The following is a 57,671-nucleotide window of genomic DNA, read 5'->3' as shown; positions in this document are numbered from 1 at the left end:
TTTTGCATTAAAATTAAATTCATAATTAATCGTGAAGTTCTTCCGTTTCCATCAATAAAAGGATGAATTGTCGCTAAGCGCTCGTGCATTTCTGCCGCTAAAATAATTGGATGTAGTTTATTTTTATTGATTTCATACCAAACAAAATATTCATCCATTTCCTGCGGAACGATTAAAGGTTGTGGAGGCATGTGACTGCTTCCCTGAATCATAACCTGAACTTTTCTGTAACGTCCGGCATCTTCCGGAATAATTCCTCGTAAAATTAGATTATGAATAGATAAAAGATCTCGTTCGTTTAAAGAGTTGTTTTTATTCATTAAATCTTTAATAAAACCAATTGCTTCCTGATGATTTATAGCTTCAAGATGTTCCCGCATGCTTTTCCCAGAAATTGTCAAACCTTCATTGATGACCATATCTGTTTCACGAAGTGTCATTGTATTACCTTCAATTCTATTGCTTTCAAAAGTATATTCTAATTCTAAGGCCTGTTTTATTTTAAAGCTGTCATACTGACGATAAGAATCTAATTTTTCTTTTAAGGCATCAATTTCTTTTAGGATTTTCTCTAAAGAAGTAGATAATTTAAGATTTGAAACTGTTTTGTTGTATTTGATTTCATCTTCAGCAACTTTTAAAGCTTTCAAAGCAAATTCTTCATGACCAATTTCATAAAGAATCTTTTCCTTGAGCCACGCAATCATTAAAGTTTCATAATCAATTTCTAAAAGCTGAGACAGCTTAATAACCTGTTCTTTGGTGGGTTTTCTGGTTCCCGATTCAAATTTACTAATTAAAGCTTGATCAATATCCGCAAGTTGTGCTAATTCACGAGTTTTTAAACCTTTTTGCTCCCTAGCATTTTTTAGAAGTGATTTCATTTAATGAAAAATTTTGTCTTGACAAATTTAGTCAATTTTTATGATGTAAAAAAAGCAACAAATTAAATGTTGCTTTTTTGGATTTTATTTTGGAGGTAAAGAACCGTCTTTTCTCATTTCTTTTACTACAGCCTGCATAATAGCATCTACTGTTTGTCCTAAATCTGTTACGTATTGTGATTCTGTGGTTCCCGTCCAAATCAGTTTGTTTTCCTTTAATGAAAAGATATTCGTTTCCACCATATAAGATGTAGTTTCCTGATAATAACCCGGATCGTAAAAGTTTGGAGAATACATGCCATACCAATTTCCAAAACCATAACCGTACATTCCAGTGTACATTCCGTCGAAACCTCCGTAATACATTCCGGTGTAAGTTCCAGGAACATAAGTTGTTTCCTTTTCTTTGCTCACAAGTCTCATAGTTATAACTCCGTCAAAATTTTCATCTTGAAGAATTTTCAATTTTTGTTCTTTTGTAAGATCTTTGGTGGTTTCGTTTAAGTATTGATAAGAAGTTTTAAAAATGGGATTACCAGCGGCGATCCTATTTTCTGTAACTCTTCTGGATGCTTCATCTTTGACTAAAGCAACAACTAAAACCTTTTTAAAATTTTCCTGAGCAACAGTAATTTTTGGATCTCTCCAGCTGTTTACAATTGAAGTATTACTGCCGCAACTTGAAAATATAACTACAACAAAAAATAAGAGTAAAGACTTTTTCATATTTTACAGTTAAATTGGTTATAAGTAAAAATAACGATAAAATATTAATAATTAGGGGTTTGTGTAAAATAAAAAAGCTTTTAATTAAAAGCTTTTTTAATACGATCTAAATCTCGTTTGGTATCTTGTTCTTTTAAAGACTCTCTCTTATCATAGTTTTTCTTTCCTCTGCAAAGACCAATCTGCAATTTTGCTAAACCTTTTTCATTGGTAAATAATTTCAGAGGAACAATAGTAAGTCCTTTTGCCTGCACATTTTTATGAAGTGTTTTTAATTCTTTTTTATTCAAAAGTAATTTTCGCTCACTTCTGGATTTATGGTTGAATTGATTTCCAAAAGAATATTCTTCGATATAAGTATTAATTGCAAAAAGTTCCATGCCACTGAATTCGCAAAAGCTTTCTGTGATATTGGCTTTTCCTAAACGTATAGATTTGATTTCGGTACCTGCTAGAACAATTCCTGCAGTATAGGTCTCGATTATTTCATAATCAAATCGGGCTCTTTTATTTAATATATTGACTGATTTTAACATGTGTGCAAATGTAAGACAAAATTGAAAAACTTACGCCGGCTAAGATAATTAAAGTTTTATTCTAATCTATGATTTTAATCATCCACAGCAAAAATGCTTCCTTTTAAGTTTGTCTCATAATTTCAAAAACAAATTTAATAATGAAAAAAATTGTAACGTTAGTGAGTATCGTACTAATTAGTTTATCAGCAAAGGCTCAAGAGTCAAGTCAAGGTTTAAAAGGTGCTTGGTTTGTAACTTCTCAATTTGGTTATCAACAAACAAAAACGGCAGATGCTAAAAATACCACTTTATCTGTATTGCCAATTGTTGGAACATTTGTAACACCATCTGTTGCAGTTGGAGCAGCTGTAGGATATATCAATGTAAAAGCTGATTCTGATGCAGGAACAGCGGCAAAAACAGATTTAATTGTAGCACAACCATTAGTTAGAAAATACTGGAATGTTGCTGGTTCACTTTATTTCTTTGGTCAATTAGCTGTGCCTATTATTTCAGGAAAAGAAAAAGAAAGTGAACTAAAAGTAAATCAAATTGGCGTTTCTATGTCAGGAGGATTTGATTATTTTGTAACTAAAAATTTCTCTGTTGAGTTTTCTTATGACTTAGCTAATTTCACATCAACTACAATCGATCCTAAAACTGGAGACAAAACCACGGTAACTAATTTTGGTTTGGCGCATGTAGCCAATGTAGATCCGTTTTACAATACTGCTTTAGCTGGAAGTAATCCTAATCTAACTTCACCCGTTTCTGTCGGATTCAAATTCGTATTCTAATTTATTCTTTATTTGATTACTGTAAAATTCAATTTAGTAATTTTGCAAAAGAAAAGACCGTACTTTTTTACAGTACGGTCTTTTTGATATAATTTAAAAAGAATAATAAAATGCAAAATCAATCTAAAGATCCTTTACACGGAATAACGCTTCAAAAAATTGTAGAATCCTTAGTAGATTATTATGGTTTTGATACTTTAGGAGAATTAATTCCAGTTAAATGTTTCAATTCCAATCCAAGTGTAAAATCTAGTCTAACTTTTTTAAGAAAAACAGATTGGGCGAGAAAAAAAGTGGAAGAGCTTTATATTAAGACACTTCCTAAGTTATAATTTATATGAAATCATAACTCCTCCACGATATGGAAGCCATTCACCGCTTTTATTATAATTAGGTGCTTTTTCATATCTGCCTGGAGTTCCGTCGTTGTAGTAACCGTGATAGAATCCTTGGTGCCAACCGCCTCCAACAAAAAAGTCAAGTACGAATTTATCGTTTAGTTTTAAGTTGTAACCTACTGTAGCTCCAATTCTGTAACCAAAACCATCTTCGTATTGATTTGTATCCCAGTAATTCCATTTTTGTAATTCATATTTGTCAGCACCTATATGTGCTCCAACATAGAATCCGTTGTATTTTTCTTTAAAGTGGTAACGAACTTCTGGAGTTACAGTGATGAATTTCATTGGATGATTGCCGTTAAATGATTCCCAAAAAGAAGCCATCACATCTGCGCTAAAGGTTGTCTTTTCTCCAATGCTAGTTTCAATTCCAATATTTGGTATTGCAAGTAAAGCAGTTGCTCCATTGAATTTGATAAAAGTCTGGCTTTGTAATTGAATTGATAGAAGAAGAACAATAAGGGCAAATAATTTTTTCATGGTATTTTTTAATCGCAGAGAATAATTTTTTCGGCACAAATATAACGTAAGTAAATCGTTACTATTGCTGATTAACCTAGTTTTAACAAGATTATTTTTTGTCAGAATTGAAGGCTGTATTTAGTTGTCTAACAATGAGTAGATTACTTTGTCTAGAAATTTACCATCATAGAAATCAGATTCTTTAAAATGGGCTTCTTTAACAAAACCACATTTTTGCAAAACTTTTTCAGAAGCATAATTTTCAGGATCAATTACGGCTTCAATAGAATGTAGTTTTAAATCTTCAAAGCCATATTTTACAAGTCGTTTTACTGCTTCAGGAACAAATCCTTTTCCATGGAATTCAGGCAAAATCATATAGCCAATTTCGGCTCTATAATTTTCTGGCTGTAATCTGTAAAATCCTATGAAACCAAATAATTTTGAATCATCTTTAAGTCTTATTGCCCAGTTGATTCCTTTATTGGTTTCAATTGTCTCTTTGATGATTCTAATATGTTCCAATGCATCATCCGTGTTTTTGGCTAAAGGTCTCGGAATATATCTCATTATCTCAGGATTAGAACGTAAGGCGAAAATTTCGTTTACATCTTCTTCTGTAATTCTATTTAGCAACAGGCGTTCCGTTTCGATAATTGGAAAAGATGAAAAATCAAATTCTAACATACTAAACTGTATTATAATATTGTTATACTAAATTTTACGGAGATTTTTTTGTTTTCGTCTAAAATCAAAATACCTTCTTTTTTATATAAATCTCCTGTATTCTCATCAGTATCAGAATAGCCTAACCAAGGTTCGATACAAATAAAAGGTGCATTTTCTTTTGTCCATATACCTAAACTCGGAAAATCTTTATAGTCAACTTTTACATATGGTTTTGAATTCTTTAAAATGTTCAATGATTTTGAATCTAATGTTTTGAAAATTAAAGCATCATTCTTAAAAAGATCATAATTTAAAGAGACTTCATTGTTTACTGTTTTTAAAACTTTAGTCTTAGATGAAATTAAATCATTTTCAAGCAAGTAATATTTAAGTTCTTCTTCTTTTTCAAATTGAAGAGCATAATCTTCAAAATTACCTGGCAATGCAATTGCAGGATGTGCACCAATTGAAAAAGGCATTTTTTCGTTACTGTTATTGGTGATTTTATATTCTAAATTCAAAGAATTTTCAGTAAGTGTATAAATAAGCTGTAATTCAAATTCGAAAGGATATTTTTTTAAGGTTTCTTCAGAAGACTTTAGAGAGAAAATAGCTTTGTTTTCAGTCTTTTCTATCAATTCAAACTCCATATCGCGAGCAAAACCATGTCTTGGCAATTGATATTCTTTTTCCTTAATAATGTAAGTGTTATTTTTTAATGTCCCAACAATAGGAAAAAGAACAGGAGAGTGTTTGCCCCAAAAATCTGGATTCCCTTCCCAGATATATTCGTTGTTTTGATTGTCTTTTATGGAAAAAAGCTCAGCTCCTGCATGTTTGATGGAAGCGCTTAGTTTTGAATTTGAAATAGTTGTAGTCAAAATATCAAGTATAAAATGATTGTTTTTTTAAGGTGATGTAAATATATTTTATAAAATTTAGTTTTCTTAGAAAATGAACCAAATTATTTTATTAATAAAATTTTGCTAAAATTGAATATATGTTTGGAAATTTCTCTGTCAATAGCTTTTTTTTTCATTAATTTGCTACATAAACAGCTAAAAAATATGAAAAAGCAATGTGCAAAAGCCATTTTAACCGCGGCTTTATTTTTTGGGATTTCATCTATGTGGGCGCAGCAAACTCCGTCAGCAACAGTAGTAAATCCAGTTAATAATTATAATTATCATGATGCGTTTGGTCCACATTTTTACACCAAAAACGGAACATCTACACGTACAGCGAGCGGTCAGCCCGGAATTGAATACTGGCAGAACAGAGCTGATTACCAAATCACAGCAAAATTAAACGGAACTACAAATGAGATTGTAGGGACAGATGAAATTACATACACTAATAATAGTCCAGATAAATTAGGTTTTTTATGGCTGAATTTAGATCAGAATTTATTTAAGGAAGATTCTAGAGGAAACGCTGTTGTACCATTAACAGGAAGCCGTAACGGAGCTCAAGGTCAAGTTTTTGATGGTGGAAATAAAATTAAATCAGTAAAAGTAATTTCTGGAGGAAAAAATAAAACAGAAGTTGAAGCAAAATATGTTGTTACAGATACCAGAATGCAGGTTTTTCTTCCACAAGAGTTGGCAGCAAAAGGAGGTTCTGTAAAAATTAAAATCGAATTTTCATTCATTGCTCCTTTTGAAGGATCAGACAGGATGGGAGTTTTGGAAACTAAAAACGGAAAAATCTTTACAATTGCACAATGGTACCCACGTATGTGTGTGTATGACGATGTAAGAGGTTGGAATACAGCTCCGTATTTAGGAGCTTCTGAGTTTTACTTAGAATATGGAGATTTTGATGTGAAATTGACCGTTCCTGGAAATCATTATGTGGTAGCTTCTGGAGAATTGATTAATGGTCAGGAAGTATTTTCTGCAGATCAATTAAAGAAATACAAAGACGCATCTAATAGTGATCAGACAATAACAATTCGTTCTGCTGAAGAGGTTGCTGCAACGGCAAATGCAAACGCTGGAACAGAAAAAACTTGGCATTATAAAATTAAAAACGCACGTGATTTTTCTTGGGCATCATCTCCTGCCTTTATCTTAGATGGAGCTAAGATTAATCTTCCAAGTGGTAAAAAATCGTTAGCATTATCTGCTTATCCAGTTGAAAGTGCAGGAAGAGATGGTTATGGGCGTTCTACAGAATATGTAAAAGCTTCTATCGAACATTATTCTAAACAATGGTTCGAATATCCTTATCCAGCGGCGACAAACGTTGCAGGAAATGAAGGAGGAATGGAATATCCAGGAATCGTTTTCTGCGGATGGAAATCTAAAGGAGCAGATTTATGGGGAGTTACAGATCACGAATTTGGCCACATTTGGTTCCCAATGATTGTAGGTTCAAACGAAAGATTATTTGGATGGATGGATGAAGGTTTTAATACTTTTATCAACTCATTAAGTACTGCTGCTTTTAATAATGGTGAGTACAAAGAGCCTGCTGCTAATTTACATGAAGAAGCAGAATCTTTTACCCGTCCTGATCTAGAAACAATTATGAGTTCTCCAGATAATATGAAAGAGGCTAATATTGGAATGTTATGCTACTTTAAGCCAAGTGCTGGATTAATTATTTTAAGAGAACAGATTTTAGGAAAAGAGCGTTTTGATACTGCTTTCAGAACTTACATTAATCGTTGGGCTTACAAACATCCACAACCAGATGATTTCTTTAGATCTATGGAAAATGTGGCTGGAGAAGATTTAAGCTGGTTTTGGAGAAGTTGGTATGTAAACAACTGGCGATTTGATCAAGGAATCAATTCTGTTATGTATGTAAAAAATGATCCAGCAAAAGGAGCTATAATTACAGTAGAGAATTTTGATAAAATGCCAATGCCGATTGTCTTAGATGTTAAAACAAAAAGCGGAAAAGTAACAAGAGTTAATCTTCCTGTAGAAATTTGGCAGCGTAATAACAGCTGGTCTTTCAAACATAATTCTACAGAAGAAATTACGAGCATCACTTTGGATCCAGATAATGCTTTCCCAGATAATAATGAGTCTAATAATGTTTGGACAGCTGGAAAAAGCAAATTGGAAAAAGATATTATTTTAGATGCATATTTAGGTAATTATGTTACTTCGAAATCTCCTTTGACTATTGAAATGACAGAGAAAAATAGCGTTTTGAGTGCAGAACTTCCAAACTATCCTAAATTCTCTTTGTCTCCTGTTACGGGTGAAAAAGATACATTTGAATCACAAAGAGCAGGATTGAAATTTAAATTTAACGAAGCAAAAACAGGTTTTGATATGATTATTTTAGGAAATAATCAGGTAATTCCTTTTACAAAGAAGTAAAATTTTAAAATATAAATTGCTTATAACCCGATAATTAATCATAATTATCGGGTTTTGTTTTTTATAGAGATTAACAAAACGCAAAAAAAATGTTAGAATTTTAATTTTTTGTTTTGTAAATAAAAAAAAGATGTACTTTTGCACCGATGAATAAAATAAGTTTACATATAACTTCTTTGTCACGGACAAACTCACCGATTACTTCTCCCGAAGTACGGACACTAGCTCTATAGTGTTCACTGAGTTTTATAGCCGTATATTTATTCATATCCATTTTTCATTTTGAAATCACATAATTTGTCCATAGGACAAACATATCCTAAAAGTATTTATTATTTTGTAAATTTTCTTGATCAAGTTTTTGATTTTGAGAATGTTACTTCTATTTTGCTTAATTTTATTGGATTCAATTCTGGATTTCAAACGAAACAATATGCTTTTATTTTTAACACTAAACTTCAATTATTGAAATGAAGATCTCTATTGTTGTTACCCAGGAAGAACACTTCAAATTCGCACAAGAAATTTGCGATACGATAGAATCATCTGCCTTGTTAAGAGGTACGGGGATTGCTAAAAGAACTCCTGAGTATATTCAGAAAAAAATGTCGAATGGTGATGCGATGATTGCTCTGGCTGATGGAAAATTTGCAGGTTTTTGTTATATCGAAAGCTGGGAACACGGAAAATTCGTGGCGCATTCGGGATTAATTGTACATCCTGACTATAGAAGTTTAGGATTGGCAAAAAAGATAAAATCGAAAGTTTTTGATTATTCTTTGAAGAGATATCCAGATGCTAAAATATTTGGAATTACAACTGGTTTGGCTGTAATGAAAATTAACTCTGATTTAGGTTATAAACCAGTTCCATTCTCAGAATTGACAACCGATCCAAGTTTCTGGGCAGGCTGTAAAACTTGTACCAATTTTGAAATCCTACAAAGCAAACAAAACAAAATGTGTCTTTGCACCGGAATGTTATACGACCCAAAAGAAAAACAAAAAACACCGCCAAGACATCCTTTTAATGAGGCTGTTTTAAGCAGACTTAAAAAAATCAAACAGGCTTTATTCTTAAATAAAATATTGTCATTTATTTTTTTATTCAAAATTTAATCAAAAAGAAATCTCAAACTGCTACATACGAAAGTATTAGCCTAAATTATAAAAAATGAAAAAAGTAGTATTAGCTTATAGCGGAGGATTAGATACCTCGTATTGTTTGAAATATTTAAAAAATGAAAAAGGATACGAAGTTCACACTGTTCTTGTAGATACAGGAGGATTTTCTGCTGAAGAATTAACAGCTATTGAAAAAAGAGCTTATGAGTTAGGAAGCGCACAACACGCCAACTTAACAATTTTAGATAAATATTACGATAAAGCTATAAAATATTTGATTTTCGGAAACGTGTTAAAAAACAATACTTATCCATTATCAGTAAGTGCAGAGCGTGTTTTTCAGGCAATTGAAGCTATAAAATATGCAAAAAAAGTAGGAGCAACTGCAATCGCTCACGGAAGTACTGGTGCAGGAAATGATCAAATTCGTTTCGACTTGATTTTCCAAACTATTGCTCCAGAAATCGAAATTATTACGCCAATTAGAGATTTGAAATTGTCAAGACAAGAAGAAGTTGATTATTTAGCTCAAAACGGAGTTCACTATTCTTGGGAAAAAGCACAATATTCTATCAATAAAGGACTTTGGGGAACAAGTGTTGGTGGAAAAGAAACTTTAACTTCAGGACAGCCATTGCCAAGTGAAGCTTATCCTTCGCAATTACAAAAAGAAGGAGAAGAAAAAGTAACACTTCATTTTGAACAAGGAGAATTAGTTGGTTTAAACGGAAAAACTGATAAACCATCAAATAATATCGTGGCTCTTGAAAAATTGGCAAGTGCTTATGCAATTGGTAGAGATATTCACGTTGGAGATACTATTATCGGAATTAAAGGAAGAGTTGGTTTTGAAGCTGCTGCGCCATTAATTATCATTAAAGCGCACCATTTGTTAGAGAAACACACTCTTGGAAAATGGCAACAATACTGGAAAGAGCAATTAGGAAACTGGTACGGAATGTTATTCCACGAAGGTCAGTTCTTAGATCCAGTAATGAGAAACATCGAAACTTTCTTGCAAGACACACAAAAAACAGTAAATGGAACCGTAACAGTTTCATTAAAACCATACCATTTCTCACTTGACGGAATCGAATCTGAAAACGATTTAATGAACACAGGTTTTGGTCAATACGGAGAAATGAACAATGCTTGGACATCTGACGATGCAAAAGGATTTATCAAGATTTTAGGAAATGCACAAAACATATTCTCATCTGTAAACAAATTAGATCATGATTAATGTCGGAATTATTGGTGGTTCGGGCTACACAGCCGGAGAACTCATCAGAATTTTAATGTATCACCCAAAAGTAAACATTGATTTTGTTTACAGTACAACAAACGCTGGGAAACCGCTTTCTGTAGCGCACCACGATTTGATGGGCGATATCGAAATGAATTTTACTGATGAAATCAATCCAAATGTAAATGTTGTTTTCTTGTGCTTGGGTCACGGAAAATCGATTTCATTTTTGAAAGAAAATCAGTTTGCAAGTCATACTAAAATCATTGATTTAGGAAATGATTTCAGATTGAATAAGGATGCTCATTTTGAAGGAAAAGATTTTGTTTACGGTTTGCCTGAAATCAATAAAGCCGAAATAAAAAAAGCGAATTATATCGCAAATCCAGGCTGTTTTGCAACTGCTATTCAGTTGGCTTTATTACCTTTAGCAGAACATAATTTGTTAATTAATGATGTTCATATTAATGCAACAACCGGAAGTACAGGAGCAGGAGTAAGTCTTTCTGAAACTTCTCATTTCAGTTGGAGAAATAATAATATGTCACATTATAAAGCTTTTGAGCACCAACATTTGGGAGAAATTGGAGAAAGTTTGGTGCAACTTCAAGATGATTTTGATAGCGAATTGCTTTTTATTCCGAACAGAGGAGATTTCCCAAGAGGAATTTTTGCAACCTTATATACATTATGTGATGATAGTTTGGATCAATTGGTTGCTAAATACGAAGATTTCTATAAAGATCAACCTTTCGTAACCATTACCACAACAAACATCAACATGAAACAAGTGGTGCAAACGAATAAATGTATCATCAGTTTATTGAAAAAAGGAAACCGGGTTCTCATAACATCAATTATCGATAACTTAACCAAAGGTGCTTCAGGACAAGCAATTCAAAACATGAATTTAATGTTCGGTTTAGAAGAAACCACAGGTTTACATTTGAAACCAAGCGGATTTTAATTTAAAAAAGTTATGAGTTATAAGTTATGGGTTAAGCGTTATATAACTGCTTATATTTAAAAACTTCTAACTCCTATATAAATAACTTTTTTCAGAGTTAAAAAGTTAAAAGCAGTTTAAAGTCTGCACGATAACTCTTAACTCCTAACAAATAACCTTTTAACTTAAAAAGAAAATGAACTTATTCAACGTTTACCCATTATACGATATAACTCCAGTAAAAGCAGTAGATTGTACAATCATTGACGACAAAGGAGTAGAATATTTAGATTTATACAGCGGACATGGTGTGATTTCTATCGGACACACGCAACCGGATTATGTAGCAAAACTTAAAAATCAATTAGATAATTTAGGATTTTATTCGAATGCTATTCAGAATCCTTTGCAGGTTGAATTGGCTCAGAAATTAGGAAAACTTTCTGGATTAGAAGATTACGAATTATTTTTATGCAGTTCTGGTGCTGAGGCCAACGAAAATGCTCTAAAATTAGCTTCTTTCCACAATGGAAAATCAAGAGTTGTAGCTTTTGATAATTCTTTCCACGGAAGAACTTCTGCAGCTGTTGCAGTTACAGATAACAAGAAAATTGTTGCGCCAATTAATGCACAGCAAGTAGTTACTTTTTTACCTCTAAACCAAATCGAATTAGTTGAAGCAGAATTAGCGAAAGGCGATGTTACAGCAGTAATTATTGAAGGAATTCAAGGAGTTGGAGGTTTAGACCAAGGAACAACCGAATTTTTCCAGGCTTTAGAAAAAGCATGTAAAAAACACGATGTTGTTTTGATTTTAGATGAAGTACAATCTGGTTACGGAAGAAGCGGAAAATTCTTCGCGTTTCAACACCACGGAATCAACGCTGATATTATCTCCGTTGCAAAAGGAATGGGGAACGGATTTCCAGTTGGAGCCATTTTAATTTCTCCAAAATTTGAAGCAAGTTTCGGATTATTAGGAACTACTTTCGGCGGAAGTCATTTGTCTTGTGCAGCAGGAATTGCAGTTTTAGATGTAATTGAAAAACTGGATTTACAAAAAAATGTAAACGAAGTTTATGAATATTTCTTAGAAAAAATAAAAGAAGTTGACGGAATCAAACAAGTAAAAGGAAAAGGCTTAATGCTTGGAGTTGAATTTGATTTTGATGTAGCGGCTTTAAGAAAGAAATTAATCATCGAAAAACACATTTTTACAGGAAGCGCCAACAATAAAAATCTATTAAGAATTTTACCGCCTTTAACAGTGAAAAAAGCAGATATAGATACGTTTGTAAAAGCTTTAAAAGAAAGTTTAGAAGAACTTCAAAATTAATGAAGTTATTGAAAAATATTTTTGGAGGTATATTGGTAATAAGCGTTTTATTGCCAATGTTCCTTTTCCTGAATCCATTTTTATGGGGAATGAGAAGGTATCCTGAATATATTCCTTCTGCAAAACTTGAAAAAGTGTTGCAAAAAATGCAAAATGAGATCAATAAATACGAAAATGTAGAAATTGATACTTATAAAAATGAAGCAAGTGTCTGGTATTTTAGAGATTGTGAAAATAAAAAACTAGACTCTTTAGCAAATTTTGAGATTGAGATTTCTGAAGTCAAAAGTGATTCTTTTGTTAGAGAAAAAATTGAAAAATATGCTTCTTTAATTAAGAAGGAAATAGATTGTAAATGCTACGATTCTTTAGTATTTACTTATGAAATAAAAGGAAGCAAATTGGTTTCTGCATTTAAAATGAAATAAAATGAAGAAGAGCTTTTTAATTTTAGATTCGTTATTCAAGTTTCAATCAATAGCTTATTTGTTTATTATAATTTGGGCTTTTTTTATTTCGAATTTGCAAAACCAATTTGAAATTTGGAAATACATAGAGCAGATAAATGAAATTCTCTTTTTTATATATTTTTTGATTGGTTTAGCTTCAGTTATAATATTAATTATACAGATTTTTAAAATTTATTTTTCGTCAGATAGTAATATGAAACAAAGAGTGTGGATTGTAACAAATATTTTACTCTATTATGGAGTTTTATTAGCTGTTTTTTATTTATCGGCACAATTTAGATTCTAATATACAACCAAAAAACAACCAACTACAAATTATGAATCCATTATCAATTGAAAAACGCAATCTCGTTCTGCGGACCATGGCAAAGCTGGTCGAGCAAGAGCGGAATGAGATAATCCTAACAAATCAGGAAGATCTTGCCGATTACGACGGCTCAGATTTAGCGATGGAAGAACGCTTAAAAGTAGATGATAAAAAAGTCGACGAAATGATTTTATCATTAAACCAATTAGCTTCACAGGAAGATCCCGTTGGCGTTGAGCGTTTTCATTTTACTCATGATAATGGAATAAAAGTTATAAATAAAACGGCTGCTTTCGGAACGATTTTAATTATTTACGAATCTCGTCCCGATGTTACCATCGAAGCGGGCGGAATTGCCTTTAAATCCGGAAATAAAATTTTATTAAAGGGAGGAAAAGAGTCTTTAAAATCAAACTTAAAAATCGTAAATCTTTGGCATAAAGCTTTAGAAGAAAACGGAGTTTCAAAAGACTGGGTAGAGTATCTGAATTACAACCGAACTGAAACTCAGGCTTTTTTAGAAAAACCAACTCAAAAAGTCGATTTAATAGTTCCAAGAGGCGGAGAAAAATTAATTGAGTTTGTAAAAGCACACGCAACGTGTCCCGTAATTGTAAGCGGACGAGGGAATAATTTTGTTTACGTTCATGAAAAAGCAGATACTGATTTGGCTTTAAAAGTAATTTTAAATGCTAAGACTGCTAAAATTTCAGCTTGTAATGCTTTAGATAAAGTTTTAATTGATTCAAAACTTCCAAATTTTGAAGGTTTCACAGCAATGTTAATTGAAGCCTTAATTGAAGCAAAAGTTGAAGTTATTGTAGATCAATCTTTAGCAAATTTTGAAAATACCAAAACGTTACAAAACGAAGATATTTGGTACGAAGAATTTCTAGATTACAAAATCGTAATCGGAACAATCGATTCCCAAGAGCATGCCATTGATATGATTAATAAATACTGCGGAGGACATTCAGCCGCAATTATTACAAGAGATAACAATGTTGCACAGCAATTTATGGAATCAATAGATGCTGCAGCAGTTTACCAAAATGCATCTACCCGTTTTACAGACGGTGGACAATTTGGGCTAGGCGGAGAATTAGCGATAAGTACTGATAAATTGCATCAAAGAGGACCAATTGGTTTACAGCATTTAGTTACCAATAAATGGTACGTTTACGGAGAAGGACAAATACGTTAGAATTTTAGATTTTAGAGTTCAGATTTTAGATTATTGGAATTTGGAATTTATTTATTGGAATTTAATTATAGATAAAGCTTTGCGAACTTAGCGTTTGTAAACACAAACAAAATAAAAAAAACCTTGCGCCCTTTGCGTTAAAAATAACTTAGTGCCTTAGCGCCTTCGTGGCAAAAACAAAAGACATGGCAAAAAAACGGATTTTATTAAAAATAGGAAGTAATACTTTAACCAAAGAAACCAATCATATTTCGCGGGGAAAGATTGAAGACCTCGGAATACAGATTGCAGCTTTAAACGATGAATATGAATTTATCATAGTGAGTTCAGGAGCAATTGCGGCAGCAAAGCAATTTGTAAAACTGGATAATCAGGATAAAGATGTTTTTGTAAAACAGGCTTTAGCTTCAATCGGACAGCCTCATTTAATGCGGATTTACAATGAAAATTTTAAAGATTTAGGATTAAATACCTCGCAGTGTTTACTTTCTTATTCTGATTTCGAAAAAGAGCAGACCAAAAAGAACATTGTAAATACCATTAATGTATTAGTTAAAAACAATTACATTCCGATTATCAATGAAAATGATACCGTTGCTACAGATGAGATTCGATTTGGAGATAATGATAAATTAGCGGCGTTGACAGCAGTTCTATTAAATGTTGATATTCTAATCATTGCAACCAATACAAATGGAATTTACACAAAGAATTCAATTCACGATGAAAATCCGGAGACGATAAAATTGGTAAATGATTTGAAGTCACTTGAAAAAGAAATCGGCGATTCAAAATCATCACATGGAACAGGAGGGATGCAATCCAAAATTGAAGCGGCGGCCATTTCAAAAGCAGCAAATATAGAAACCTGGATTGTGAATGGATTAAATGATAATTTTATTCTAAAGGCTTTAAAAGACGAAATTCCTTTTACTAGGATTGTGTAATAAAGAACGCGGATGAAACGGATTCGCTATCGCGAAGACGCGGATTAAAACGGATTTTATATTTAGTTTTAAAATTTATGTAGTATATTTCATTCAAATATGTTTTTATGAAATTATTGCATCAAGAGTTAATAGAAGTAATTATTAAAACTTTTTATGAAGTTTATAATGAGTTAGGATATGGGTTTTTAGAAAGAGTTTACCAAAATTCCTTGTATTTGGAATTGAAAAATAAAGGTTTGTATGTGGAGGCTCAAAAGAAAATTAAAGTTTATTATAAAGGAATAGAAGTTGGAGAATATTATGCCGATTTAGTAGTTGAAGATTTGATTATTTTAGAACTAAAAGCGGCTAATTGCATAGTAATAGAATTTGAAAACCAAATTTTAAATTATTTAAAAGGCACAAACTGTGAAGTAGGTTTACTTCTAAATTTTGGAATAAAACCAGAATTTAGACGAAAAGTATTTGAAAACAGTAGAAAAATAAGAATATAAAAAATCCGCGTTAATCTGCGTCTTCGCGATAGCGAATCTGTAAAATCCGCGTCTAATTTTTTACAAACCAATAAGAAAAAAAAGAAAATGAATTATATCTCAATAAAAGACATCAACTCATTATCAAAATGGGTAAAACAAGCGATCAAAATCAAAAAGAATCCGCTTAAAAATCAAAGTTTAGGAAAGAATAAAACTCTTGGAATGTTATTCTTCAACCCAAGTTTAAGAACGCGTTTGAGTACTCAAAAAGCGGCTTTAAATTTAGGAATGAACGTTATGGTAATGAATTTTACCAACGAAGGATGGACATTAGAATTCGAAGATGGAGCAGTGATGAATTCTGGCGCTTCTGAACATATCAAAGAAGCAGCAGAAGTAGTTTCACAATACTGTGATATTATCGCAATCCGTGCTTTTGCAGGTTTGGTTGATAAAGAAAAAGATTATCAGGAAACTGTCATTTCAGGATTTTTGAAATATGCAACAGTGCCAATTGTGAACATGGAAAGTGCTATTCGCCATCCGTTGCAATCATTAGCAGATGCGATTACAATGGAAGAATTTAAACCTAGACACAAAGACAAACCAAAAGTGGTTCTTTCGTGGGCACCGCATCCAAAAGCTTTGCCTCAGGCAGTTGCAAATTCTTTCGTAGAAATGATGCAAATGCAGAAAGACATGGATTTTGTAATCACACATCCAGAAGGTTATGAATTGAGCCCGGAAATAACAAAAGACTGTAAAATCGAATACGATCAAGACAAAGCTTTCGAAAATGCCGATTTCGTTTACGTTAAAAACTGGAGTAATTTTAACGATTATGGAAAAGTAACTAACAGTGATCCAAATTGGACAGTTACGGCCGAAAAAATGGCGTTAACCAACAACGGAAAATTCATGCACTGTCTTCCGGTTCGTCGTAACGTAATTGTAAGCGACGAAGTTCTAGACGGAGAAAATTCAATCGTAATAGAACAAGCGAATAATAGAACATATTCGGCACAATTAGTTTTACAAAAGATTCTTAAAAAAATATAAATTTTTAAAGTTGCTAAGATTCTAAGCTACTAAGATGCTGAGAAACTTTGCGCAGAAAAAACTTAGTATCTTAGAATCTCAGAACCTTAGAATCTTATGCAAGTATCAGTAATAAAAATAGGTGGAAACATCATCGACAATCCGGCAGAATTAGAACAATTTTTAACCGATTTTTCTAAAATTGAAGGCTATAAAGTTTTAGTTCATGGCGGAGGAAAATCGGCTACAAAAATGGCACAGAGTATTGGTTTGGTTCCGCAAATGATTGACGGACGCCGAATTACAGATGCTCCAATGCTTGACGTTGTCGTGATGATTTACGCAGGGCAAATCAACAAACATATTGTAGCACAATTGCAGGCAAAAGATAATAACGCGATTGGTTTTTCTGGAGCTGACGGAAATTTAATTCAGTCAACAAAAAGAAATCACCCAACAATTGATTACGGATTTGTAGGCGATGTAAAACAAGTGAATACCAAATTACTGGCAACTTTATTAGAAGCTGGAGTTGTTCCCGTTTTTTGTGCGATCACACACGACAAAAACGGACAATTACTGAACACCAATGCTGATACGATTGCAAGTGAATTGTCGATTGCTTTATCAGAAGTTTTTGATGTTACGTTGACATATTGCTTTGAAAAACAAGGTGTTTTGCAAGATTCAGAAGACGATTCATCTGTAATTACTGAAATCAATGAAGTTTTATATCATAAACTAAAAGAAGAAAAAGTAATCCATTCGGGAATGATTCCAAAATTGGATAACTGTTTCAATAGTTTATCAAGAGGTGTGCAGAAAATCAAAATTGGACATCACAAAATGCTCCAGAATTCAGATATTCCGCATACAACGATTACATTATAAAAAATGTTGCCACGAATTGACATTAATTTTAGCTGTTAAAAGAGAAAATAATTTTATGAGAACATTAAAAAGTTTATTTTGATTTTAAATCTGCAACAAAAAAACAATTTGCGAAAATTCGTGTAATTAGTGGCAAAAAAACAGAGTTGCGCAGTACTTTTAAATATTAATTTAAGAAATTTGCGCCAATTAAAAATGTCGCATATTATTTAGTTAACAAAGTAAAAACTAAAAAAAAAACTTAGCGACTTAGCGCCTTTGTGGCAAGAGCACAACAAAATGAAAAATATAGATACGCTTACCCAGGAAGCAATTAGTTTATTAAGAAGCTTAATCGAAATGCCTTCATTTTCAAGTGAAGAAGATCAAACGGCTCTTTTAATCGAAAATTGGTTCAATCAGAACGAAATTCCATTCAAGAGAGAAAACAACAATGTGTGGGCTTTCAACAAATATTTCGACGAAAACAAACCAACACTTTTACTAAACTCACATCACGATACTGTACGCCCAAATCAAGCTTACACCAACGATCCGTTTAAAGCAATCGAAAAAGACGGCAAATTATTTGGGTTAGGAAGTAATGATGCCGGAGGATGCTTAGTTTCATTACTAGCAACATTTGTACATTTCTACGAAAATCAAAACCTTTCTCACAATATAGTAATCGTAGCTTCCGCCGAAGAAGAAAGCAGCGGAAAAAATGGTTTAAACAGCGTTTTAAAAAGCTTGCCAGAATTAGATTGTGCGATTGTTGGAGAACCAACTTTAATGCAATTAGCAGTTGCCGAAAAAGGTTTATTAGTTCTTGATGTAAAAGTAAAAGGAACCGCAAGCCACGCCGCACATCAAAATGATGATAATGCTTTATACAAATCAATTCCAGTAATGGAATGGTTTAAAAACTATAAATTCGATAAAATCTCAGATGTTTTAGGTCCTGTAAAAATGACCGTAACGCAAATCAATGCAGGAAAACAGCATAATGTTGTGCCATCAGAATGCGATTTAGTGGTTGACATTCGTGTAACAGATCGTTATACAAATGCTGAAATATTAGAAGTGGTGAAAGCAAACATAAATGCCGAAGTAACACCAAGATCCATGCATTTAAACGCATCATCAATTCCAGTTGCCCACGGTTTAGTTCAAGCAGGAATTGCTTTGGGAAGAACAACGTATGGCTCGCCAACACTTTCAGATCAATCTGTTTTAAGCTGTCAGTCTTTGAAACTTGGGCCAGGAGAAACATTGCGTTCACATTCTGCAGACGAATTTATTTTTGTAAATGAAATTGAAGAAGGAGTTGATTTGTATATCAAAATACTAACTGATTTCTTTAAATTATAAGAAAAGAAAAACCGCCACGAATTCACGAATTATTTTTTTACTATCTAAATCAGATATTAATTCGAATTAATTCGAAAAAAAATAATCGCAAAGATTTGAAAAAATAATTCGTGAATTCGTGGCGAAAAAAAATAGCACCTATGAAACTTTGGGAAAAAGGAATACCAACAGATAAACAAATCGAACAATTCACAGTAGGAAACGACCGTGAACTGGATTTGGTTTTAGCAAAATACGATGCTTTAGGTTCAATTGCACACGCTAAAATGCTTGGACAGATTGGTTTATTGACTTCAGAAGAAACAACATCTTTAGTTGATGCCTTAAACGAAATCATTGCAGATATCGTAGTGGGGAATTTCGAAATCGAAGACAGTTTCGAAGATGTGCATTCTAAAATCGAATATCTTTTAACTGTAAAACTTGGAGATGCAGGAAAGAAAATCCACACGGCGCGTTCTCGTAACGATCAGGTTTTAGTTGATGTTCATTTGTATTTAAAAGACGAATTAAAAGCAATCAAAGAACAAGTAAAAACATTGTTTGATTTGTTGATGGAATCGGCAGAAAAACACCAAAACGTGTTATTGCCAGGTTATACGCACTTACAAATCGCAATGCCATCGTCATTCGGAATGTGGTTCTCTGCTTACGCCGAAAGTTTGATTGATGATGTAACGATGTTGAACGCTGCTTCAAAAATTGTAGACCAGAATCCGTTAGGTTCTGCTGCGGGTTACGGAAGTTCATTTCCAATCAACAGAACATTTACAACTCAGGAATTAGGTTTTGAAACTTTAAAATATAATGCCGTTGCCGCTCAAATGAGTCGCGGAAAAGCAGAAAAAACAGTTGCTTTTGCGATGACAAGCGTTGCAGGAACATTATCAAAATTTGCGATGGACGTATGTTTGTATATGAGCCAGAACTTTGATTTTATCGGTTTGCCGGCACATCTTACAACAGGTTCAAGCATTATGCCTCATAAAAAGAATCCAGACGTTTTCGAATTAATCAGAGGAAAATGTAATAAGATTCAGGCACTTCCATACGAAATCACTTTAATTACCAATAATCTTCCAAGCGGTTATCATAGAGATTTACAGCTTTTAAAAGAAGGTTTATTTCCAGCGATTCAAAATCTAAAGGCTTGTTTGGATATTGCTATTTTTTCAATAAAAGATATTACGGTTAAAGATCATATTTTAGAAGATAAAAAGTACGATTATTTGTTTACTGTAGATACTTTAAATGAAATGGTGGTTGCCGGAATGCCTTTTAGAGATGCTTATAAAGCCGTTGCAGAGCAATTAGAAGCTGGAACATACAAATCTCCTAAAGAAACCAAACATACGCACGAAGGAAGTATTAATAATCTTTGTCTAGATGCTATAAAAGATAAAATGAAAGCAGCTTTTTAACATTGTGAAATGTGAAAAGTAAGGTGTAAAAATGTAAAAAGGTCATTGATGTGTTTCAATGAACTTTTGCTTTTTTATAAAAAATTAGTTTTTTACTAATTTAAACGTTTTACTTCTGTTTTCTATTTGGACTTTACAGATGTAAATGCCTTTGGCAAGATTTCCAACATTGAGTTCTAATTTTTCATCAGCAGAAACATTTTTAGAATGCGAATATACTTTTGAGCCGTTAGAGGAATATAAATTAACTTGGGCCAATCCATAATCAGAACTTGAAAAATCAATATTTAAAAGACGATTTATAAGGGATGGATAATATTTAAGTTCTAGATTGTTTGTGTTTTCGTTTAAACCTAAATTACTACAGCTTGTAGATGCAACACCTTGAGCAGTAACTTGTAATGTTGCTCCAGCACCGCAAGTCGGATTAGATACAAAACCTGCAACGTTAGCGGTTGGTAATACAGTATAAGGATAAGTTGGCTTACTTACAGTTGTTCCTGAGTTTGCAGGTGCATTCAAACAATCTGTAAAAGAAATTCCAATTGTACCGCCGTCTGTGCTTACATAATTTTTAAACGCAGTTCCAATTTTAGCAAAATCAGTTCCTTCAACATAACAAGTTGTATTATTATTACCGCCTCCTAAACCAATTGCCAGTGAACCTGAAACCGATGTGTTATAATAACAGTTTAGAATATGAAGTTCAGCATTTCTTGCTCTTGGCATTCTCTCTTTACAGCCTTCTTCCCAATAACAATTTTTAAAAGTTATGCTGTAATGTCCGTCCGCTGGAGCGTCCGATTTTGAAGAACCAACTAAATCTGAAAATCTATGATCATCTGCACCGCCAGTTCCTCCAGCTTTTGGAGTTTTTAAATAGGTAAACTTGCACCAAGAAACAGTTACATTATCTGCGGCGCCTTTGTTGTCAAAATTTCCGTCCATTCCGTCTTGAAATTCGCAATGATCGACCCAAATATTGGTGGCTTCGGAAGTTAAGTTATCGCGTCCGTCAACATCATACGCTCCAGGGCCTTCAAAAATTAAATTTCTAATGATAATATTATTTGACCCAGGTTTTAAATTTAATATTCCAGAACCAGCAGCAGTTTGATCCAAATTGACTAAACGGGCGCCAGGCAGTCCGATAATGGTTTTGTCATTAATCTGCAGACTCGTATAGGTAAAAGTTATGGTTCCCGATACTAAAATAACCTGTGGTGTAGTAAGTTTAAGTTTTGCTGTTAAGTCGGCTAAAGTTGTAACAGTAGTAACAGGGGCATCAACGCGTGTACCGCCAGTTGCAGCAGCTCCAAATCCTTCAGGACTGCTCATAAAATAATTTTGAGCAAAAAGAAAAGAGCATGGAATAAGTAATGCTAATAAAATAAGTTTTGTTTTCATTTGTGGTTTTTTGTGGTCTAATAGTTAATGTAATCGATTGCATAAATGTAGAGGATTCAGATTAATTTCAAATTAATTTAGCATTTTTTTTATATTTTAAAGTTTTGACTACAAGAACATTAAGTGTTTGTTTTACACTTAAAAAGGTTGTTTTTCCAAAATGAATCGAGGGTAAAAGTGGTGTAAAATAGTAAGCCAATTGATTTAAAAGAGAAAATTCATACTAAATCCATATATTTGGATATCAATTTAAATTAATCGAATGAAGAAATTTAATGATCAGGCCACTGCAGGCCTATTTGAAAAAGATTTGATTACAGAAAATCAGTTTGAGGAAATTAAAGCATATCGAAATTTAAATATATTTTCGTTAAATGCAGAATTAAAACTTTTCCTTTATTTATCGGTCTTATTATTTACTTCAGGAATTGGAATACTGATTTATGAAAATATAGACTCAATTGGACACATTGCTATTCTATCACTTCTTTTAATTGTAATTGCAGTTTGCCTTTTTTATTGCTTCAAAAATTCAAAAGGATTTCAGAAAACAGAAACACAGTTTGAGCACCCTGTTTTGGAATATTTGGTTTTACTGGCTAACATCTTAACCTGTATCTTTATTGGTTATCTACAGTTTCAATACAAACCTTTTGGAGAACATTACGGATTGGCGACATTAGTGCCAACTATTGTAAGTTTCTTTTGTGCTTATTATTTTGACAATCGAAGTGTTCTTACTATTGCGGTTACTGGTTTGGCGGCTTATGTTGGACTTTCTGTTACGCCTCAAGATTTATTAAATAATAATGATTTTTATGCCAGTGAGAGTTTGAGCTATTCCGCTGTTATGCTTGGCGTTTTATTGATTTTGTGGACAATCTATAGTAATCGAATTGCATTAAAAACACATTTCAGTTTGATCTTTTTGACTTTTGCCTTGCATATTATCAGTATTGCATCGATTAGCAATTTATTAAATCATTATAATTTAATCTGGTTGATTTTTGCTGTTGTTTTAGCAGGATCTACTTTTTATTTCTATAAGATTAGTTACGAATTAAAAGCATTGTCTCTATATGTTTTTATGATTGTATACGGCTACATTGGAGCAAATATAGTTTTGTTCAGACTTTTTGAAAATGTCGATTTCTCTGATATTTGGGAATTGTTTTTTTTCTTATTACCGGCTTATTTTATAGGCTCTATTATAATGTTTATTAAATTAATTAAAAACTTTCATAAAGAGATTGCAGAATGATAGTGTACGATAAAAAAATACTGGATAATCAAATCTTAGTAGATGAAGCTGATACTTTATTTAAAGGAGGTTTTATAAGTAAAGAACAAAAGAAATTTATAAAAAAGGAATTGCTGGCTTTTAGAAGTCAGGATAACATTTTGGTTAGAATTGGATTCTTTTTGCTAGGAAGTATGTTATATAGTTCTATTTGTGGTGCTATTTCTATTGTTGGAATGAATGCAGAGAATGCTTATTTTCAAATCTGCTGTTATATTTTTGCAGCTGTTGGTTTTGTTGGCTCCGAATTATTGGCGAAACAAAATTTTCATAATCACGGTTTAGATGATGCTTTTATCTTAGGAGCTATTTTAAACATAGGATTTGCTATCGGAATTACTACGGATGGATATGAGTCTGTTATAGCTTTATTTATGGCTGCAGCTTCTATTTTTATGTTTATCAGATACCTGCATTTACTTTCAATGCTGGTTTTTTGTTTGGCGGTTACTGCATTTTTGTTTTTTCAAATGTTTGAATTTGGAGATATTGGAAGAGCCATTCTACCATTTACAGCCATGATTTTTGCTGTAATTTTTTATTTTGTGACAAAGAAATTAATCAACCAATTAATCAAGAGTTACTATTATAATGGACTTTTATTAGCGAATAGTTTTTGTTTGATATTGTTTTATCTTTCTTGTAATTATATGGTTGTGAGAGAACTATCAGAAGAGCTTTTAGGGACTGAAGTAAAACCAGGAACCGATATTCCGTTTGCTTTTTTCTTTTACGCTTTTACTTTTGTGATTCCAACTATGTATTTAATTCAAGCTTTAAGAACAAAAGATAGAATTATGCTTTGGATTAGCTTTCTAGGAATTGGATTTTCAATTTATACTATTCGATTTTACTATGCCGTTTTGCCGATAGAAGCAGCGCTAACTTTGGGTGGACTTATATTATTCGCGATAGCGTATTTCTCTATTAGAAAATTAAAAGAAAAAGAAAGTGGTTTGACGTTTAAACCAGATAGAATCAATCATTCCGATGCAATTTTAAATGCTGAGGCTTTAGTAGTAGCTTCAACTTTTGGAATGAAACCAGAAGTAAAACCACAAGATTCTCCAATGGAATTTGGAGGAGGAGGTTTTAGCGGAGGCGGGTCTGGAGAAAGTTTTTAAATTGGTTTTTTCGCCACGAATTCACGAATTCATATCTTCAAAGATTATCAAAAATAATTCGAGAATTCGTGGCGAAAAAAAACTATACTTTGCTTTTCAGTGCCTCTGCATCGATATCGCTGTGCGAAACATCGTAAACAGCTTTTCCATTTTTGATTAAAATCAATTGAGGAGATTCGTGGTAAACTCCAAATCTACTGGCAATTTCGTTTGAAATATCACGATGTGCAATCAAATCAAGGAAATACGCGTCAACGACATCTTCAAGATCAAATTCTCTTTCAAATTGTTTTAAGGCCATTCGGCTGATGCTGCATCTTGTACTGTGCTTAAAAATTACAACAGGTTTTTCATTAGAGATCGCTTCAATTTCCTGTAATTGAAGAATATCTGTTAATTCTGTCCAGTTTACTTTACTTTTTGGAGCTTCTGAGTTCTCTGAACTTCCGAAGATTGAATTAAAAAAACTCATATTTGGCTTGTTTTATGACTTTTTGACATTTAAAAATAATAAAAATCAGTTTTTTAATGCCGTTTTGTCTGTTTTTTTGTTGTGGAATATAATTTGTCTATTCGAATACAAAGTTAGATTATTTGAGTTAAAAATGTACTTCAATAAATCGTAACTTTAATCTTATAGAATATTAAACAAATAAAATCAATCAAATCAAAAAAAATATGAATATCAATAAATTTACTATTAAATCGCAGGAAGCCATTCAGTTGTCGCAGCAATTAGCACAACGAAATGGCCAGCAGCAAATTGAAAATGAACACATTTTCAAAGCCATTTTTGAAGTGGATGAAAACGTAGCGCCATTTATTCTGAAAAAACTAAATGTAAATGTGCCTTTGTTTTTGCAAATTTTAGACAGTACAATTCAGAGTTTTCCAAAAGTATCTGGAGGAGATGTAATGCTTTCTAGAGATGCAAATAAAGCCTTGAACGAAGCGGAGATTATTGCTCAAAAAATGAACGATGAATATGTTTCGATTGAACATTTAATCTTGGCTATTTTCGATTCAAAAAGTAAAGTTTCTCAGATTTTAAAAGATCAGGGAGTTACAGGAAAAGGGCTGAAAGCAGCAATTGAAGAATTACGTAAAGGAGAAAGAGTAACATCGGCTTCTGCTGAAGAAACTTATAATTCTTTAAACAAATATGCTAAAAATTTAAACGAATTAGCACGTACAGGAAAATTAGATCCAGTTATTGGCCGTGATGAAGAAATTCGTCGTGTCTTGCAGATTCTGACTCGTAGAACAAAAAATAATCCAATGTTAATTGGAGAACCCGGAGTTGGTAAAACTGCCATTGCAGAAGGTTTAGCGCACAGAATTGTAGACGGAGACGTTCCAGAAAACTTAAAAGATAAAATCGTTTTCTCTCTAGATATGGGAGCTTTGATTGCCGGAGCGAAATACAAAGGAGAATTTGAAGAACGTTTGAAATCGGTTGTAAAAGAAGTTACAGCTGCAGATGGAGATATCGTTTTGTTTATTGACGAGATTCACACGCTTGTTGGTGCAGGTGGAGGAGAAGGCGCAATGGACGCGGCTAATATTCTGAAACCAGCTTTGGCTCGTGGAGAGCTAAGAGCGATTGGTGCAACGACTTTAGATGAATATCAAAAATATTTTGAAAAAGACAAAGCGCTTGAAAGACGTTTCCAAAAAGTATTGATCGATGAGCCAGATACTGAAAGTGCGATTTCGATTTTACGTGGAATCAAAGAGAAATACGAAACACACCATAAAGTTCAAATTAAAGACGAAGCGATTATCGCTGCGGTAGAACTTTCGCAAAGATATATTACGAATCGTTTCTTGCCAGATAAAGCAATTGACTTGATGGACGAAGCGGCTTCTAAACTGCGTATGGAAATCAATTCAAAACCAGAAGAATTAGACGTTTTGGATCGTAAAATCATGCAGTTGGAAATCGAAATCGAAGCCATTAAACGTGAAAAAGAAGAAAGCAAACTGAAAATTTTAGGAATGGAATTGGCCAACCTAAAAGAAGAACGCAATGAAATCTATGCAAAATGGAAACAGGAAAAAGATATCGTTGACGGAATTCAGGCTGTAAAACACGAAATTGAAGACTTTAAATACGAAGCAGAACGTGCAGAACGTGATGGCGATTACGGAAAAGTAGCCGAAATTCGTTACGGAAAAATAAAAGAAGCACAGGAACGCCAAGAAACTTTGCAAAAACAATTGTTAGAGTTTCAATCTGGAAATTCTTTGATAAAAGAAGAAGTTACCAGAGAAGATATTGCTGAAGTTGTAGCAAAATGGACAGGAATTCCGGTTATGAAAATGCTTCAGACAGAAAGAGAAAAACTATTGCATTTAGAAGATGAACTGCACAAACGTGTAGTAGGACAGGAAGAAGCAATAGAAGCCGTGAGTGATGCTGTCCGCAGAAGTCGCGCCGGTTTACAGGATATGAAAAAACCTGTTGGATCGTTCTTGTTCTTAGGAACAACTGGAGTTGGTAAAACAGAGCTGGCAAAAGCTTTAGCAGAATATCTTTTTGATGACGAAAACGCCATGACACGTATCGATATGAGTGAGTATCAAGAACGCCACAGCGTGAGCCGTTTAGTGGGTGCACCTCCAGGATACGTAGGTTACGACGAAGGTGGTCAGTTGACAGAGGCGGTTCGTAGAAAACCGTATTCTGTTGTATTGTTGGACGAGATTGAAAAAGCGCATCCAGATACTTTCAATATTTTATTGCAAGTTCTAGACGAAGGACGTTTGACAGACAACAAAGGACGTTTGGCTGATTTTAGAAATACGATTATTATTATGACCTCAAATATGGGAAGTAATATTATTCAGGAGAAATTTGAGAATCTTAAAGGCGGTGTTGAAGCAGCAACAGAAGCAGCTAAAAACGAAGTTTTAGGATTATTAAAACAAACAGTTCGTCCTGAGTTTATCAACCGTATTGACGAAATTGTAATGTTTACGCCGCTTACGGTAGAGAATATTTCAAGAATTGTAAGTCTGCAGTTAAAAAGCGTTACAAAAATGCTTGCGTTGCAAGGTATCACAATGGACGCAACTCCAGAAGCGATTGCATATTTGGCAGACAAAGGTTATGATCCGCATTTTGGTGCAAGACCAGTGAAACGTGTGGTACAAAGAGAAGTATTGAATCAATTATCAAAAGAAATTTTGGCAGGAAACATAACAACAGACAGCATTATTTTATTAGATGCTTTCGATGGCAATTTGGTCTTTAGAAACCAGACAGCTAAATAATTTTTTTCATGTTAATCTTAAGAAAAGCATCAGTCGAAAGACTGGTGCTTTTTTTTTTAGCCGTGAATTCTGAAACTTTTTAGTCAATTCTTATAACAAGTGTTCGTTAAAAAATAATCAATTTTAAATCTATAAAAATCAGCAAATTATTAATTAAAATTACAAAGTCATGAACAATATTTTTAGAGGATTACTTGCAGGATACGGTGCTAAAAAGTTAGGAGGCGGCTGTTTCGGAACTATCATTGTTTTTATTATTCTATGGGTGCTGTTAGGACAATGCAGTTAAAAATCGCAATACAGAAAAATAGGAATAAAAAACACAAATTTTGATGCCCGATTATTGGGCAGATTAAGGCAAAATGTCTAGATTCGCATCACTAAAAATAAATTTAAAAAAATGGGTTCAGGTTTTTTCGCCTTATTAGATGATATCGCTGCAATTATGGATGATGTTGCAGTAATGAGTAAAGTTGCTGCAAAGAAAACAGCTGGAATTCTAGGCGATGATTTAGCAGTAAATGCAGAAAAAGCTTCTGGATTTGCATCTTCAAGAGAATTACCAGTTTTGTGGGCAATCAGTAAAGGTTCACTGTTGAATAAAATCATCATTCTTCCAATTGCCTTTTTATTAAGTGCTTTTTTTCCAATAGCTATTATAATAATTTTGGTTTTAGGAGGACTTTTTTTAGCATACGAAGGAGCCGAAAAAATTTATGAATTTATTTTTCCTCACAAACACGAAGAATCTGAAGGGATTACAGATGAAGTTCTTACAGAAGAAGAAATCCTAGTAATCGAAAAAGAAAAAGTTAAGTCAGCAATTATTACAGATTTTATTCTATCAGTCGAGATTGTAATTATCGCATTAGGTACTGTAATGGATGAGCCGCTTATACAGAAGATAATTGTAACTTCAATAATTGCAATTGTTGCAACAATTGGAGTTTATGGAATTGTGGCACTTATTGTCAGAATGGATGAAGCAGGATTTAAGCTAATAAAACGTAGTAAGAGTGAAAAGAGTCTTTCTAGATTTATTGGAAATTTATTAGTTAAAGCTCTTCCGTTAGTAATAAAAGGTTTGACGGTAATTGGTACAATTGCATTACTTTTAGTCGCTGGAGGAATCTTTGTGCACTACATTCCTTATTTCCATCATTTATCAGAAGAAATTAAAATCCCAGCGATTATCAAAGAATTTACAATCGGTTTAGTTCTCGGATTTATTGTTTTACTTTTTGTAAATCTCTTCAAAAAGATTTTTAAAAAGAAAGCAGCATAATAAAACATCAAAATTTATTTCAAGAAACATCAGTTAACGCTGGTGTTTTTTTGTTTTTAGGAGCAGATCAAATCGTTTTTCAAAAGAACCTTTTGTCCCGCTATCCACTTAATTCCCGATTAACAAAAACTACGGCTGAAAAAGCCTTGTTTTTCTAAATCGGGAGATACCGTTCCTATCGGGGCTAGGCGATAACTTTTTTATTTTCATAAGAAATAACGGTATTTTTTAAATGTTTTTTCATCAAATAAGGTATTGATTTATAATTGTTTAATCTGTAGTTGAAACTTTTTAACATTTTTTCTAAGCAACCATTGCAACCAAGGCACGTCTTCATAGTAATTAACAATTAATTATTATTTTATATGAAAAGTTTTAGTTTAAAATCAGTTTTGGTAGTATTATTTTTATCAATTTCATTTGCGTCATGCAGTAATGATGACGATGAGAAAACTCCAGTTCCAACTACAAAGGCTGCTTTAGTAACAGAAATCAAAGGACCAGCAACAGGAAAAGTAAATGACGAATTAAGCTATGATGTAACTTATGTTGTAGATAATGCTTGTGCAGAATTCGATAAAATTTCAGAAGTAACAATTGGAGACGTAAAAGGATTGCAAGTAATTGCAAAATATCCATCAGAAGTTTGCACGCAGCAAGTGCCAGATCCTAAAAAGACAGTTTACAAATTCAAATCTTCTGTAAAAGGAACTTTCGAAATTAAATTCAAAAAATCAGAAACGGAATTCTTAACTCAGAAAGTTGTGATTGAATAACAACTAGTTTAGTTGATATTTTTTTAGGTTGATAAGCCATTTTGCAAAGATTTAGTTTTTAAATCGATGTGAAATGGTTTTCTTTTTTCGCTTTAAAAGCTGAACGAAAATCTCTATCTTTGAAAGATTAAAAAAGTATGATTATGGGAGCCTTAGAGTTGAGAGAAAGTGTGTTAGAGTATATTAACATGGCAGATGAGCGTCTTTTAAAAGTAGTAAAAGCTGTTATTGAAAGTTATCAGGAGGAAGAAATAGTTGCATTTTCAGTAGAAGGAAAACCAATTACTAGGAATGAGTATAAAGCACAACTGGCTGATGCTAAATTAGAAATTGAAAGAGGAGAATACACTTCACAGGAAGATTTAGAAAAAGAATCTGAAAACTGGTAATGGATACGTTTTTAAAGGTTGTTTGGACTCATACAGCCAAAAATCAGTTGAAAACAATTTTTAATTATTATAAAGAGAAATCAGTTCAAGGTGCCTATAATATTAAAAGTGAAATTTTGAATACGACTAAAACTATACGTTTTAGTGAACAATATCAAAAAGACGAAATTGAACCAGAATATAGAAGAATTATAGTTAGGGATTATAAGATATTGTATTTGGTAGAGGATCAAGTAGTTTATATTTCAAAAATATTTTCAACTAAACGAAATTTTACACAGCAATTATAAAGGGAGCTTCAAAGCTCTTTTTTTATATCATATAGTTAAGTAAAGTAAACTCACTTTGCCATTCCTTTAAAAAGTATTATTTTTGCACTCTAAATTTTATGTCATGCCGAAAAGAAAATATAAAATATCAGTTATTCAGTTAAATCTGAATGACGTTGCTGAAAATAATCTTAAAAAATGTATCAGCTGGGTAAGAGATGCTGCAAGTCAAGGAGCAGAGGTAATCTTACTTCCTGAATTATATAGCAGTCATTATTTCTGCCAAAGTGAAGATGTTGATAATTTTGCATTAGCAGAACCATTATACAGTACTTCTTTTGTTGCATTCAGCGAATTGGCAAAAGAATTAGGAGTAGTAATTATTGTTCCTTTCTTCGAAAAAAGAATGGCTGGAATCTATCATAATAGCGCTTATATTATTGATACGGATGGAACTGAAGCAGGTTTATACCGTAAAATGCATATTCCAGACGATCCGCATTTCTATGAGAAATTCTATTTCACGCCAGGAGATTTAGGTTTTCAGGCTATAGAAACTAAAAAAGGAACGGTTGGAACATTAATCTGCTGGGATCAATGGTATCCAGAAGCGGCGAGAATTACAGCATTAAAAGGTGCTGAGGTTTTATTTTATCCAACAGCAATTGGATGGCATCCTAAAGAAAAAGAGCAATACGGAGAAAACCAATATGGAGCTTGGATGAATGTAATGAAAGGTCACGCCGTTGCAAATGGTGTTTTCGTTGCGGCTGCAAACCGAATTGGTCTTGAAAAATATCTTGAAGGAACTGAAGGAATTCAATTTTGGGGAGCTTCATTTATTGCTGGACCACAGGGAGAAATTTTAGCTCAGGCTTCTCACGATAAAGAAGAAATCTTAATTGCTGAGGTTGATTTAGATCTTCAGGAAAATGTTCGCCAAAACTGGCCGTTTTTCAGAGACAGAAGAATTGATGCTTTTGGAGATATTACAAAAAGAGCAATTGATAAATAATTTGATTAAAATGATATAGAGAAGAGCTGTCTGAAAAGACAGCTCTTTTTTTGTAAGCTTAGGATAAGCAATATATTTATAGAATTTAAATGACATAAATATTTTGCTCCACTGGAGCTTAAATTACATTTTTTATAATAAAAAGGAGCTGTTTCATTTTTGAGACAGCTCCTTTTCTTATTTTTAGTTTTATCTAGATTACTTCACTTGGAAAGTAACTCTTCTCACGATTTGACGTGCTTCTTTAGAGTTTTTGTTAACCGAAGTATCTTCTCCGTTAGCAATTACATTCAATCTTGAAGCGTCAATTCCTGCATTTACTGCTACTTTTTTCACAGCTTCAGCTCTTTTTCTTGACAATTCAGTATTGTAGCTTGAACTTCCAATTTCATCAGCATATCCAATGATATCAGCTGATTTTCCTGGATTGTTTTTCAAATATTTTACTAAGAAATCAACTCCAGATAATGAAGCGTTTGTTGGTTTAGACGAATTGAAATCGAAGTAAACGTTTACATAACCACCGTTGATTAATTCTTCAACAGTATTGTTTGTAGCTGTTCCGGCTCCTTTTTTCTCATATGTTTTGTCTAAATAGCTTTCTAACTCATCTGGTACACCATTTTGATTAGTATCAATAGATTGTCCTTTTGTGTTAACAGCAACTCCTGCAATAGTATTTGGTTCTAAATCGTATAAATCAGCAACTCCATCTTTGTCTGAATCGATGAGACCAGTTTCGATTAAGTCCACTCTTTTTTCCAATTCGCCAATTCTATCTTCTTCGCCAACCCAGTCAGCATGTTTTTGGTTTTTTCCTAAGTAGAATGTCAAACCAACAGAAGCATTCAGTAAAACTCCATCAAAAGAACCTGTTGTAGTGTTACCCATTCCATCAAAGTTCCAGTTTTGTCTTCCGTTCACAATTCCGGTAAGGTCTCCAGTCAATGCTACTCGGTTGCTTAATCTAATTTGTCCAGTTAAACCAGCGATTCCGTGCGCCATGTAATCTTGACCTCCAAAACCTGTTTCAGTACTAATTTGTGAAACTCCAAAACCACCATGTGCCAAAAGTCCGATTGTGTTAGTCCAAGTTTCAAAATTTAAAGCACGTCCCACATTCACAACTCCTTGTAAACTCGCTCTTACGTAACGGCTTTCAAAATCTGGAGTATTCTTTTTTTCTTTAAATTGGTCATATCCAACATCTAATTTTAAACCAAATTTCGGATTAAACATATATCTCACACCTAAATCTCCGTGAAAGAAGTTGGCAGATTCTGTAGTGTAACCTGGAGTCATAGCTCTCGTTGGTTTGTTTACACCGCCATTAAGTTCTATCGACCATTTATTGAATTCCTGATCTACACTTGGTTTGGTAGAAGTGGTAGCCATATTTTGTGCGCCTGCTGCGAAGGATAGTAATAATAAAGAGGCTGATACTAATTTCTTTTTCATGATATCAAAAATTAAATTGTTTTTATTTTAAACTCATGACAAAATTAGAGGACACATTTCATGTAAGTGTTGTATACCTAATTACATAATTTCCATGTTTTGGCTTATAATTATGAAAATTAGTTAATTAAGTATGAATAAAAAGCAAAAAAAAGAGTAAAATTTACATTTTACTCTTTTTAAAATTTGGATAATTTTATGATTATTTCAAATCTGGCTGATAGATTTTTACAGTTCCGTCTCCTTCGCTGCTTACTACTAATAAACTTCTTTTTGTTGGACTTTTAGAAGCTGGGATAAATAATAATCCTTCTGGTGCATCTCCTGTTTTTACTGTTTGTAAATATTGCGGAGAGTTTGGGTTTGTAACATCATAAGTTAAAAATGCATCAGCTCTTTCCAAACCAACGAACAGGATATTTTGATTTCCCATTTTTGCAACATATACTGCTTCTGGCTCAGAACCTTTGTCATCACTACGTTTGTCATCGTAAAGCCCTAATTCATGTGCTTTTTTATCAAGATCATTTTTACTATCATAAACGATTTTTCCTGTGTTTCCATTCCAGATAGAGAAAGATCTTGCTCCAAAACTTACCAATTCATCTAAGTCTCCGTCACCATCAGTATCTCCCATATCAGTAACTAGATTTAATCTTCCTAAATTGGCATCTAGTTTTAAAGTAGCATCAGGAAAAGCTGTCGCATCAAGTTTTACACTTTTCATTCTTTTAATATCAGTATAAGCGTTGTATTCTCTGGCATCTCCTTCATTAGCAGTAACAAAATAAGGAACATTATTAGCAGAAAAATGACTGATTGCATCTGGCATAAATAAGCCTTTTACTTTCCAAGGATTAAAAGCAATTTTATCGTCAAGATCGCTTACATCAATAGCGTTTTCTGCTGTATTATAATCTTTTAGGCCTAAAGGATAAATAGCGGTTATAGTTTTAGAAGTTAAGTCAACTTTTGCTACACCATTATTTTCTTGTAAAGTTACCCAAGCCGTTTTTGAATCATCAGAAATAGTAATGTATTCTGGTTCAATATCCTGAGCAAAACTCTTAGCGAATTTAGAAATTCTGAATCCATCTTTTGCTAATGTTGCCGCCTGACTTGCAAAAGAAGCGAAATCTAAAGTTGTTACAGTATAATTACTTGTTTCAATAATAGAGATTGTTCCGTTTGGATCTTGCGTATAATCAGTGTTTGGTTCTCCTTCGTTGGCAGTCATGATATATTTTCCATCAGGAGAAAAAGTTACCATATCTGGCAAAGCACCAACAGTTACTTGTTTGATTAAACTGTAATCAGAAGTATTGAAAACAACAACTTTTCCGTTTGCTTGTTTATTAGCAGTAGATTCTAAAGCAACTGCCAATTTCCCATCAAATACAGAAACACTGTTTGCAGCTCCTTCATAAACAGCCAAATCAATTTTTCCAATTTTCATTGGTTTTGTTGGATCTGTGATATCAATAACATCAATTTGGTTTACACCACTGTTGTTTACTGTAAATAATCTTTTTGTTTTTTCGCAGTAAGCTGAAATTTCTGCCGCTGCTTCTCCGCCAATTGTGATAGAACCAATTTCTTTAAAAGTTGCTGGGTTTTCGTTTACAACAACTTCAGGTTCGTTGTTTGAATTTTCGTCATTATTACAGCTCGCCATAATAAAAAGAGCAGTTAATAAAGAGATAGATAATTTTTTCATGTGTTAGTTTTTAGTTTCGGCAAAAGTAATTACAGCGTTTCTGTCAAATATTAAGAACATATTATATAATCTTTAACTTAAATTTTGCAGGATATTTATTGTGAAATTATATAGGAATTTTGATAGAATGTTTTATAATCCTAACGAATGCTTATCTTTGCACTTTCTAAATTAGAACCTATTTATGTCAACAAATAATAGAAGATTTCCAGCAGAATGGGAAAAACAGCAAGGAATTGTATTGTGTTTTCCACATAATGGCAACGATTGGCCGGGAAAATACGAAGCTGTTCAATGGGCTTTTGTAGAATTTATAAAAAAGGTAGCCACTTTTGAAACCGTTTTCTTAGTTGTAGCTGATGAAAAATTAAAGGAAAAAGTTGCTGATATGCTCGAAAGAGCTCGTGTAAATCTTGAAAATGTTTCGTACATCATTCATAAAACCAACAGAAGCTGGATGCGTGATTCTGGGCCGATTATTGTAAAAAATGGTTCGAAAAGAGAAGCATTGAATTTCAATTTCAATGGATGGGCGAAATATAAAAACTATCAGTTAGATAAATACGTTCCAGGTAAAGTTGCTGATTTTATTGATGTTCCGTTAACACAGGTAATGTATAAAGGAAAACCAGTAATTGTAGAAGGCGGAGCAATTGATGTAAATGGAAAAGGAACTTTATTAACTTCTGAAGAGTGTCTAATGCATCCAACAATTCAGGTTCGTAATGCTGGTTTTACAAAAGAAGATTATGAAGCGGTTTTTAAAGAATATCTTGGTGTTACTAATGTAATCTGGCTTGGCGATGGAATAGAAGGTGATGATACACATGGTCATATCGACGATTTATGCCGATTTGTAAATGAAGATACTATCGTAACTATAGTTGAAACTGATAAAAACGATTCAAATTACAAACCTTTACAGGATAACTTGAAACGATTACAAAATGCAAAATTAGAAAACGGAAAATCTCCTGTTATTGTTGCACTTCCGATGCCAAAACGTGTCGATTTCGAAGATTTAAGATTACCGGCTAGTTATGCTAATTTCTTAATCCTGAATAATTGCGTTTTAGTGCCAACATTCAACGATAGTAATGATCGCGTAGCATTGAATATTTTGGCAGAATGTTTCCCGGACCGAGAAGTTATTGGAATCAGCTGTATTGATTTCATTTGGGGATTTGGAACCTTGCATTGTTTAAGTCAGCAGATTCCGTCTTAGTTTATTTGGTAAACAAGTTTTTTATATTATCTGAGCTGCCACTAAAAGTGGTGGCTTTTTTATTGACATATACTTAACATGCGAACTGCTGAGTGTCCAAACAACATTCTTATATTCGTGTATTCAACTATGCAGAAATGCAGATTTAATTATTATATGAATAAAATATTTTTTATCCTTTCGATGCTTTCTTATGGAGCTCTTTTTTCACAGTCTAATCCAAAAAAAAAACATGAACTTACATTTGCTACTTACAATGTAAGTATGGAATCTGAAAATTATTTTCCAAGAGGTACAAAGGGAAATTCGGAGCAGGTATTAATTGATCAACTCAATTCAGGGACTAATGTTCAAATCAAAAATATAGCTCAGATTATTCAAACAGTAAGGCCTGATGTTATTTTGCTAAATGAGTTTGATTATATAGAAAATCCTGAGCTTGGTGTAAAGGCATTTATTAAAAACTATTTAAAAATAGGACAGGGTGGAGCAAAGGCAATAAATTATCCTTACTACTATTACTCAACGGTCAATACCGGACAGCCAAGTCCTTACGATCTGAATAATGATGGAAAACTGGATAATTTTGGAAATGATGCTTGGGGATTTGGTATGTATCCTGGTCAATATGCAATGGTACTTTTGTCAAAATATCCTATTGATGTTCAGGCTGTTCGTACTTTTCAAAATTTCAAATGGAAAGATATGCCAGGAGCATTACTTATTAAGAAACCAGATGGATCTGACTGGTATAGAGAGGAGGTATGGGCACAATTTCCATTATCTTCCAAATCTCACTGGGATGTTCCTGTTAAGATTGGAAAGAAAACGGTTCATATTTTAGCGAGTCACCCAACTCCAGCTTCTTTTGATGGTGATGAAGACCGCAATGGGAAAAGAAATCATGACGAAATCCGCTTCTGGAGAGACTATATTTCAGACAATTCTGCTTCGTATATTTATGATGACAAAGGTTTAAAAGGTGGTTTGTCTGCTAATTCTCGATTTGTTATATTAGGAGACCAAAATGCATCGCCAGTTGAAGGAAGTGCAATCAGGGAAGGTATAAAGTCATTACTTGACAATCCGAAAATTAATAATGAATTTGCACCATCAAGCAAAGGTGGTATGGAATATAGTCCTCAAAATCCTTTTGGAATTAATCATACTGCTTTTTGGAGAATGCGTGCTGATTATGTGTTACCATCAAAACTTGGTTTTAAGGTTATCAGCAGTGGAGTGTTCTGGCCTGCTAAAGGTGAGCCAATGTCAGAATTAGTTGAAAAACGGGAATCAAGTTCTGATCATCGTTTGGTTTGGGTAAAGGTGATTTTGGAATAAATAATTTTTTCTTTCAATTTTTAGATTTTAATAGAAAAAAGAAAACCTTGGCAATAACCAAGGTTTTCTTTTTTCTATAAGTTTTCAGAATCTTTATCTGCTCTTCATTGTCTGATAAATGGAGGTAATAATTGACTTGAAACTTCGCCAAAGCCAATTCTTACTTCATTGTTTTCACAGAAACCTCTGATGATAACAGTATCATTATCTTCAATAAATTTGCGTTCTTCACCACCATTTAACTTTAACGGATTTTTTCCACCCCAAGTTAATTCAAGCATAGAACCAAAACTATCTGGAGTTGGTCCAGAAATAGTTCCGGAACCCATCATGTCGCCAGAATTTACACGGCATCCGTTTGAAGTATGGTGCGCCAATTGCTGGCTCATTGACCAGTATAAATATTTAAAATTAGATCTTGAAATAACTGTTTCTTCTTGATCTTCAGGTCTTAATGATACTTCTAAATGGATGTCAAAAGCTTTTTTCCCTTTAGTTTGTAAGTAAGGAAGTGGAGTTGGATCTTGTTTAGGTCCTTTAGTTCTAAAAGGTTCTAATGCATCCATAGTCACAATCCATGGTGAAATAGAAGTCGCAAAGTTCTTCGCTAAGAATGGCCCAAGTGGCACATATTCCCATTTCTGAATGTCACGTGCACTCCAGTCATTCAATAAAACCATCCCGAAAATATAATCTTCAGCTTCGTAAGTAGGAATGTTTTCTCCCATTACATTGACATCAGTTGTAATGAAAGCAGTTTCCAATTCAAAATCGACTAAACGGGATGCACCAAAAACAGGTGTTTCATGTCCTGCTGGCAACGTTTGTCCCATTGGTCTGTGAACTGGAATTCCAGAAGGTACAATTGTAGAACTTCTTCCATGATATCCAACCGGGATATGAAGCCAGTTTGGCAATAAAGCATTTTCTGGATCACGGAACATTTTACCTACGTTTGTAGCATGTTCTTTACTCGAATAAAAATCAGTGTAATCACCAATTAAAACTGGTAATTGCATCTCTACATCTTCGATTTTAAATATAACAATATCTCGGTGTTTTGTTGAATCTCTAAGCTGGGGATTATTAATGTCAAAGATTTCTGCGATACGATTTCGAACCAAACGCCATGTTTTTTTTCCGTCAGAAATAAAATCATTCAGCGTGTCCTGCATAAACATATCATCTGTTAAATCTATGCCCTCAAAATAGTTTAATTGTTGTAAAGCCCCTAAATCTATAGCATAATCGCCAATTCGTGTTCCCACTGTAACGACATTTTCTTTGGTAAGAAACACGCCGAAAGGAATATTCTGAATAGGGAAGTCGCTATTTTCTGGCACTTCTAACCATGATTTTCTACTGGTATCGTTGGCGGTTATAGGCATGTTAGATGTTAATTAGTTTGTTGAAAAAATACATGTCAAATATATCATAATCTAACAGTACAACAAACGTTTTTTTGTATTTTTGCGTGAAATTAACGAAAAACAAAAAAATGCAACGCGACGAACAAATTTTTGATCTTATCCAAGAGGAGAAAGAAAGACAAATTCACGGACTAGAACTTATTGCTTCTGAGAATTTTGTAAGTGATGAAGTAATGCAGGCAGCAGGGTCTGTTTTAACTAATAAATATGCTGAGGGATATCCTGGCAAAAGATACTACGGCGGTTGTGAAGTAGTTGACGTTATTGAGCAGATTGCTATTGATAGAGCTAAAGAATTATTTGGTGCTGAGTATGCAAACGTACAGCCTCACTCTGGTTCTCAGGCAAACACTGCTGTGTACCACGCTTGTTTAAATCCTGGTGATACTATTTTAGGTTTTGACTTATCTCACGGTGGTCACTTAACTCACGGTTCTCCTGTGAACTTCTCAGGTCGTTTATATCGTCCGGTTTTTTACGGTGTAGATGCTGAAACGGGTCGTTTAGATTATGATAAAATTCAAGAAATTGCAACTAAAGAACAGCCAAAATTAATCATTGCAGGAGCTTCAGCTTATTCTCGTGATATGGATTTTGCTCGTTTCAGACAAATTGCTGACAGCGTAGGAGCGATCTTATTTGCTGATATTTCTCACCCAGCTGGTCTTATTGCAAAAGGGTTATTAAGTGATCCAATTCCACATTGCCATATTGTTTCTACAACAACACACAAAACATTAAGAGGACCACGTGGAGGTCTAATCTTAATGGGGAAAGATTTCCCAAATCCACAAGGATTAACAACTCCAAAAGGAGAAATCAGAATGATGTCTTCATTATTAGACTTAGCTGTTTTCCCTGGAAATCAAGGTGGACCTTTAATGCATATTATCGCTGCTAAAGCTGTTGCTTTTGGTGAAGCATTAAAAGATGAATTCTTTACTTATGCAATGCAATTGCAAAAAAATGCAAATGCAATGGCGGATGCTTTCGTAAAAAGAGGTTACAATATTATCTCTGGTGGAACTGATAACCACATGATGCTTATCGACTTAAGAAATAAAAATATTTCTGGTAAAGAAGCTGAAAACGCATTAGTAAAAGCTGAAATTACAGTAAACAAAAACATGGTTCCTTTTGACGATAAATCTCCATTTATCACTTCAGGTATTCGTGTTGGAACAGCTGCAATCACAACTCGTGGTTTAGTTGAAAAAGATATGGAAACTATCGTAGCTTTAATCGATAAAGTTCTTACTGATCATACAAACGAAGATCTTATCGAAGAAGTTGCTGAAGAAGTAAACGAATTAATGAGCGAAAGACCAATTTTTGCGTATTAATTAAGATAAGTCTTAAAGTTTTTAAAATCGAAAGTCAAAAGTCTTATTTTTGACTTTCGATTTTTGTTTTTAAGACTAATAACTTTTAACTCATAACTTTTAGAAATGGGCGTACTAAGATTACAATTGCCAACCGACCCAAGATGGGTAAATATTGTTGAGAAAAATATAGAAGAAATTCTAACCGATCATGCTTGGTGCGAGCAGAAAGCAGCGACCAATGCGATTACAATTATTACCAATAATTCAGAACATCAAGATTTAGTAAAAGATTTATTGGCTTTAGCCAAAGAAGAAATCGATCATTTTGAACAGGTTCATAATATTATCATTAAACGTGGATTAAAATTAGGTCGCGAACGTAAAGATGATTACGTAAACGAACTGTATCAATACATGAAAAGGAGTGGAGACGGAAGCCGCGTTTCCGGTCTTGTAGAAAGATTATTATTTTCTGCGATGATCGAAGCCAGAAGCTGTGAACGTTTTAAAGTACTTTCTGAAAATATAAAAGACGAAGAATTAGCTATTTTTTATAGAGAATTAATGGAAAGCGAAGCAGGACATTATACAACATTCATCACATATGCAAGAAAATACGGAACAGGAATCGACGTAGAAAAACGCTGGAGAGAATGGCTGGCTTTTGAAGAATCTATTATTACCAATTACGGAAAAGGCGAAACGATTCACGGATAGTTTTTTTAGTGTTCAGTGTTCAATGTTCAGTCACAGTCGCAGTTTACAGTTTTTACATTTGTTAGGCTGAGCGATCCTGAGGCTTCGGGAGGAGCTCACGTAAAGTACAGAAAAAAATCCGCTTTAAATCCGCGTCTTCGCGAAAGCGAATCCGTATAATCCGCGTTCAATTTTTTAAGTTTTTATAATCTAAAATCTAAAATCAACAATCTAAAATTCCTTATATTTGAGAGTAACCAAAAACTCGAATCATGAGAATAGAAATGGACTTAAAATTAGGATTTAAAGACGTAATGTTTAGACCTAAAAGATCAACGCTAAAAAGCAGATCAGAAGTTTCCTTAGAACAAAATTTCAAGTTTTTGCACAGTACCGCTAATTGGACAGGAATTCCAATAATGGGTGCTAATATGGATACAGTTGGAACATTTGAAATGGCAAAAGTTTTAGCAAAAGAAAAGCTTTTTACAGCCATTCATAAACACTACACCTTAGAAGAATGGAATAGTTTTCTTCAAAATGTAAGTCCTGGTTTTTACGATTATATTGCTGTAAGTACAGGAACAGGAAAAGAAGATTTTGAGAAAATCGAAAAAATATTGACTGCAAACCCGTTACTGAAATTTATCTGCATTGATGTTGCCAATGGCTATTCAGAACATTTTGTACAGTTTTTAAAGAAAACTAGAAAGCAATATCCTGATAAAATAATTATTGCTGGAAATGTAGTTACTGGCGAAATGACTGAAGAACTATTATTAGCCGGAGCAGATATTGTAAAAGTAGGAATTGGCCCAGGTTCTGTTTGTACAACACGTGTTAAAACGGGAGTAGGTTATCCGCAACTTTCTGCTATTATCGAATGTGCTGATGCTGCTCATGGTTTAGGCGGACATATCATAAGTGATGGCGGTTGCACAACTCCAGGAGATGTTGCTAAAGCTTTTGGTGCAGGAGCTGATTTTGTGATGTTAGGTGGAATGCTTGCAGGTCACTCCGAAAGTGGCGGAGAACTAATTGAAGTGAAAGGCGAAAAATTCAAACAATTTTATGGAATGAGTTCTAAAACTGCAATGGACAAGCATTCTGGAGGAGTTGCAGAATATAGAGCAAGTGAAGGAAAAACAGTTCAAGTTCCGTTTAAAGGAGATGTGATTCATACTGTTTTAGATATTTTGGGTGGCATTAGAAGCACTTGTACTTATGTTGGAGCTTCAAGATTAAAAGAATTGACTAAACGAACGACTTTCATCCGCGTAAGCGAGCAGGAAAATCAAGTTTTTAAAAAATAATATGATTAAAATTACAGAAGCATTTGTTGAAGATATTGCTAAAATTCAAGAAATAGCACACATAACTTGGCCCATAACGTATGGCGAAATTTTGACTTCAGAACAATTAGATTATATGTTGGATCTCATTTATTCTGATGAAGCGCTATCAAAACAAATTCAGAATAAAGAACAATTGTTTTATTTGGTTTCAGATTCTGAATCAGTAATTGGTTTTATCGGAATTGAGCATCATTATAAAAACGAAGCGATTACCAAAATCCATAAAATCTATCTTTTGCCAGAAACACAAGGAAAAGGATATGGCAAAACAGTTTTTGAATCTATTGAAAAATTGGCTTTAGAAAATAACTCAAAGGAACTTTTATTAAATGTAAACCGTTTTAATACCGCTTTAAATTTCTATAAAAAGCTAGGTTTCGAAATTAAAGAAACCGTTGATATAGAAATTGGAAACGGGTATTTGATGGAGGATTATGTGATGGGGAAAGACATATTAAAGTAGTGGTTTCGTCATTTCGACTGAAAGGAGAAATCACATGCGGAACTCGATAAAGATTGGAGACTATCTGTGCGTCCCGAAGCTTCGGGATAGTGTGATTTGCTACGCCAGTTCGCTATTGCTCGAGTCTCCTTTCAGTCGAAATGAGAAACTGTGGCTCAACTCACAACAATATCATGCGTAAACAATAACCCTTTCACTTCATTCAAAGAAAAAACAGCTTTCTTCAGTTTCGTTTTAGACGGATCAATAGTATAATTATAACTCGTTTTAAAATCGGCTTTGTTGGCGATGGCTTTGTTGAATTCGGAACGGTATAAATCGCAATTGTCAAAAACTACACTGGTTAGATCTGTCGCCATAAAATCTACAGCAATTAAACTGCAATTGATAAACGGAGTTCCTTTTAATTTTAAAGTATAGAACTTCGAAAAATCTAGAATACAGTCATTAAAATGTACTTCAAAAATTAATTTGTCGCACATGGCGAAATTTACCTCTTTAATTTCACATCGATTAAAAGTGACTGTTCTCAAGGCGACGTAATTAATCTTTGCTTCATTAAAAATACAATAGTTAAAAACACAGTCAATAAAAGTAACGGCTAGAAAAGTGCAGGCAGAGAAGTTACAATTATTAAATACGCAACCTTCGAAGTCTTTAAAATTAAGATAATCTTTGGCGTAAATAATTGTATTGTATTCTTTATCAAGAAAATATTCGCTTTCGTTTTTCAACTCTTTCCAGTAATTATTTGAGGGTGAAAAGGTACTAATTTACCATAAAATAAATGGAACTAATCCTAAATCATTTTGATTCTAATTCTATTTTTAATGCTTAAAATGCTGTAGCTTTACGCTTATTTTTAAGTCAAAATTGATCAATTTTATTATATGGAACCAACAAGAAAGGAACATGATTTTTTAGGAGAATTAGAAATTCCGAATCATTTATACTACGGAATCCAGACTTTTAGAGCTGTAGAAAATTTCAATATTACCGGAATTCCCATTTCAAAAGAACCTCTATTTATCAAAGCTTTGGGTTATGTAAAAAAAGCCGCGGCAATGGCAAATAAAGACTGCGGTGCAATCGATCCTAAAATTGCCGAAGCGATCTGCTATGGAAGCGATCAGGTAATTGCAGGCAAATTTGATCAGGAATTTGTGAGTGATTTAATTCAGGGTGGCGCGGGAACCTCGGTAAATATGAATGCTAACGAAGTTATAGCAAATATTGGTCTGGAATATTTAGGTCATAAAAAAGGAGAATACAATTTTCTTCACCCAAATAATCATGTAAACTGTTCGCAATCTACAAACGATGCTTATCCATCGGCTTTTAGAATTGCTTTGTATTTGAAAATGGAAAGTTTTATTAAAACTTTTGCAGGTTTAGAAGTTGCTTTCGCTAAAAAAGGAGAAGAATTTAAGGATGTCCTAAAAATGGGAAGAACGCAGTTGCAAGATGCCGTTCCGATGACTTTAGGACAGGAATTTAAAGCTTATGCGACTACAATTGGAGAAGATATTCAGCGTTTAAAAAATGCGCAGGAATTATTATTGGAAATCAATATGGGTGCAACGGCAATTGGAACAAAAGTAAATGCGCCCGAAGGTTATCCAGAAATTTGTGTAAAATATCTAGCAGATGAGGTTGGAATTCCATTAACGCTTTCGCCGGATTTGATTGAAGCAACTGTTGATACTGGAGCTTATGTTCAGATTATGGGAACATTAAAGCGTTCTGCGGTTAAGATTTCTAAAATCTGCAACGATTTGCGTTTATTGAGTTCTGGCCCAAGAACAGGTTTTAACGAAATTAATCTTCCGGCGCGTCAACCGGGTTCTTCCATAATGCCAGGAAAAGTAAATCCGGTAATTCCAGAAGTCGTAAATCAAACTTGTTTTTATGTAATCGGACAAGATTTGACGGTTACAATGGCCGCAGAAGCAGGGCAATTGCAATTGAACGTTATGGAACCTGTTATTGCTTTTGCCATGTTTACTTCGTTAGATTATCTTTCTAATGCCATTCAGACTTTAATTGATAAATGTATTGTTGGAATTACAGCCAACGTTGATCATTGCTACAATATGGTAATGAATAGTATCGGAATCGTTACACAATTAAATCCAATTATTGGTTACGAAGAAAGCGCTAGTATTGCCGGAGAAGCTTTAAAAACAGGTAAAAGCGTACATCAAATTGCTGTTTTAGAACGAAAATTGATTACTCAGGAAAAATGGGATGAAATCTATTCTTTAGAGAATTTAATTCATCCAAAATTTATCACAAAGTAATTTTAGATATAAAATTTATAATAACAAGCCGTTAAGAAATTAACGGCTTGTTTTGTTTGTTTTTAAAACAGTATTATGTAAAGTGTTGAAAATGAGTTATATTTACGTGAGGTTAGAGTCTTAGATTATATGAAAATTAAAACTTTACAAGTGTGGAATTTTTAAAAAACACAAATTTTAAGCGTACATTAAAAGTAGCCATTTTACTTTTTATTATTCCGTTATTTCTAAATGCTCAAACCGAAATAGAATCTCAAAATAAAGAAGAATGTCCTCCTAAAACTATTTTAGAGCTTTTCAAAAAGAAAGATTCTGTTTATGTAGTCAAGCCTACAAAAAACGATTTTTTTCTTGTAATTCCAGCTATAGGTTCACAACCTGCAACGGGATTTTTCTTTGGCGCGGTGGCACAATATACTTTCAAAGGAAAACAGGAAAACGATAAATATTCTGTAGCCAATCTTGGAATTCTTTATACCCTGAAAAAACAATGGATGATTAACGTTAAGAATAATATTCTGCTAAAGAATAATAAAATATTTTTAAGTGGAGATTATCGGTTTTATATTTTTTCGCAACCGAATTACGGATTGGGAACAGCTATTATTCCGCCCCGGAGAGATCGTCCCGATAGTTTTAGTATTGATTCTATTGCCCAATCCATGGATTATAATTATTTCAAGTTTCATCAAACGGCTTCTTTTGAGGTAAAAAAGAATTTTTATGTTGGTGGAGGTGTAAACATAGACTGGTACACTAATATAAAAGATAAAGAACTGGATATTGAAAATGGAAATTTAACTTATCATTACAATTACAGTCAATTGCATAGTTTTGATAATTTAGAATATTTTCTAACGGGAGTAAGTCTAAATATGGTTTATGATTCCCGAGATAATCAGGTGAATTCTTCCCGAGGCTGGTTTGCTAATTTGAATTATCGTTTTAATCCCGTTTTATTTCACAATCAAAAATACAGTAATGTTTTGTATGCGGAGTACCGACATTTTGTGCCACTTTCGCAAAAAAACAATCGTTATATATTGGGAATCTGGGCTTACGGACAGTTTATAACCAGAGGTGAAGTTCCATATTTAAATCTTCCAGCTATCGGTTGGGATCAGCGAAGTAGGAGTGGAGAAGGTTATACCCAAGGTTTGTTTAGAGGAAACGGATTAATTTATCTTTCTACGGAGTTCCGTTTTCCTATTACCTGCAATCAAATGTTAAGCGGAACAGTTTTTACCAATTTTGTAACTGCAAGCAATGCCGACAATAATACAGGACTTTTTCATTCCATTCAGCCTGCGGCTGGAGTTGGATTCAGGATATTAATAGATAAAAAAACAAGAACCAATCTTGTTGCCGATTATGCCTGGGGAAATAATTCGAAAGGATTTTACCTAAATGCAGGAGAAGTGTTTTAATAGTAAGACTCTTCAATTTGAACTCGAAGCAACAATATATTTTAACTTCAAAAATTGAGAATCAGAAACATTTATCTAAAATAAATAAGAAAAAGCAGGTTATTTTGGTCTGCTTTTTTATGTATTGGCGTAATTGTTCATAATTAAATCATAATTTCTATCCGTAATAAGTACTATTTTTGAAACTCAATCCTTATTTTTGTTGTATATACAAATTACTATGAAGTTACTAATAGTCGAAGATGAGCCAAATCTATTATCAATTCTGCGTAAAGGATTTGCCGAAAATAATAATGAAGTTAGTGTAGCTCTTGACGGTAAAACCGCTTTGGAGATGATTCATAATTATACTTTTGACGTTGTAGTTTTAGACGTGATGCTTCCAGATATTAATGGAATCGAGATTTGCAGAAGACTTCGTGCCAGCAAGAATTTTGTTCCCATTTTATTGCTTACTGCTTTAGGAACTTCAGAAAACATTGTAACTGGTCTTAATGCCGGTGCCGATGATTATTTGGTAAAACCTTTTAAATTTGGAGAACTAGATGCCCGAGTAAATGCGCTTTACAGGAGATCACATCAGGAAACAGAAAAAATTGATACTATCGTTATTGGTGATTTAGAGATAAACGGACGTGCCAAATCAGTAAAAAGAGGAGCTGATAGCATTATTCTCACCGCAAAAGAGTTTAAACTATTATATTATTTGGCAAAAAATATGGGAAGAATCGTTTCTCGTGACCAAATTTTAGATAATGTTTGGGATATTAATTTTGATATGAATACCAATGTTGTGGATGTATATATCACTTATTTAAGAAGAAAAATCGATAAGCCTTACGATACCAAACTTATTCATACTATGAAAGGTTTGGGCTATGTTATAAAGCCATAAATGGATATTAGAAAAAAAATTACTTTTAACTACGTTGCCCTTTCTACCTTTAGTACGTCATTATTGTGCATTATTGTGTTTTTCTTGTTTAGGGAAAATAACAGATACCACTTTTTAAAGCGTTTAGATGATAGGTCGAAAATTGTAGCGTCTATTCATTTTCAAAAAGATCCTGAGAAAATAAAATACTATAAAAATCTTCAAAAAAATGGTCTCGAAGAATTAATTGAAGAAGAAGAGTATGTATTAAAAATCAACAGTCATAATTCTTTTGATTATAATACAAATCTAAATCTTCCGAATACTTTTTACACCAACATTTTAAGTACAGGAAAAGATTCTTACGAAAAAGATAATAAATATTATCTAGGCCAGATTTTTCAGGAAAACGGACAAAGATATATTGTTATTGTAGGAGCCAGAGACCGAAAAGGAAAAGATACAACGGTTTACATTGTCAAAATTATGCTTTTTGGAGGCATCGGTTTTGTGATTCTGGCTTTCCTTTTAGGGCGTTTTCTAGCAAAACGTGTTATTAATCCTGTTGCTCGCATTACAAAAGAAGTAAAAAGAATTAGTGCTTCTAACCTTCACAATCGTTTGCCCGAAGTTAAAAATTCTGACGAAATATCGGATTTGACCAATACGTTTAATAATATGTTGGATCGACTGGAAACTTCTTTCGAAATTCAGGCCAACTTTATTAATAATGCTTCTCACGAATTAAAAACACCAATAACTACTATTATTGCTGAAGCAGAAATTATGCTTTTAAAAGAACGTGCAGTAGAAGAATATGTTGAATCATTAGAAAATATATACAGTCAGGCTTCTCGTTTAGGAAATTTAACAGAAAGTCTTTTAAAGTTAACTCAAACAGGTTACGACGGACAAAAACAAGTTTCGGATGTTGCGAGAATAGACGAACTATTATTGGATGTAAAATCGGATTTAGACAAAATTTATCCGGACAATCGTGTAAGTATTATAATTAATATAGCTCCTAAAGACTCTAATTTACTCTTACTTCCATGCAACAAACCTTTATTAGAATTAGCGATTAATAATATAATTACAAACGGCGTAAAATATTCAGATAACAACGAAGTATTTGTAAATCTTTCAGCAAATGATGAAATGATCAAAATTACGATCAACGATATTGGTATCGGAATTCCGCCTGAAGATATTCCTCATTTATACGAACCTTTCTTTAGAGGGAAAATCGCAACTAAATATATTGGTTATGGTTTAGGACTTCCTTTAGCTTCCAAAATTATCAGAATGCACGAAGGGGAATTACAGGTTCAATCCGAACAAAATAAAGGTACTATCGTAACGATTATCTTCAAAAAAAGAAACATTAAAAAATCTAATGTTTAATCTTAGGAAATTCTAATTTTAGCTTAAGAAGAGTCTAATTCATTGATTGTTAATTTGTAAGTATAAACTAAACGATTATACTTATGAAAAATTTTCTTATACCTACGACTTTAAAAGATGATACAATTTCGGCTGTTAAATCTGCGGTGAATCAGTCGAAAGATACTGAATCAGAAATTATATTAGTATTAGTTTCAGAAGCGCCAGATACCTTTTCATCTTCCAGTTTTTTACGCGAAATGAGGTCAGGACTTACCAAAAGTCAGGAAGAAGTTCTGGAAACCTGCAGATATATTATCGACCATACTCCAAATGCAAAACTGAAAGTTCACAATCAATACGGACTTTCGGCACCTATTTTAAAACGCCTTATAGAAGCTTTTTCTGTAAAGCTGGTTATCCTTACACATTCCTATAAACAGGAAACCAAAAAAATCCATCAATATTTTGTGCAGTTGGCGGGAAATCAAAAATGTCCAATTCTGCATTTAAGTACAGAAATTAATAAAGAAGTTTTCAGTAAAGCACTTTATGTAGAAAATTCAACGGCCAATATTCACGTAAAAGATGTACAGCAATATTTAAGTGAGAATTTCTCTTTTGAAATCGTAAGCCAGACGGCCAATTTCGAAGATAACTACGAGAATGTTGCTCCATTTTTATCAGAAGCCATTTCAAAGCATAACATAGACATGCTTGTAGAAACCCGAAAAGGCGAAAAAATCAAATTTAAAAAAGTAAAAAAAGAAAATGTCAATGAGAAATTGGGACTTCCAGTGCTCTCATTGTATGAAGAAATTGTTTAGTTCTTAGTACCTAGTTCCTAGTTATTTGTCTTTATACTTAATTGACATTCACTAAGGACTAGGTACTAAGAACTAATTACTAAACAGCTGCAATATTAATTTAAAACCGAAAATATGTTATTAAAGAAAAGAATACCAATGAAGTACGTTCTCGGGAAAATTAAAGGAGAAATTGCTTTAGTATTGGCTTATACCGTACTATTTGAAATATTTCATCACTATTTTATAAACCTTCCCGTAGATATTCCGATCGCAATTCCAACAATGATTGGAACCATTATTTCCTTATTATTAGCGTTTAAGTCCAATCAGGCTTATGACAGATGGTGGGAAGCGCGAATTGTCTGGGGAGCTATTGTTAACGATTCCAGAACCTTAATCCGTCAGGTTTTGACGTTTTATAAAGATCCCGATTTTTCTGTTGAAGCCAGTGAATTCAAAGAGAATTTTGCAAAAAGACAAATTGCGTGGTGTTATAGTTTAGGAGAATCTCTAAGAAAGAGAGATGCCATAAAACCGCTTGAAGGTTTAATGAGCGAAGAAGAAATTAGATACATTAAAAACCATCAAAACGTTCCAAATGCTATTTTGATGCTACATGCAAGAGATTTGCGAAATGCAAAAAACGAAAAGAAAATCAATATGTATCAGCAGGTTGAGATTGATAATACGTTGTCTAGACTTTGTGATGAAATGGGAAAATGTGAAAGAATTAAAAATACCATTTTTCCAACAACCTACAGTATGTATATCAGATTGACTTTATGTCTGTTCATTTTATTATTGCCTTTTGGTCTAACAAGTGTGTTAAGCTGGTTTGCAATTCCGTTAATTACAGCAATTGGAGCCGCTTTCTTTTTGATCGAAAGAATGGCAATTCATTTGCAAGATCCATTCGAAAACAGAGCAACCGATACACCTGTTACGGCTATTGCAAATACTATTGAAAAAAATATTAAACAAATGCTGAATGAATATCAAAGCGAATTTGATATTCTGAATGAATTTCACTTAGTAGACGAACCTAAGAAAGTCGAAAAAGACGCTTACTTTGTCTTATAACTATTTAATTTTGGTCTTCTTTTAATTGTTGGCTGGACAGTGTGTAGTTGCACTGTCCAGTTTTTTTGTTTGATTGCTAAATTCACAAGTATTTTAAATATAGCCAGTGGTTTCAACCACTGCAACGCAATCAATATAAAAATCTTCTATATGTCCTCGCGGTTAAAACGGGATGTTTATTTATGCATTTTACAATTGTTTCGCCAACCTTCCCAAAGTCTGAATAGCAGTTCTCAATTCATTCGACCAAGGCAATCCAAAACTCAATCGCATACAGTTTGAAAATTGATCCTGAAGCGAAAAAATCCTTCCCGGTGCAATGCTGATATTGTGTTTTAAAGCTAAATGATAAAAGGCAGCAGTATCTATTTTTTTATCCATTTCAACCCAAAGAAAAAAGCCGCCTTGTGGCTGACTTACCTTCGTTCCAGCTGGAAAAGATTCTAAAACAGTATTGATATAATTGGTACAGTTTCGATTTAAAATCTGGCGAATTTTACGCAGATGATTTTCATAACGACCATTTTTTAAAAAATCTCCCACAACTTCATGCGTAATTGTGGTATTGGAAATAGTATGATATAATTTTGTTCGTAGAATTTCTTTTTTGAACTTTCCAGGAGAAACCCATCCCGCACGATAACCCGGCGCCAAAGATTTAGAAACCGAACTGCAACAAAGCACAATCCCGCTTTCGTCGTAGGTTTTACAATTGGTTGGTCGGCTGGTGCCAAAATACAAATCGCCGTGAATATCATCTTCTATTAAAGGAACGTTATAAAATTCCATTAAGCGGACAATTTCCTTTTTATGTTCATTCGGCATCATACTTCCAGATGGATTGCTGAAATTACTCATTAAAACACAAGCTTTTACTTTGTTAGAAGCTAATGTTTTTTTTACAGCTTCCAATTCGATTCCAGTTGTCATGTTGGTTGGAAGCTCCATAACATATAAACCTAAAGATCTGGCCAATTGTAAAATCCCAAAATAAACCGGACTTTCAGTAATGATAGTATCTCCGGGTTTCGTCAAAGTCAATAAACAGTCTGAAATTGCAGAGATACAGCCGGGCGTTGTAATAATATCATCTTCTGTCAAAGAACCACCCCAAGTAAACGACCAGCGGGCAATTTCTTTGCGTAAATTACTGTTTCCCTGAATTTCTTCATAACTCGTTCCGCTGTTTGGTAGCTGACGCATTGCCTGAACCATTCCTTTATTTAGTTTTGCAATTGGCAGTAATTCATTCGACGGAAAACCAAGCGAAAGCATCGTCAGGTCTTTTTTACGCATATCGTCATAAACCAAATCGACTAAATCTTCACGTTCTATGTTTTCCAAAGTCAAAATCGGCGTACTTGCTGAGGGTTCCGGAATTGTTCTTGCCGAAATATTACTCACATAATAACCGGATTGCGGACGAGATTCTATCAAAGAACGGCTTTCGATTTCGTAATATGCTTTGCTGACAGTACTCATGCTATAACCTGTTTCGGCGCAGACTTCTCTAATGGAAGGCAGTTTGTCGCCAACGTTTAAAAGACCAGATTTAATCTGTTTTTCGATACGGTCTGCAAATTGAAGGTATAAGTAATTGGCGTTTTTCATGTCAAAAAATAAAACTGTTATGGTGCAATTTACAAAAACTGTATCTGTATTGCTGTTTTATTTTTTAGAAATTTGCGTCATCAAAAGGAAACAATTCAAAACAGTGTTTTTGTGAAAACAACAAAGTATTATATAGCGGCGATAATTGCCTTTACTACCTGGGGACTTTTCAGTTTGGTTTTAAGACCAATTCATGAATATCCGTCATTGGATATTTTGTTTTATCGTGTTTTCAGCTGTAGTATTTTAATGCTTTTGATCGCTCTTTTATTTAAAAGAAAAAAAATAAAAGAGACTATAGAAATCTTTAAGGTTTTACCAAAATCTGAAAAAAGAAAATCGATTTTACTCAATATCGGTGGAAGTGCTTTTTTAATGGGAAACTGGTTTACGTATATCTATGTAATGAATCATGTCAGCGTTAAAGCAACTTCTTTGGCATATTTAGTTTGCCCGATTTTGACCACTTTATTGGCCTATTTCATATTAAGAGAAAAATTGTCCAAAACACAATGGATTTCTGTTGGATTAAGTATTTCTGGCTGTATGTTATTGTCTTATGCCGCTATTATGGATATGGTTTTCAGCATTATTATCGGATTAACTTATGCTGCTTATTTAGTAAGCCAGCGTGCCAATAAAGGTTTTGATAAATTTATTGTACTAACTTTTCATATTACTTTGGCAGGATTAGTATTATTACCTTTTTATCCGGTTTTTGGGGGACCGGTACCAACGGAATTTAAGTTTTATCTCTGTATTGAGACCATTGCAATTATGTTTACGATAATTCCGTTGTTTTTGAATTTATATGCGCTTTCAGGAATCAATTCTTCGACAGTGGGAATGCTTTTAAACATTAATCCTATGATTGCATTTGGATTAGCAGCCTTTTTCTTCAAAGAGAATATCACATCTCTGCAGATTACGGCATACGGAATCATTTTTATAGCAGTGTTAGTTTTTAATTCACATCATATTTTTGCGATAAAGCAAAAAATGACCGCAATATCCAAAGGTTCATAAATCTTAGTTTTCATATTTTTTATTGGTTTAAAATCGAAAATTACAAGAATCTTAACAGGATGTTTAAACAGGAATGATTATTTTTCATTCCTGTTTTTTTATGCGATAAAGTGTAAAAAAGTAAATAGCCACAGATTATACAGAGTAAAAGGATTGTTGTTGTCTATAAAATTAGCCACGAATTCACGAATTAAAAGATTTTTTTTAAATAATTCGTGAATTCGTGGCGAACAAAAAAATCTTTTAAATCCTTTTTATTCTGTGGCTAAAAAAACTAATTCAAACCGAATCCTAATATATTGATATGAAAAATACCAAACTTCAAGCCTTTACTCCGTTATTTTATTTAGTGTGGTCAGATGATTTACTGACACAGAAAGAATTTTCGACACTGAAAGAGTTTATTAATTCGCTGACTGTTTTATCAGAAGAGGAAAAAGGATATTTATTATCCAAAGTGGATATTTCAAATCCGCCTTCGCGAAATGAACTCACTCAATGGAAATCGGATATTGAAAAAAGCATTCAGGATACTTCTTCTATCAAATCGATTTTTGATATTGCAAAAGCACTATCAGCAAATGAATTGGATTTATCGCCTATCGAATCCGATTTTAAAAAATTAGAAAATGATTTAGGAATTTTGGGAGAAGAAGCGCTTCAAAACTTCAAAACCAAAGCAGGTTCTTTTACGGCAGATTCACATACCAATGCCACTTTTGATATTCAGAAAATTACCAAAATCTTAAACGGAAAAGAAGCGGCAATAATCGAAAAAGTGAAATCAGTAATTTCCAGACCCGAATTTGCTTATGAAACTTCTACGGATATTAATGTTTTCAGACAAACTGTTTACAAATGGTGTAAAATTTTAGCCGATGAAAATCTTGGAAATATGGCATATCCAAAACAATATGGAGGAGGGGAAAATATAGCCGATTATTTTGCGATTATGGAAACGCTGAGTTACCACGATTTAAGTTTGGTAATTAAATTTGGTGTTCAGTTTGGATTGTGGGGAATGAGTGTACAGTCATTAGGAACCGAAAAACATTATGCTAAATATTTAAAAGATATTGGAACGTTGAAACTTCCAGGCTGTTTTGCCATGACCGAAACACATCATGGATCGAATGTAAAAGGCTTAGAAACCACAGCAACGTACAATCATAATGATCAGACTTTTACGATTCATACTCCCAATAAAAACGCTCAGAAAGAATATATTGGAAACGCTGCTGTTCACGGACAAAAGGCGACTGTATTCGCAAAACTAATTATAGATGGACATGATTATGGGGTGAATGCTTTTGTTGTGCCTTTACGCGATCCAGATGGAAATGTGGTAAACGGTGTAACAATTGGGGACTGCGGTCATAAAATGGGATTAAACGGAGTAGATAACGGAACCATCAGTTTTGATAATGTCATAATTCCAAAGGACGATATGCTCGATCGTTTTGCTTCTGTAAACGAAAAAGGAGAATTCGAAAGTCCAATTCCGAGTGATAACAGAAGATTTTTTACCATGTTAGGAACTTTAGTAGGAGGAAGAATCGGGATTCCACGTTCGGCTTTAGCGGCAGCGAAATCAGGACTGACGATTGCCATTCGCTACAGCGATCAAAGAAGACAATTTGGGCCAGAAGGTGGATCTGAGGTTCCAATTTTAAATTACAGAATGCATCAACGACGTTTATTGCCTCATTTAGCTAAAACTTACGCAGTTCATTTTGCACTTCAGTATTTGACGAATAGATTTTTAAATGGAACGGAAACAGAGATGCAGGAAATCGAAGCTTTGGCAGCCGGAATGAAATCGTATTCAACTTGGAGTACTAGAGATATTCTGCAGGAATGCCGTGAAGCTTGTGGCGGAAAAGGATATTTATCTGAAAACAGAATTGATGCATTAAAAAATGATACTGAAATTTACACCACTTTTGAAGGAGATAATACTGTTTTAATGCAATTGGTGGCTAAAAACCGTCTTTCAGAATTCAGAAAATCGTTTGGCGAAATGGGATCGTTGGGAATTATCAATTACGTTTATGAAAATGCTAAAACGGCAATTACAGAGAAAAATCCAATTGCAACCCGAAGAACAGACGATGAACATTTATTAGACAGCGAATTTCATTTACAAGCTTTTGTTCACAGAGAAAAAACAATTTTGGCATCGGCAGCAAGACGTATTAAAAAATTGGTTGATGGTGGTTTAGAAGCCTATGATGCTTTTAACGTTGTACAGCATCAAATGATTGATGTCGCTCAGGCTTATTTGGAGAGAGTGGTTTTGGAACAGTTTCAGATAGCAATTAAAGCGATTGAAGATGAAGAATCAAAAGCGATTTTGACGAAGCAATGTCAATTGTATGCGCTTTCGCAGATAGAAAAAAATAAAGCTTGGTATTTGGAAGACGGCTATATGGAAGCAGTCAAAACAAAAGCGGTTCGTAAAATAGTAAATCAGCTTTGCTGGGATATTCGTCCTGATGCAGTGGCATTGGTTAACGCATTTGATATTCCCGAAAGTTGTTTAGCAGCGCCGATTGCAGTTTAAATATTATAATTTTGAAAGAGAGCTTTGTCAAAGTTTAAAACTTTGGCAAAGCTTTTTTTTGTTATTGTGGAATAATTAAATTTATTGCTTGTAGTGTTTTTGTGTTGTATTTTTTATATCAAAATAAAAAACTCCCTCCTTTTAAGTACATTATTACCCTAATCAAAAAAATCAGTTTTTATATTTTCGCTTTGTTATATTTGTAATTCCTTTATATTAAATCAGCTTGAAAAATTATTACTTATTTCTGTTTCTTTTTATTGTAAGCTTTCCAGTCTTCGCATTGGAAGGTTCAGATGCTATTTTAAAACAATTAAATGAGGCAATAAAAAACAAGCAGCATTATGTGAAAATAAAGGAGGAAAGAATTCTCAATTTCAAGAAAATAAAATCGGATAATCTTACCAAAGAACAGGAGTATAATTTTAATAAAACGCTGTATTTAGAATATCAAAAGTTAAATTCAGATTCGGCTATTCAATATGTAAAGAAGAATATAAAAATTGCTGAAGCACTTCAAAACAAAGAACTTTTGAATTTGGCACAGTTGCAATTGGTAACACTCTATTCTTCATCTGGAAAATATCGGGAATCTGAAGCCATTTTAAAAGGCATCAATAAAAAAACGCTTCCAGCTACATTGTTGCCGAATTACTATATTTCGTACCGTGAATTTTTTGAGCATTATGCAGCGAATAGTGATAATAGGGAATACAGAAAACAAATTGGAAAATATCGCGATTCATTATTGAGTATTTTGAATCCGAATACTTTAGAATATAAAATCAATAGAATCCAGCAGGATATTTTTATTCATAGAAGATACAATGAACCAGAAAAACAGCTGCTTTCTTTATTGAGCAAAACAAAAGAAGAAAGTCCAAACTACGCTATGATTACCTATTTACTGGGTAAAATTGCTGAAGCTAGACATCAGTTAGAAGATAGAAAAAAATACTACGCACTTTCTGCTACATCAGATATTAAAAATGCCAATAAAGACAATGCTTCGTTACAGGAATTAGCATTGGTTTTTTATGAAATCGGAGATGTTGATATGGCTTATAAATTGACACAATCGGCTATTGAAGATGCGCTTTATTGTAATGTTCAGTTTAGAACACTGTTGATGTCAGAAGTATATTCGATTATCAACACGGTTTATTTAGAACGTGAAAAACAGCGAAAAAGCGAGTTGCAGATTTATCTGCTTTGTATCAGTCTGCTTTCACTATTCTTATTGGTTGCTATTATTTATGTGTATAAACAGATGAAAAAGGTTTCGCGAATTCGAACAGAATTATATGAAACCAGTCAGAAACTGGCTGAATTGAACAAAGACATTACAGAAACCAACAATCAGTTACAGCAAAGTAACTTGCAATTGTCTGAATCTAACTTAGTTAAGGAAGAGTATATCGCGCATTTTTTCAATTTATGTTCGACTTACATCAATAAATTAGAAAACTACCGCATTATTCTAAACAAAAAAGCAACCGCAAAACAGTTTGATGAAATTTATAAAATCTTAAAATCAACAACTCTAGTTGATAATGAGTTGGAAGAATTGTACAAGAATTTTGATATAATCTTTCTGAACTTGTATCCAACATTCGTAAAAGATTTCAATGCCTTATTAATTCCAGAAGAGCAGATTGTTCTCAAACAAAATGAATTACTGAATACAGAACTTCGAATCTTTGCTTTAATTAGACTTGGAATTACTGACAGTGTCAAAATCGCCGCATTTTTGCGTTACTCTCTAAGCACAATTTACAACTATAGAACCAGAGCTCGAAATAAGGCTGTAGTTTCCCGAAATGATTTCGAAGAAATGGTTATGAAAATCGGTTCAATGGCTTTGAAAGTATAAAGATTTATTTTAAATCTACTACTTTTTTTTATTGTTTATTTTGTTTAAAATATTGAAAATCAATACTTTAATTTTTTTACTTACTACTTTTTTCTATCTAAAAATGTATCGTGTACGATAACGTTTTAGTTTTACAATATGATAAAAGTTCTTTTGAAAAGAAACCACTATTATACTATATAACCTAATGCTTTAATAAATATTACTATGTTTAAAAACGTTAAAACAGTTGTTGTTTTACTTTTACTAAGTTCTTTGGGAATGAATGCCCAAAACAAAGTTCCAGTTTATCTGGACGATAAAAAGCCAATTGATGAAAG

At 33.2% G+C, this 57,671-nt stretch carries 53 protein-coding genes (2 of these 53 running past the window's edge); 39 read left to right on the top strand and 14 right to left on the bottom strand.

Features of this window, described 5'->3' with window-relative positions; translation table 11 throughout:
• The 3 genes from GSY47_RS10805 to smpB form a co-directional block, all read right to left on the bottom strand.
• Positions 1-884 carry the 5' portion of a Fic family protein gene (locus GSY47_RS10805; protein WP_219071259.1) on the bottom strand. It extends 166 nt beyond the left edge of the window, so only the first 884 of its 1,050 coding nucleotides appear in the window; it begins with the start codon at positions 882-884; its stop codon lies beyond the left edge, outside the window.
• Positions 885-968: 84 nt separating this feature from the next.
• A complete protein-coding gene (locus GSY47_RS10800; protein ID WP_179003381.1) occupies positions 969-1,610 on the bottom strand; it encodes a hypothetical protein in 642 nt (213 codons plus the stop codon).
• An 80-nt stretch (positions 1,611-1,690) separates the two neighbouring features.
• Positions 1,691-2,146 carry an SsrA-binding protein SmpB gene (smpB, locus tag GSY47_RS10795; protein ID WP_179003382.1) on the bottom strand — a complete coding sequence of 152 codons (456 nt, stop codon included), beginning with the start codon at positions 2,144-2,146 and terminating at the stop codon, positions 1,691-1,693.
• A 140-nt stretch (positions 2,147-2,286) separates the two neighbouring features.
• Here smpB and GSY47_RS10790 point away from each other — a divergent pair, with 140 nt between their 5' ends.
• Both GSY47_RS10790 and GSY47_RS10785 read left to right on the top strand, forming a co-directional pair.
• A complete protein-coding gene (locus GSY47_RS10790) occupies positions 2,287-2,925 on the top strand; it encodes an outer membrane beta-barrel protein (RefSeq protein WP_179003383.1) in 639 nt (212 codons plus the stop codon).
• A 110-nt stretch (positions 2,926-3,035) separates the two neighbouring features.
• On the top strand, positions 3,036-3,257 hold the full coding sequence (locus GSY47_RS10785) for a VF530 family protein (protein ID WP_179003384.1): 222 nt from the start codon (positions 3,036-3,038) through the stop codon (positions 3,255-3,257).
• On the opposite strand, the gene GSY47_RS10780 is transcribed toward GSY47_RS10785, so the two are convergent.
• The 3 genes from GSY47_RS10780 to GSY47_RS10770 form a co-directional block, all read right to left on the bottom strand.
• On the bottom strand, positions 3,252-3,806 hold the full coding sequence (locus tag GSY47_RS10780; RefSeq protein WP_179003385.1) for a DUF3575 domain-containing protein: 555 nt from the start codon (positions 3,804-3,806) through the stop codon (positions 3,252-3,254). The genes GSY47_RS10785 and GSY47_RS10780 overlap by 6 nt on opposite strands.
• 120 nt (positions 3,807-3,926) lie before the next feature.
• Entirely contained in the window at positions 3,927-4,475 is a 549-nt protein-coding gene (locus GSY47_RS10775; RefSeq protein ID WP_179003386.1) for a GNAT family N-acetyltransferase, read from the bottom strand.
• Positions 4,476-4,486: 11 nt separating this feature from the next.
• The gene (locus tag GSY47_RS10770) at positions 4,487-5,338 is read right to left on the bottom strand and encodes an aldose 1-epimerase family protein (RefSeq protein WP_179003387.1); all 852 of its coding nucleotides are present in this window, start codon (positions 5,336-5,338) and stop codon (positions 4,487-4,489) included.
• A 186-nt stretch (positions 5,339-5,524) separates the two neighbouring features.
• Here GSY47_RS10770 and GSY47_RS10765 point away from each other — a divergent pair, with 186 nt between their 5' ends.
• Positions 5,525-7,795, top strand: coding sequence for a M1 family metallopeptidase (locus GSY47_RS10765; RefSeq protein WP_179003388.1), 2,271 nt, complete (start codon positions 5,525-5,527; stop codon positions 7,793-7,795).
• Between the two features lie 100 nt (positions 7,796-7,895).
• Here the strand turns inward: GSY47_RS10765 and GSY47_RS10760 are convergent, their stop codons facing one another.
• On the bottom strand, positions 7,896-8,063 hold the full coding sequence (locus GSY47_RS10760; protein WP_167398317.1) for a hypothetical protein: 168 nt from the start codon (positions 8,061-8,063) through the stop codon (positions 7,896-7,898).
• Positions 8,064-8,265: 202 nt separating this feature from the next.
• Here GSY47_RS10760 and GSY47_RS10755 point away from each other — a divergent pair, with 202 nt between their 5' ends.
• The 12 genes from GSY47_RS10755 (at position 8,266) to argH (ending at position 20,554) form a co-directional block, all read left to right on the top strand.
• The gene (locus tag GSY47_RS10755) at positions 8,266-8,913 is read left to right on the top strand and encodes a GNAT family N-acetyltransferase (RefSeq protein WP_179003389.1); all 648 of its coding nucleotides are present in this window, start codon (positions 8,266-8,268) and stop codon (positions 8,911-8,913) included.
• Between the two features lie 55 nt (positions 8,914-8,968).
• Positions 8,969-10,162, top strand: a complete 1,194-nt coding sequence (locus GSY47_RS10750; RefSeq protein ID WP_109192893.1) for an argininosuccinate synthase — start codon at positions 8,969-8,971, stop codon at positions 10,160-10,162.
• On the top strand, positions 10,155-11,132 hold the full coding sequence (argC, locus tag GSY47_RS10745) for an N-acetyl-gamma-glutamyl-phosphate reductase (protein WP_179003390.1): 978 nt from the start codon (positions 10,155-10,157) through the stop codon (positions 11,130-11,132). Before GSY47_RS10750 ends, argC begins: the two co-directional genes overlap by 8 nt.
• Positions 11,133-11,307: 175 nt before the next feature.
• Positions 11,308-12,447: an aspartate aminotransferase family protein gene (locus GSY47_RS10740; protein WP_179003391.1), complete on the top strand. Its 1,140-nt coding sequence runs from the start codon at positions 11,308-11,310 to the stop codon at positions 12,445-12,447.
• Positions 12,447-12,875 (top strand): hypothetical protein, encoded by a 429-nt coding sequence (locus GSY47_RS10735; RefSeq protein ID WP_179003392.1) that lies wholly within the window; start codon positions 12,447-12,449, stop codon positions 12,873-12,875. The genes GSY47_RS10740 and GSY47_RS10735 overlap by 1 nt, the downstream gene beginning before the upstream one ends.
• Positions 12,876-13,204: 329 nt before the next feature.
• Positions 13,205-14,428 (top strand): glutamate-5-semialdehyde dehydrogenase, encoded by a 1,224-nt coding sequence (locus GSY47_RS10730; RefSeq protein WP_317197924.1) that lies wholly within the window; start codon positions 13,205-13,207, stop codon positions 14,426-14,428.
• A gap of 185 nt (positions 14,429-14,613) precedes the next feature.
• Complete coding sequence (gene proB / locus GSY47_RS10725) at positions 14,614-15,375, top strand: glutamate 5-kinase (RefSeq protein ID WP_179003393.1); 762 nt, start codon at positions 14,614-14,616, stop codon at positions 15,373-15,375.
• A gap of 107 nt (positions 15,376-15,482) precedes the next feature.
• A complete protein-coding gene (locus tag GSY47_RS10720) occupies positions 15,483-15,872 on the top strand; it encodes a GxxExxY protein (RefSeq protein ID WP_219071258.1) in 390 nt (129 codons plus the stop codon).
• A gap of 87 nt (positions 15,873-15,959) precedes the next feature.
• Complete coding sequence (locus tag GSY47_RS10715) at positions 15,960-16,913, top strand: N-acetylornithine carbamoyltransferase (RefSeq protein ID WP_179003395.1); 954 nt, start codon at positions 15,960-15,962, stop codon at positions 16,911-16,913.
• Positions 16,914-17,009: 96 nt separating this feature from the next.
• Positions 17,010-17,783, top strand: coding sequence for an acetylglutamate kinase (argB, locus tag GSY47_RS10710; RefSeq protein ID WP_179003396.1), 774 nt, complete (start codon positions 17,010-17,012; stop codon positions 17,781-17,783).
• 279 nt (positions 17,784-18,062) lie between these two features.
• Positions 18,063-19,133, top strand: a complete 1,071-nt coding sequence (locus tag GSY47_RS10705) for a M20 family metallo-hydrolase (RefSeq protein ID WP_179003397.1) — start codon at positions 18,063-18,065, stop codon at positions 19,131-19,133.
• Positions 19,134-19,273: 140 nt separating this feature from the next.
• Positions 19,274-20,554, top strand: a complete 1,281-nt coding sequence (gene argH / locus GSY47_RS10700; protein ID WP_179003398.1) for an argininosuccinate lyase — start codon at positions 19,274-19,276, stop codon at positions 20,552-20,554.
• Positions 20,555-20,638: 84 nt separating this feature from the next.
• Here argH and GSY47_RS10695 read toward each other — a convergent pair whose 3' ends face one another.
• Positions 20,639-21,961: a T9SS type A sorting domain-containing protein gene (locus GSY47_RS10695; protein ID WP_179003399.1), complete on the bottom strand. Its 1,323-nt coding sequence runs from the start codon at positions 21,959-21,961 to the stop codon at positions 20,639-20,641.
• A gap of 262 nt (positions 21,962-22,223) precedes the next feature.
• Here GSY47_RS10695 and GSY47_RS10690 point away from each other — a divergent pair, with 262 nt between their 5' ends.
• Entirely contained in the window at positions 22,224-23,222 is a 999-nt protein-coding gene (locus GSY47_RS10690; RefSeq protein ID WP_179003400.1) for a DUF2157 domain-containing protein, read from the top strand.
• A complete protein-coding gene (locus GSY47_RS10685) occupies positions 23,219-24,385 on the top strand; it encodes a hypothetical protein (RefSeq protein WP_179003401.1) in 1,167 nt (388 codons plus the stop codon). Before GSY47_RS10690 ends, GSY47_RS10685 begins: the two co-directional genes overlap by 4 nt.
• An 82-nt stretch (positions 24,386-24,467) precedes the next feature.
• Here GSY47_RS10685 and ytxJ read toward each other — a convergent pair whose 3' ends face one another.
• On the bottom strand, positions 24,468-24,857 hold the full coding sequence (gene ytxJ, locus GSY47_RS10680; RefSeq protein ID WP_179003402.1) for a bacillithiol system redox-active protein YtxJ: 390 nt from the start codon (positions 24,855-24,857) through the stop codon (positions 24,468-24,470).
• A 206-nt stretch (positions 24,858-25,063) separates the two neighbouring features.
• Between ytxJ and clpB the strand changes: the two genes are divergently transcribed.
• From clpB to GSY47_RS10650, 6 genes are all read left to right on the top strand, one after another.
• Positions 25,064-27,661, top strand: coding sequence for an ATP-dependent chaperone ClpB (gene clpB / locus GSY47_RS10675; protein ID WP_179003403.1), 2,598 nt, complete (start codon positions 25,064-25,066; stop codon positions 27,659-27,661).
• 400 nt (positions 27,662-28,061) lie between these two features.
• The gene (locus GSY47_RS10670) at positions 28,062-28,946 is read left to right on the top strand and encodes a DUF808 domain-containing protein (RefSeq protein WP_179003404.1); all 885 of its coding nucleotides are present in this window, start codon (positions 28,062-28,064) and stop codon (positions 28,944-28,946) included.
• A 365-nt stretch (positions 28,947-29,311) separates the two neighbouring features.
• The gene (locus GSY47_RS10665; RefSeq protein WP_179003405.1) at positions 29,312-29,722 is read left to right on the top strand and encodes a hypothetical protein; all 411 of its coding nucleotides are present in this window, start codon (positions 29,312-29,314) and stop codon (positions 29,720-29,722) included.
• A gap of 143 nt (positions 29,723-29,865) precedes the next feature.
• Positions 29,866-30,111, top strand: coding sequence for a hypothetical protein (locus tag GSY47_RS10660; protein ID WP_179003406.1), 246 nt, complete (start codon positions 29,866-29,868; stop codon positions 30,109-30,111).
• Positions 30,111-30,401 (top strand): type II toxin-antitoxin system RelE/ParE family toxin, encoded by a 291-nt coding sequence (locus GSY47_RS10655; RefSeq protein ID WP_179003407.1) that lies wholly within the window; start codon positions 30,111-30,113, stop codon positions 30,399-30,401. Before GSY47_RS10660 ends, GSY47_RS10655 begins: the two co-directional genes overlap by 1 nt.
• Positions 30,402-30,504: 103 nt before the next feature.
• Positions 30,505-31,395, top strand: coding sequence for a carbon-nitrogen hydrolase (locus tag GSY47_RS10650; RefSeq protein WP_179003408.1), 891 nt, complete (start codon positions 30,505-30,507; stop codon positions 31,393-31,395).
• A 198-nt stretch (positions 31,396-31,593) separates the two neighbouring features.
• Here the strand turns inward: GSY47_RS10650 and GSY47_RS10645 are convergent, their stop codons facing one another.
• Positions 31,594-32,853 carry an OmpA family protein gene (locus tag GSY47_RS10645; protein WP_179003409.1) on the bottom strand — a complete coding sequence of 420 codons (1,260 nt, stop codon included), beginning with the start codon at positions 32,851-32,853 and terminating at the stop codon, positions 31,594-31,596.
• A gap of 202 nt (positions 32,854-33,055) precedes the next feature.
• Positions 33,056-34,570 (bottom strand): choice-of-anchor I family protein, encoded by a 1,515-nt coding sequence (locus GSY47_RS10640; protein WP_179003410.1) that lies wholly within the window; start codon positions 34,568-34,570, stop codon positions 33,056-33,058.
• A gap of 184 nt (positions 34,571-34,754) precedes the next feature.
• Here GSY47_RS10640 and GSY47_RS10635 point away from each other — a divergent pair, with 184 nt between their 5' ends.
• Complete coding sequence (locus GSY47_RS10635) at positions 34,755-35,795, top strand: agmatine deiminase family protein (protein WP_179003411.1); 1,041 nt, start codon at positions 34,755-34,757, stop codon at positions 35,793-35,795.
• Positions 35,796-35,951: 156 nt separating this feature from the next.
• Positions 35,952-37,136 carry an endonuclease/exonuclease/phosphatase family protein gene (locus GSY47_RS10630; protein WP_179003412.1) on the top strand — a complete coding sequence of 395 codons (1,185 nt, stop codon included), beginning with the start codon at positions 35,952-35,954 and terminating at the stop codon, positions 37,134-37,136.
• A gap of 104 nt (positions 37,137-37,240) precedes the next feature.
• Here GSY47_RS10630 and fahA read toward each other — a convergent pair whose 3' ends face one another.
• Positions 37,241-38,524 carry a fumarylacetoacetase gene (fahA, locus tag GSY47_RS10625; protein WP_179003413.1) on the bottom strand — a complete coding sequence of 428 codons (1,284 nt, stop codon included), beginning with the start codon at positions 38,522-38,524 and terminating at the stop codon, positions 37,241-37,243.
• A gap of 110 nt (positions 38,525-38,634) precedes the next feature.
• Between fahA and glyA the strand changes: the two genes are divergently transcribed.
• From glyA to GSY47_RS10605, 4 genes are all read left to right on the top strand, one after another.
• The gene (glyA, locus tag GSY47_RS10620; RefSeq protein ID WP_109192916.1) at positions 38,635-39,909 is read left to right on the top strand and encodes a serine hydroxymethyltransferase; all 1,275 of its coding nucleotides are present in this window, start codon (positions 38,635-38,637) and stop codon (positions 39,907-39,909) included.
• A 105-nt stretch (positions 39,910-40,014) separates the two neighbouring features.
• On the top strand, positions 40,015-40,608 hold the full coding sequence (miaE, locus tag GSY47_RS10615; RefSeq protein WP_179003414.1) for a tRNA-(ms[2]io[6]A)-hydroxylase: 594 nt from the start codon (positions 40,015-40,017) through the stop codon (positions 40,606-40,608).
• A gap of 251 nt (positions 40,609-40,859) precedes the next feature.
• Positions 40,860-41,900 (top strand): GMP reductase, encoded by a 1,041-nt coding sequence (locus GSY47_RS10610; protein ID WP_179003415.1) that lies wholly within the window; start codon positions 40,860-40,862, stop codon positions 41,898-41,900.
• Between the two features lies 1 nt (position 41,901).
• Positions 41,902-42,405, top strand: coding sequence for a GNAT family N-acetyltransferase (locus tag GSY47_RS10605; protein ID WP_179003416.1), 504 nt, complete (start codon positions 41,902-41,904; stop codon positions 42,403-42,405).
• Positions 42,406-42,560: 155 nt separating this feature from the next.
• On the opposite strand, the gene GSY47_RS10600 is transcribed toward GSY47_RS10605, so the two are convergent.
• Positions 42,561-43,139 (bottom strand): pentapeptide repeat-containing protein, encoded by a 579-nt coding sequence (locus GSY47_RS10600; protein WP_179003417.1) that lies wholly within the window; start codon positions 43,137-43,139, stop codon positions 42,561-42,563.
• A gap of 156 nt (positions 43,140-43,295) precedes the next feature.
• Between GSY47_RS10600 and aspA the strand changes: the two genes are divergently transcribed.
• The 6 genes from aspA to GSY47_RS10570 all read left to right on the top strand — a co-directional run bounded on the left by aspA (position 43,296) and on the right by GSY47_RS10570 (position 50,278).
• Positions 43,296-44,705 (top strand): aspartate ammonia-lyase, encoded by a 1,410-nt coding sequence (gene aspA, locus GSY47_RS10595; protein ID WP_179003418.1) that lies wholly within the window; start codon positions 43,296-43,298, stop codon positions 44,703-44,705.
• A gap of 152 nt (positions 44,706-44,857) precedes the next feature.
• A complete protein-coding gene (locus tag GSY47_RS26350; RefSeq protein ID WP_179003419.1) occupies positions 44,858-46,132 on the top strand; it encodes a BamA/TamA family outer membrane protein in 1,275 nt (424 codons plus the stop codon).
• Positions 46,133-46,352: 220 nt separating this feature from the next.
• A complete protein-coding gene (locus GSY47_RS10585; protein WP_109192922.1) occupies positions 46,353-47,027 on the top strand; it encodes a response regulator transcription factor in 675 nt (224 codons plus the stop codon).
• Positions 47,028-48,410 (top strand): HAMP domain-containing sensor histidine kinase, encoded by a 1,383-nt coding sequence (locus GSY47_RS10580; RefSeq protein WP_179003420.1) that lies wholly within the window; start codon positions 47,028-47,030, stop codon positions 48,408-48,410.
• An 83-nt stretch (positions 48,411-48,493) separates the two neighbouring features.
• Entirely contained in the window at positions 48,494-49,216 is a 723-nt protein-coding gene (locus tag GSY47_RS10575; RefSeq protein ID WP_091496877.1) for a hypothetical protein, read from the top strand.
• Positions 49,217-49,330: 114 nt separating this feature from the next.
• On the top strand, positions 49,331-50,278 hold the full coding sequence (locus GSY47_RS10570; RefSeq protein ID WP_179003421.1) for a bestrophin family protein: 948 nt from the start codon (positions 49,331-49,333) through the stop codon (positions 50,276-50,278).
• 189 nt (positions 50,279-50,467) lie between these two features.
• Here the strand turns inward: GSY47_RS10570 and GSY47_RS10565 are convergent, their stop codons facing one another.
• Positions 50,468-51,889, bottom strand: a complete 1,422-nt coding sequence (locus GSY47_RS10565; protein WP_179003422.1) for an aminotransferase-like domain-containing protein — start codon at positions 51,887-51,889, stop codon at positions 50,468-50,470.
• A 111-nt stretch (positions 51,890-52,000) separates the two neighbouring features.
• On the opposite strand from GSY47_RS10565, the gene GSY47_RS10560 reads away from it, so the two are divergent.
• The 4 genes from GSY47_RS10560 to GSY47_RS10545 form a co-directional block, all read left to right on the top strand.
• Positions 52,001-52,915, top strand: a complete 915-nt coding sequence (locus GSY47_RS10560) for an EamA family transporter (protein ID WP_179003423.1) — start codon at positions 52,001-52,003, stop codon at positions 52,913-52,915.
• Positions 52,916-53,219: 304 nt separating this feature from the next.
• Positions 53,220-55,478: an acyl-CoA dehydrogenase family protein gene (locus tag GSY47_RS10555; RefSeq protein ID WP_179003424.1), complete on the top strand. Its 2,259-nt coding sequence runs from the start codon at positions 53,220-53,222 to the stop codon at positions 55,476-55,478.
• Between the two features lie 226 nt (positions 55,479-55,704).
• Positions 55,705-57,351 (top strand): DUF6377 domain-containing protein, encoded by a 1,647-nt coding sequence (locus tag GSY47_RS10550; RefSeq protein ID WP_179003425.1) that lies wholly within the window; start codon positions 55,705-55,707, stop codon positions 57,349-57,351.
• Positions 57,352-57,558: 207 nt separating this feature from the next.
• Positions 57,559-57,671, top strand: the 5' end (the start) of a protein-coding gene (locus GSY47_RS10545) for a glycoside hydrolase family 3 C-terminal domain-containing protein (protein ID WP_179003426.1). Its footprint extends 2,104 nt past the window's final position; 113 of the gene's 2,217 nt are visible here — the first part of the coding sequence; its start codon is at positions 57,559-57,561; the stop codon falls past the right edge of the window.

Origin of the sequence: Flavobacterium quisquiliarum (genome assembly GCF_019308285.1) — a bacterium.
GTDB classification, from domain to species: domain Bacteria; phylum Bacteroidota; class Bacteroidia; order Flavobacteriales; family Flavobacteriaceae; genus Flavobacterium; species Flavobacterium quisquiliarum.
This window is presented reverse-complemented; position numbering and strand designations above follow the sequence as displayed.

Excerpts from the sequence above, each read along its gene's own strand:
- glyA (WP_109192916.1), top strand. The coding sequence starts at position 38,635 with ATGCAACGCGACGAACAAATTTTTGATCTTATCCAAGAGGAGAAAGAA.
- GSY47_RS10690 (WP_179003400.1), top strand. The coding sequence starts at position 22,224 with ATGAAGAAATTTAATGATCAGGCCACTGCAGGCCTATTTGAAAAAGAT.
- GSY47_RS10630 (WP_179003412.1), top strand. The coding sequence starts at position 35,952 with ATGAATAAAATATTTTTTATCCTTTCGATGCTTTCTTATGGAGCTCTT.
- GSY47_RS10585 (WP_109192922.1), top strand. The coding sequence starts at position 46,353 with ATGAAGTTACTAATAGTCGAAGATGAGCCAAATCTATTATCAATTCTG.
- argC (WP_179003390.1), top strand. The coding sequence starts at position 10,155 with ATGATTAATGTCGGAATTATTGGTGGTTCGGGCTACACAGCCGGAGAA.
- GSY47_RS10685 (WP_179003401.1), top strand. The coding sequence starts at position 23,219 with ATGATAGTGTACGATAAAAAAATACTGGATAATCAAATCTTAGTAGAT.
- GSY47_RS10775 (WP_179003386.1), bottom strand. The coding sequence starts at position 4,475 with ATGTTAGAATTTGATTTTTCATCTTTTCCAATTATCGAAACGGAACGC.
- GSY47_RS10695 (WP_179003399.1), bottom strand. The coding sequence starts at position 21,961 with ATGAAAACAAAACTTATTTTATTAGCATTACTTATTCCATGCTCTTTT.
- GSY47_RS10555 (WP_179003424.1), top strand. The coding sequence starts at position 53,220 with ATGAAAAATACCAAACTTCAAGCCTTTACTCCGTTATTTTATTTAGTG.
- GSY47_RS10800 (WP_179003381.1), bottom strand. The coding sequence starts at position 1,610 with ATGAAAAAGTCTTTACTCTTATTTTTTGTTGTAGTTATATTTTCAAGT.
- smpB (WP_179003382.1), bottom strand. The coding sequence starts at position 2,146 with ATGTTAAAATCAGTCAATATATTAAATAAAAGAGCCCGATTTGATTAT.
- aspA (WP_179003418.1), top strand. The coding sequence starts at position 43,296 with ATGGAACCAACAAGAAAGGAACATGATTTTTTAGGAGAATTAGAAATT.
- ytxJ (WP_179003402.1), bottom strand. The coding sequence starts at position 24,857 with ATGAGTTTTTTTAATTCAATCTTCGGAAGTTCAGAGAACTCAGAAGCT.
- proB (WP_179003393.1), top strand. The coding sequence starts at position 14,614 with ATGGCAAAAAAACGGATTTTATTAAAAATAGGAAGTAATACTTTAACC.
- GSY47_RS10565 (WP_179003422.1), bottom strand. The coding sequence starts at position 51,889 with ATGAAAAACGCCAATTACTTATACCTTCAATTTGCAGACCGTATCGAA.
- GSY47_RS10660 (WP_179003406.1), top strand. The coding sequence starts at position 29,866 with ATGGGAGCCTTAGAGTTGAGAGAAAGTGTGTTAGAGTATATTAACATG.
- GSY47_RS10735 (WP_179003392.1), top strand. The coding sequence starts at position 12,447 with ATGAAGTTATTGAAAAATATTTTTGGAGGTATATTGGTAATAAGCGTT.
- GSY47_RS10755 (WP_179003389.1), top strand. The coding sequence starts at position 8,266 with ATGAAGATCTCTATTGTTGTTACCCAGGAAGAACACTTCAAATTCGCA.
- GSY47_RS10635 (WP_179003411.1), top strand. The coding sequence starts at position 34,755 with ATGTCAACAAATAATAGAAGATTTCCAGCAGAATGGGAAAAACAGCAA.
- GSY47_RS10765 (WP_179003388.1), top strand. The coding sequence starts at position 5,525 with ATGAAAAAGCAATGTGCAAAAGCCATTTTAACCGCGGCTTTATTTTTT.
- clpB (WP_179003403.1), top strand. The coding sequence starts at position 25,064 with ATGAATATCAATAAATTTACTATTAAATCGCAGGAAGCCATTCAGTTG.
- GSY47_RS10715 (WP_179003395.1), top strand. The coding sequence starts at position 15,960 with ATGAATTATATCTCAATAAAAGACATCAACTCATTATCAAAATGGGTA.
- GSY47_RS10705 (WP_179003397.1), top strand. The coding sequence starts at position 18,063 with ATGAAAAATATAGATACGCTTACCCAGGAAGCAATTAGTTTATTAAGA.
- GSY47_RS10670 (WP_179003404.1), top strand. The coding sequence starts at position 28,062 with ATGGGTTCAGGTTTTTTCGCCTTATTAGATGATATCGCTGCAATTATG.
- GSY47_RS10740 (WP_179003391.1), top strand. The coding sequence starts at position 11,308 with ATGAACTTATTCAACGTTTACCCATTATACGATATAACTCCAGTAAAA.
- GSY47_RS10655 (WP_179003407.1), top strand. The coding sequence starts at position 30,111 with ATGGATACGTTTTTAAAGGTTGTTTGGACTCATACAGCCAAAAATCAG.
- miaE (WP_179003414.1), top strand. The coding sequence starts at position 40,015 with ATGGGCGTACTAAGATTACAATTGCCAACCGACCCAAGATGGGTAAAT.
- GSY47_RS10780 (WP_179003385.1), bottom strand. The coding sequence starts at position 3,806 with ATGAAAAAATTATTTGCCCTTATTGTTCTTCTTCTATCAATTCAATTA.
- GSY47_RS10645 (WP_179003409.1), bottom strand. The coding sequence starts at position 32,853 with ATGAAAAAGAAATTAGTATCAGCCTCTTTATTATTACTATCCTTCGCA.
- argB (WP_179003396.1), top strand. The coding sequence starts at position 17,010 with ATGCAAGTATCAGTAATAAAAATAGGTGGAAACATCATCGACAATCCG.
- GSY47_RS10575 (WP_091496877.1), top strand. The coding sequence starts at position 48,494 with ATGAAAAATTTTCTTATACCTACGACTTTAAAAGATGATACAATTTCG.
- GSY47_RS10605 (WP_179003416.1), top strand. The coding sequence starts at position 41,902 with ATGATTAAAATTACAGAAGCATTTGTTGAAGATATTGCTAAAATTCAA.
- argH (WP_179003398.1), top strand. The coding sequence starts at position 19,274 with ATGAAACTTTGGGAAAAAGGAATACCAACAGATAAACAAATCGAACAA.
- GSY47_RS10785 (WP_179003384.1), top strand. The coding sequence starts at position 3,036 with ATGCAAAATCAATCTAAAGATCCTTTACACGGAATAACGCTTCAAAAA.
- fahA (WP_179003413.1), bottom strand. The coding sequence starts at position 38,524 with ATGCCTATAACCGCCAACGATACCAGTAGAAAATCATGGTTAGAAGTG.
- GSY47_RS10760 (WP_167398317.1), bottom strand. The coding sequence starts at position 8,063 with ATGAATAAATATACGGCTATAAAACTCAGTGAACACTATAGAGCTAGT.
- GSY47_RS10750 (WP_109192893.1), top strand. The coding sequence starts at position 8,969 with ATGAAAAAAGTAGTATTAGCTTATAGCGGAGGATTAGATACCTCGTAT.
- GSY47_RS10720 (WP_219071258.1), top strand. The coding sequence starts at position 15,483 with ATGAAATTATTGCATCAAGAGTTAATAGAAGTAATTATTAAAACTTTT.
- GSY47_RS10610 (WP_179003415.1), top strand. The coding sequence starts at position 40,860 with ATGAGAATAGAAATGGACTTAAAATTAGGATTTAAAGACGTAATGTTT.
- GSY47_RS10650 (WP_179003408.1), top strand. The coding sequence starts at position 30,505 with ATGCCGAAAAGAAAATATAAAATATCAGTTATTCAGTTAAATCTGAAT.
- GSY47_RS10570 (WP_179003421.1), top strand. The coding sequence starts at position 49,331 with ATGTTATTAAAGAAAAGAATACCAATGAAGTACGTTCTCGGGAAAATT.
- GSY47_RS10790 (WP_179003383.1), top strand. The coding sequence starts at position 2,287 with ATGAAAAAAATTGTAACGTTAGTGAGTATCGTACTAATTAGTTTATCA.
- GSY47_RS10665 (WP_179003405.1), top strand. The coding sequence starts at position 29,312 with ATGAAAAGTTTTAGTTTAAAATCAGTTTTGGTAGTATTATTTTTATCA.
- GSY47_RS10580 (WP_179003420.1), top strand. The coding sequence starts at position 47,028 with ATGGATATTAGAAAAAAAATTACTTTTAACTACGTTGCCCTTTCTACC.
- GSY47_RS10640 (WP_179003410.1), bottom strand. The coding sequence starts at position 34,570 with ATGAAAAAATTATCTATCTCTTTATTAACTGCTCTTTTTATTATGGCG.